Origin of the sequence: Tenacibaculum crassostreae, assembly GCF_964512405.1 — a bacterium.
Taxonomy (GTDB): domain Bacteria; phylum Bacteroidota; class Bacteroidia; order Flavobacteriales; family Flavobacteriaceae; genus Polaribacter; species Polaribacter crassostreae.
Genome location: NZ_CAZELE010000002.1, coordinates 115,343 through 172,464, shown reverse-complemented (window position 1 = coordinate 172,464; position 57,122 = coordinate 115,343). Strand labels below are relative to the sequence as shown.

At 31.6% G+C, this 57,122-nt stretch carries 65 protein-coding genes (2 of these 65 running past the window's edge); 35 read left to right on the top strand and 30 right to left on the bottom strand.

Translation table 11 applies throughout. The annotated features are described in order from the left end of the window. The 9 genes from ACKTST_RS01820 to ACKTST_RS01780 form a co-directional block, all read right to left on the bottom strand. On the bottom strand, window positions 1-710 hold the 5' portion of the coding sequence (locus tag ACKTST_RS01820) for an SDR family oxidoreductase (RefSeq protein ID WP_408046088.1). The gene continues 709 nt to the left of window position 1, outside the view; the window shows 710 of its 1,419 coding nt (coding positions 1-710); it begins with the start codon at window positions 708-710; its stop codon lies off the left edge, out of view. Then, the gene (locus tag ACKTST_RS01815) at window positions 711-1,325 is read right to left on the bottom strand and encodes a flavin reductase family protein (protein ID WP_408046087.1); all 615 of its coding nucleotides are present in this window, start codon (window positions 1,323-1,325) and stop codon (window positions 711-713) included. A 12-nt stretch (window positions 1,326-1,337) separates the two neighbouring features. Continuing rightward, on the bottom strand, window positions 1,338-1,811 hold the full coding sequence (locus ACKTST_RS01810; protein WP_408046086.1) for a TspO/MBR family protein: 474 nt from the start codon (window positions 1,809-1,811) through the stop codon (window positions 1,338-1,340). After that, on the bottom strand, window positions 1,801-2,499 hold the full coding sequence (locus ACKTST_RS01805) for a lycopene cyclase domain-containing protein (protein WP_408046085.1): 699 nt from the start codon (window positions 2,497-2,499) through the stop codon (window positions 1,801-1,803). Before ACKTST_RS01805 ends, ACKTST_RS01810 begins: the two co-directional genes overlap by 11 nt. Further along, a complete protein-coding gene (locus ACKTST_RS01800; protein ID WP_408046084.1) occupies window positions 2,496-2,945 on the bottom strand; it encodes a sterol desaturase family protein in 450 nt (149 codons plus the stop codon). Before ACKTST_RS01800 ends, ACKTST_RS01805 begins: the two co-directional genes overlap by 4 nt. Beyond that, window positions 2,945-3,787, bottom strand: a complete 843-nt coding sequence (locus ACKTST_RS01795) for a phytoene/squalene synthase family protein (protein WP_408046083.1) — start codon at window positions 3,785-3,787, stop codon at window positions 2,945-2,947. Before ACKTST_RS01795 ends, ACKTST_RS01800 begins: the two co-directional genes overlap by 1 nt. Then, window positions 3,771-5,252: a phytoene desaturase family protein gene (locus tag ACKTST_RS01790; RefSeq protein ID WP_408046082.1), complete on the bottom strand. Its 1,482-nt coding sequence runs from the start codon at window positions 5,250-5,252 to the stop codon at window positions 3,771-3,773. Before ACKTST_RS01790 ends, ACKTST_RS01795 begins: the two co-directional genes overlap by 17 nt. 75 nt (window positions 5,253-5,327) lie before the next feature. After that, window positions 5,328-6,716 (bottom strand): fasciclin domain-containing protein, encoded by a 1,389-nt coding sequence (locus ACKTST_RS01785; protein WP_408046081.1) that lies wholly within the window; start codon window positions 6,714-6,716, stop codon window positions 5,328-5,330. 190 nt (window positions 6,717-6,906) lie between these two features. Next, the gene (locus ACKTST_RS01780) at window positions 6,907-7,809 is read right to left on the bottom strand and encodes a MerR family transcriptional regulator (protein ID WP_408046080.1); all 903 of its coding nucleotides are present in this window, start codon (window positions 7,807-7,809) and stop codon (window positions 6,907-6,909) included. A 104-nt stretch (window positions 7,810-7,913) separates the two neighbouring features. Between ACKTST_RS01780 and ACKTST_RS01775 the strand changes: the two genes are divergently transcribed. Beyond that, window positions 7,914-8,864 (top strand): GSCFA domain-containing protein, encoded by a 951-nt coding sequence (locus tag ACKTST_RS01775; RefSeq protein WP_408046079.1) that lies wholly within the window; start codon window positions 7,914-7,916, stop codon window positions 8,862-8,864. 9 nt (window positions 8,865-8,873) lie between these two features. On the opposite strand, the gene ACKTST_RS01770 is transcribed toward ACKTST_RS01775, so the two are convergent. After that, the gene (locus ACKTST_RS01770; protein ID WP_408046078.1) at window positions 8,874-9,158 is read right to left on the bottom strand and encodes a rhodanese-like domain-containing protein; all 285 of its coding nucleotides are present in this window, start codon (window positions 9,156-9,158) and stop codon (window positions 8,874-8,876) included. Between the two features lie 34 nt (window positions 9,159-9,192). Beyond that, window positions 9,193-10,947, bottom strand: coding sequence for an aromatic amino acid hydroxylase (locus ACKTST_RS01765; protein ID WP_408046077.1), 1,755 nt, complete (start codon window positions 10,945-10,947; stop codon window positions 9,193-9,195). Between the two features lie 116 nt (window positions 10,948-11,063). On the opposite strand from ACKTST_RS01765, the gene ACKTST_RS01760 reads away from it, so the two are divergent. Continuing rightward, complete coding sequence (locus ACKTST_RS01760; protein WP_408046076.1) at window positions 11,064-11,831, top strand: M48 family metalloprotease; 768 nt, start codon at window positions 11,064-11,066, stop codon at window positions 11,829-11,831. Window positions 11,832-12,201: 370 nt separating this feature from the next. Here ACKTST_RS01760 and ACKTST_RS01755 read toward each other — a convergent pair whose 3' ends face one another. Continuing rightward, window positions 12,202-12,705 carry a hypothetical protein gene (locus ACKTST_RS01755; protein WP_408046075.1) on the bottom strand — a complete coding sequence of 168 codons (504 nt, stop codon included), beginning with the start codon at window positions 12,703-12,705 and terminating at the stop codon, window positions 12,202-12,204. A 133-nt stretch (window positions 12,706-12,838) separates the two neighbouring features. On the opposite strand from ACKTST_RS01755, the gene gpmI reads away from it, so the two are divergent. The 4 genes from gpmI to ACKTST_RS01735 all read left to right on the top strand — a co-directional run bounded on the left by gpmI (window position 12,839) and on the right by ACKTST_RS01735 (window position 16,600). Next, on the top strand, window positions 12,839-14,356 hold the full coding sequence (gene gpmI / locus ACKTST_RS01750) for a 2,3-bisphosphoglycerate-independent phosphoglycerate mutase (RefSeq protein WP_408046074.1): 1,518 nt from the start codon (window positions 12,839-12,841) through the stop codon (window positions 14,354-14,356). 10 nt (window positions 14,357-14,366) lie between these two features. Next, window positions 14,367-14,897: a thioredoxin family protein gene (locus tag ACKTST_RS01745; protein WP_408046073.1), complete on the top strand. Its 531-nt coding sequence runs from the start codon at window positions 14,367-14,369 to the stop codon at window positions 14,895-14,897. Between the two features lie 29 nt (window positions 14,898-14,926). After that, complete coding sequence (gene map, locus ACKTST_RS01740) at window positions 14,927-15,745, top strand: type I methionyl aminopeptidase (RefSeq protein ID WP_408046072.1); 819 nt, start codon at window positions 14,927-14,929, stop codon at window positions 15,743-15,745. 84 nt (window positions 15,746-15,829) lie between these two features. After that, window positions 15,830-16,600 (top strand): class I SAM-dependent methyltransferase, encoded by a 771-nt coding sequence (locus tag ACKTST_RS01735; protein WP_408046071.1) that lies wholly within the window; start codon window positions 15,830-15,832, stop codon window positions 16,598-16,600. Here the strand turns inward: ACKTST_RS01735 and ACKTST_RS01730 are convergent. After that, window positions 16,597-17,568 (bottom strand): FAD:protein FMN transferase, encoded by a 972-nt coding sequence (locus tag ACKTST_RS01730; RefSeq protein WP_408046070.1) that lies wholly within the window; start codon window positions 17,566-17,568, stop codon window positions 16,597-16,599. The genes ACKTST_RS01735 and ACKTST_RS01730 overlap by 4 nt on opposite strands. Window positions 17,569-17,693: 125 nt before the next feature. Here ACKTST_RS01730 and ACKTST_RS01725 point away from each other — a divergent pair, with 125 nt between their 5' ends. The 11 genes from ACKTST_RS01725 to ACKTST_RS01675 all read left to right on the top strand — a co-directional run bounded on the left by ACKTST_RS01725 (window position 17,694) and on the right by ACKTST_RS01675 (window position 29,035). Beyond that, on the top strand, window positions 17,694-18,542 hold the full coding sequence (locus tag ACKTST_RS01725) for an OmpA/MotB family protein (RefSeq protein ID WP_408046069.1): 849 nt from the start codon (window positions 17,694-17,696) through the stop codon (window positions 18,540-18,542). Between the two features lie 188 nt (window positions 18,543-18,730). Further along, window positions 18,731-19,186: a 50S ribosomal protein L13 gene (gene rplM / locus ACKTST_RS01720; RefSeq protein ID WP_408046068.1), complete on the top strand. Its 456-nt coding sequence runs from the start codon at window positions 18,731-18,733 to the stop codon at window positions 19,184-19,186. Between the two features lie 2 nt (window positions 19,187-19,188). Beyond that, window positions 19,189-19,575: a 30S ribosomal protein S9 gene (gene rpsI, locus ACKTST_RS01715; RefSeq protein ID WP_408046067.1), complete on the top strand. Its 387-nt coding sequence runs from the start codon at window positions 19,189-19,191 to the stop codon at window positions 19,573-19,575. Between the two features lie 116 nt (window positions 19,576-19,691). Continuing rightward, entirely contained in the window at window positions 19,692-20,435 is a 744-nt protein-coding gene (gene rpsB, locus ACKTST_RS01710; RefSeq protein WP_408046066.1) for a 30S ribosomal protein S2, read from the top strand. Window positions 20,436-20,523: 88 nt separating this feature from the next. Then, the gene (gene tsf / locus ACKTST_RS01705; protein ID WP_408046065.1) at window positions 20,524-21,492 is read left to right on the top strand and encodes a translation elongation factor Ts; all 969 of its coding nucleotides are present in this window, start codon (window positions 20,524-20,526) and stop codon (window positions 21,490-21,492) included. Window positions 21,493-21,602: 110 nt separating this feature from the next. Continuing rightward, window positions 21,603-22,310: a UMP kinase gene (pyrH, locus tag ACKTST_RS01700; protein ID WP_408046064.1), complete on the top strand. Its 708-nt coding sequence runs from the start codon at window positions 21,603-21,605 to the stop codon at window positions 22,308-22,310. Between the two features lie 51 nt (window positions 22,311-22,361). Continuing rightward, window positions 22,362-22,916 carry a ribosome recycling factor gene (frr, locus tag ACKTST_RS01695; protein ID WP_408046063.1) on the top strand — a complete coding sequence of 185 codons (555 nt, stop codon included), beginning with the start codon at window positions 22,362-22,364 and terminating at the stop codon, window positions 22,914-22,916. 98 nt (window positions 22,917-23,014) lie between these two features. Continuing rightward, the gene (locus tag ACKTST_RS01690; protein ID WP_408046062.1) at window positions 23,015-25,378 is read left to right on the top strand and encodes an efflux RND transporter permease subunit; all 2,364 of its coding nucleotides are present in this window, start codon (window positions 23,015-23,017) and stop codon (window positions 25,376-25,378) included. Window positions 25,379-25,455: 77 nt separating this feature from the next. After that, window positions 25,456-26,889: an asparagine--tRNA ligase gene (gene asnS / locus ACKTST_RS01685; RefSeq protein ID WP_408046061.1), complete on the top strand. Its 1,434-nt coding sequence runs from the start codon at window positions 25,456-25,458 to the stop codon at window positions 26,887-26,889. A gap of 83 nt (window positions 26,890-26,972) precedes the next feature. Next, on the top strand, window positions 26,973-28,436 hold the full coding sequence (gene rpoN / locus ACKTST_RS01680; RefSeq protein ID WP_408046060.1) for an RNA polymerase factor sigma-54: 1,464 nt from the start codon (window positions 26,973-26,975) through the stop codon (window positions 28,434-28,436). Between the two features lie 44 nt (window positions 28,437-28,480). Next, the gene (locus ACKTST_RS01675; RefSeq protein WP_408046059.1) at window positions 28,481-29,035 is read left to right on the top strand and encodes a hypothetical protein; all 555 of its coding nucleotides are present in this window, start codon (window positions 28,481-28,483) and stop codon (window positions 29,033-29,035) included. Here ACKTST_RS01675 and ACKTST_RS01670 read toward each other — a convergent pair. The 6 genes from ACKTST_RS01670 to ACKTST_RS01645 form a co-directional block, all read right to left on the bottom strand. Then, entirely contained in the window at window positions 29,030-29,701 is a 672-nt protein-coding gene (locus ACKTST_RS01670; protein ID WP_408046058.1) for a porin family protein, read from the bottom strand. The genes ACKTST_RS01675 and ACKTST_RS01670 overlap by 6 nt on opposite strands. A gap of 86 nt (window positions 29,702-29,787) precedes the next feature. Further along, window positions 29,788-30,258, bottom strand: coding sequence for an ExbD/TolR family protein (locus tag ACKTST_RS01665; protein WP_408046057.1), 471 nt, complete (start codon window positions 30,256-30,258; stop codon window positions 29,788-29,790). A gap of 17 nt (window positions 30,259-30,275) precedes the next feature. Then, on the bottom strand, window positions 30,276-30,902 hold the full coding sequence (locus tag ACKTST_RS01660; RefSeq protein ID WP_408046056.1) for an ExbD/TolR family protein: 627 nt from the start codon (window positions 30,900-30,902) through the stop codon (window positions 30,276-30,278). 6 nt (window positions 30,903-30,908) lie between these two features. Further along, window positions 30,909-31,352, bottom strand: coding sequence for a hypothetical protein (locus tag ACKTST_RS01655; protein WP_408046055.1), 444 nt, complete (start codon window positions 31,350-31,352; stop codon window positions 30,909-30,911). Window positions 31,353-31,359: 7 nt separating this feature from the next. Beyond that, window positions 31,360-32,085, bottom strand: a complete 726-nt coding sequence (locus tag ACKTST_RS01650) for a MotA/TolQ/ExbB proton channel family protein (protein ID WP_408046054.1) — start codon at window positions 32,083-32,085, stop codon at window positions 31,360-31,362. 253 nt (window positions 32,086-32,338) lie between these two features. Further along, the gene (locus tag ACKTST_RS01645) at window positions 32,339-33,370 is read right to left on the bottom strand and encodes an asparaginase (protein ID WP_408046053.1); all 1,032 of its coding nucleotides are present in this window, start codon (window positions 33,368-33,370) and stop codon (window positions 32,339-32,341) included. Window positions 33,371-33,464: 94 nt separating this feature from the next. On the opposite strand from ACKTST_RS01645, the gene ACKTST_RS01640 reads away from it, so the two are divergent. The 5 genes from ACKTST_RS01640 to ACKTST_RS01620 all read left to right on the top strand — a co-directional run bounded on the left by ACKTST_RS01640 (window position 33,465) and on the right by ACKTST_RS01620 (window position 39,136). Beyond that, window positions 33,465-34,163 (top strand): zinc metallopeptidase, encoded by a 699-nt coding sequence (locus ACKTST_RS01640; RefSeq protein ID WP_408046052.1) that lies wholly within the window; start codon window positions 33,465-33,467, stop codon window positions 34,161-34,163. A 196-nt stretch (window positions 34,164-34,359) separates the two neighbouring features. Next, entirely contained in the window at window positions 34,360-36,732 is a 2,373-nt protein-coding gene (locus ACKTST_RS01635; protein WP_408046051.1) for an outer membrane beta-barrel protein, read from the top strand. A gap of 5 nt (window positions 36,733-36,737) precedes the next feature. Then, complete coding sequence (locus tag ACKTST_RS01630; protein WP_408046050.1) at window positions 36,738-37,292, top strand: hypothetical protein; 555 nt, start codon at window positions 36,738-36,740, stop codon at window positions 37,290-37,292. Continuing rightward, entirely contained in the window at window positions 37,282-38,289 is a 1,008-nt protein-coding gene (locus tag ACKTST_RS01625) for a sensor histidine kinase (protein WP_408046049.1), read from the top strand. Before ACKTST_RS01630 ends, ACKTST_RS01625 begins: the two co-directional genes overlap by 11 nt. Window positions 38,290-38,371: 82 nt before the next feature. Further along, window positions 38,372-39,136: a LytR/AlgR family response regulator transcription factor gene (locus tag ACKTST_RS01620; RefSeq protein WP_408046048.1), complete on the top strand. Its 765-nt coding sequence runs from the start codon at window positions 38,372-38,374 to the stop codon at window positions 39,134-39,136. Window positions 39,137-39,464: 328 nt separating this feature from the next. Here the strand turns inward: ACKTST_RS01620 and lepA are convergent, their stop codons facing one another. Both lepA and ACKTST_RS01610 read right to left on the bottom strand, forming a co-directional pair. After that, the gene (gene lepA, locus ACKTST_RS01615; RefSeq protein ID WP_408046047.1) at window positions 39,465-41,261 is read right to left on the bottom strand and encodes a translation elongation factor 4; all 1,797 of its coding nucleotides are present in this window, start codon (window positions 41,259-41,261) and stop codon (window positions 39,465-39,467) included. An 82-nt stretch (window positions 41,262-41,343) separates the two neighbouring features. Further along, window positions 41,344-42,006: an RNA polymerase sigma factor gene (locus tag ACKTST_RS01610; protein ID WP_408046046.1), complete on the bottom strand. Its 663-nt coding sequence runs from the start codon at window positions 42,004-42,006 to the stop codon at window positions 41,344-41,346. Window positions 42,007-42,117: 111 nt separating this feature from the next. Here ACKTST_RS01610 and ACKTST_RS01605 point away from each other — a divergent pair, with 111 nt between their 5' ends. The 6 genes from ACKTST_RS01605 (at window position 42,118) to dusB (ending at window position 45,867) form a co-directional block, all read left to right on the top strand. Further along, window positions 42,118-42,486 carry a hypothetical protein gene (locus tag ACKTST_RS01605; RefSeq protein ID WP_408046045.1) on the top strand — a complete coding sequence of 123 codons (369 nt, stop codon included), beginning with the start codon at window positions 42,118-42,120 and terminating at the stop codon, window positions 42,484-42,486. A gap of 121 nt (window positions 42,487-42,607) precedes the next feature. Further along, window positions 42,608-42,976, top strand: coding sequence for a hypothetical protein (locus ACKTST_RS01600; RefSeq protein WP_408046044.1), 369 nt, complete (start codon window positions 42,608-42,610; stop codon window positions 42,974-42,976). Next, complete coding sequence (locus tag ACKTST_RS01595) at window positions 42,954-43,523, top strand: YceI family protein (protein ID WP_408046043.1); 570 nt, start codon at window positions 42,954-42,956, stop codon at window positions 43,521-43,523. The genes ACKTST_RS01600 and ACKTST_RS01595 overlap by 23 nt, the downstream gene beginning before the upstream one ends. Next, a complete protein-coding gene (locus tag ACKTST_RS01590; protein ID WP_408046042.1) occupies window positions 43,501-43,905 on the top strand; it encodes a hypothetical protein in 405 nt (134 codons plus the stop codon). Before ACKTST_RS01595 ends, ACKTST_RS01590 begins: the two co-directional genes overlap by 23 nt. Next, complete coding sequence (locus ACKTST_RS01585; protein ID WP_408046041.1) at window positions 43,898-44,764, top strand: DUF5777 family beta-barrel protein; 867 nt, start codon at window positions 43,898-43,900, stop codon at window positions 44,762-44,764. Before ACKTST_RS01590 ends, ACKTST_RS01585 begins: the two co-directional genes overlap by 8 nt. Window positions 44,765-44,865: 101 nt before the next feature. Then, window positions 44,866-45,867 carry a tRNA dihydrouridine synthase DusB gene (dusB, locus tag ACKTST_RS01580; protein WP_408046040.1) on the top strand — a complete coding sequence of 334 codons (1,002 nt, stop codon included), beginning with the start codon at window positions 44,866-44,868 and terminating at the stop codon, window positions 45,865-45,867. A gap of 2 nt (window positions 45,868-45,869) precedes the next feature. Here the strand turns inward: dusB and ACKTST_RS01575 are convergent, their stop codons facing one another. Genes ACKTST_RS01575 through ACKTST_RS01550 form a run of 6 tightly spaced genes read right to left on the bottom strand, consistent with a single transcriptional unit; the run spans window position 45,870 to window position 50,279 of the window. Then, window positions 45,870-47,072 (bottom strand): ABC transporter permease, encoded by a 1,203-nt coding sequence (locus ACKTST_RS01575; protein WP_408046039.1) that lies wholly within the window; start codon window positions 47,070-47,072, stop codon window positions 45,870-45,872. Window positions 47,073-47,111: 39 nt separating this feature from the next. After that, a complete protein-coding gene (gene rbfA, locus ACKTST_RS01570; protein WP_408046038.1) occupies window positions 47,112-47,507 on the bottom strand; it encodes a 30S ribosome-binding factor RbfA in 396 nt (131 codons plus the stop codon). Between the two features lie 21 nt (window positions 47,508-47,528). Next, complete coding sequence (locus ACKTST_RS01565; protein WP_408046037.1) at window positions 47,529-48,173, bottom strand: response regulator transcription factor; 645 nt, start codon at window positions 48,171-48,173, stop codon at window positions 47,529-47,531. 54 nt (window positions 48,174-48,227) lie between these two features. Beyond that, the gene (locus tag ACKTST_RS01560; RefSeq protein WP_408046036.1) at window positions 48,228-48,977 is read right to left on the bottom strand and encodes a sensor histidine kinase; all 750 of its coding nucleotides are present in this window, start codon (window positions 48,975-48,977) and stop codon (window positions 48,228-48,230) included. After that, the gene (locus ACKTST_RS01555; protein WP_408046035.1) at window positions 48,947-49,561 is read right to left on the bottom strand and encodes a hypothetical protein; all 615 of its coding nucleotides are present in this window, start codon (window positions 49,559-49,561) and stop codon (window positions 48,947-48,949) included. Before ACKTST_RS01555 ends, ACKTST_RS01560 begins: the two co-directional genes overlap by 31 nt. Window positions 49,562-49,583: 22 nt before the next feature. After that, complete coding sequence (locus ACKTST_RS01550; RefSeq protein WP_408046034.1) at window positions 49,584-50,279, bottom strand: hypothetical protein; 696 nt, start codon at window positions 50,277-50,279, stop codon at window positions 49,584-49,586. 232 nt (window positions 50,280-50,511) lie between these two features. Here ACKTST_RS01550 and mce point away from each other — a divergent pair, with 232 nt between their 5' ends. From mce to ACKTST_RS01520, 6 genes are read left to right on the top strand one after another with little or no spacing between them, the layout of a single operon-like run. Next, the gene (gene mce / locus ACKTST_RS01545) at window positions 50,512-50,916 is read left to right on the top strand and encodes a methylmalonyl-CoA epimerase (protein WP_408046033.1); all 405 of its coding nucleotides are present in this window, start codon (window positions 50,512-50,514) and stop codon (window positions 50,914-50,916) included. A 58-nt stretch (window positions 50,917-50,974) separates the two neighbouring features. Further along, window positions 50,975-51,853, top strand: a complete 879-nt coding sequence (locus ACKTST_RS01540) for a cell division protein FtsX (protein ID WP_408046032.1) — start codon at window positions 50,975-50,977, stop codon at window positions 51,851-51,853. Between the two features lie 12 nt (window positions 51,854-51,865). Continuing rightward, on the top strand, window positions 51,866-52,108 hold the full coding sequence (locus ACKTST_RS01535) for a DUF3098 domain-containing protein (RefSeq protein WP_408046031.1): 243 nt from the start codon (window positions 51,866-51,868) through the stop codon (window positions 52,106-52,108). 2 nt (window positions 52,109-52,110) lie between these two features. Beyond that, on the top strand, window positions 52,111-52,905 hold the full coding sequence (locus ACKTST_RS01530; protein WP_408046030.1) for an undecaprenyl-diphosphate phosphatase: 795 nt from the start codon (window positions 52,111-52,113) through the stop codon (window positions 52,903-52,905). Then, a complete protein-coding gene (gene truB, locus ACKTST_RS01525) occupies window positions 52,906-53,598 on the top strand; it encodes a tRNA pseudouridine(55) synthase TruB (RefSeq protein ID WP_408046029.1) in 693 nt (230 codons plus the stop codon). It begins immediately after the preceding gene. 34 nt (window positions 53,599-53,632) lie between these two features. Then, window positions 53,633-54,166 (top strand): hypothetical protein, encoded by a 534-nt coding sequence (locus ACKTST_RS01520; RefSeq protein ID WP_408046028.1) that lies wholly within the window; start codon window positions 53,633-53,635, stop codon window positions 54,164-54,166. Window positions 54,167-54,195: 29 nt separating this feature from the next. Here the strand turns inward: ACKTST_RS01520 and ACKTST_RS01515 are convergent, their stop codons facing one another. The 3 genes from ACKTST_RS01515 to ACKTST_RS01505 form a co-directional block, all read right to left on the bottom strand. After that, window positions 54,196-54,678, bottom strand: coding sequence for an ABC transporter ATPase (locus ACKTST_RS01515; protein WP_408046027.1), 483 nt, complete (start codon window positions 54,676-54,678; stop codon window positions 54,196-54,198). Between the two features lie 92 nt (window positions 54,679-54,770). Beyond that, entirely contained in the window at window positions 54,771-55,358 is a 588-nt protein-coding gene (locus ACKTST_RS01510) for a thioredoxin family protein (RefSeq protein ID WP_408046166.1), read from the bottom strand. 109 nt (window positions 55,359-55,467) lie between these two features. Then, window positions 55,468-56,433 carry an NAD-dependent epimerase/dehydratase family protein gene (locus tag ACKTST_RS01505; RefSeq protein WP_408046026.1) on the bottom strand — a complete coding sequence of 322 codons (966 nt, stop codon included), beginning with the start codon at window positions 56,431-56,433 and terminating at the stop codon, window positions 55,468-55,470. 184 nt (window positions 56,434-56,617) lie between these two features. Here ACKTST_RS01505 and ACKTST_RS01500 point away from each other — a divergent pair, with 184 nt between their 5' ends. Next, window positions 56,618-57,122, top strand: the 5' portion of a protein-coding gene (locus tag ACKTST_RS01500) for a hypothetical protein (protein WP_408046025.1). The gene runs 17 nt beyond the window's last position; the window shows 505 of its 522 coding nt (coding positions 1-505); it begins with the start codon at window positions 56,618-56,620; the stop codon falls past the right edge of the window.

Sequence of the window (57,122 nt, the reverse complement as noted above, 5' to 3'; positions counted from 1 at the left end):
AAAAAGGGCAATATAATTATATACCTTTTAAACCCTCTAACCGAAGCAAATTGTAATAACATTTCTTTGTAAGTTACTATTTCTGGTCCACAAACATCAAAAGACTTGTTATAGGTTTCTTTTACATTTAATGTGTTTTCTAAAAAAGATAAGACATCTCTTACTGCAATAGGTTGTGTTCTTGTTTTTAACCACCTAGGTGTTATCATCACTGGTAGTTTTTCAACTAAATCTCTTATAATTTCAAAAGAAGCACTACCGCTTCCTACAATTATTCCTGCTCTAAACGTAGTTGTTGCATACTTATTTGACTGCAACATTTTTTCTACTTCTAACCTCGATTTTAAATGTTTTGACAACGAATTATCATTCACAATACCACTTAAATAAATTACTTGTTTACAACGAGTTGATTCTGTTAATTCTTTAAAGTTCTTTGCACAAGCAAGCTCTAAATCATCAAAATTATTTGACGAACCTGCCATAGAATGAATTAGGTAATAAGCAGCCTCAATATCTTTTGGTAAACTAATATTAGTAGGTTTTAAAAAATCAATTTTTATAAAAGTAACATTTGGATTTTCTTCAAACTCATCAGGAATTCTATCTAAATCACGAACACAACAAACTAGTTGGTGTTTAGACTCAAGCAATCTTACAATTAATCGCTTACCAATATATCCTGTTGTACCAGTTACTAATATTTTCATTTATTTAGGTCTTTGATAGGATAACCTCTTAAAATTATCAGCCACCATATAAGTGTCTAAACCATTAATAGCAGCAACTTTTTCTTTTGAGAGATTTAATAATCCGTCCTCAGATAACATAGAATCTTCAAAATACAGGTCTACAACTTCCCCTAACACTAAAATGGTATCATTTGCTTTTATATGATACTCTTCTAAAAACTTCATTCCTATTTGTAAAGGAGATTCTTTGACATAGGGCGAATGCATACCGTTTTTATATTCTTCAGACAAATTGGTTTTATCAAATTCTGAAATTTCTACTGAATACTTAGCTGAAGTATGATGAGCGTCATCAATCATTTCTTCACTTATAGCATTAATTGTATAATAGTTTGTATTTTTTATATTATCGTAAGTATTTCTTATTACTGTTGTTGGACGAACCACAAATCCTAAAATTGCAGGACTAGAACCATAATGCACTACCGAGCTAAATACTGCTACATTTGAAATTCCTTCTTTCGACTTGGTTCCTATAAGATTTGCAGATTTATAACCTGAAATACTATTCATCAAATTAATTTTATATAGATGTTCCATTTCATCTATTTGTTGATGTGTAAGATGGTGCATTTTTTGTTTTATTTAATTGCTCACTACTATATAAGCGTTTAAACTCGTTGCAATAGTCATCCATATTAAATACGGAAGTATTAATAAAGTGTACCATTGCATTTTTTTATAATAATTAAATGTAAAATAACCTATGAGTAGCCAAAGTGCAATGATAACTACCAATCCTAATTTAGTTAAATGTTGACTGAAGAATATATAATTCCAACTAACATTTAAAAACCATTGAATTAGGTAAGCACTAAGCAATTTCTTGTTTAAAAATTCATACTGAAAACTCAGTTTAGTCATATAAAAAGAAAAGAACAGCATAATACTTGTCCAAGCAACACCAAAAACCCACCCCTCGGGTGTCCAGGGAGCTTTTTGTAAAGACAAGTACCATTCAGTTCGTGGACCATCATTCATTAACCAAGTTCCGATACCTAGCGCTAAAAAGTTGGCAACTAGAAAGATTAAAAACCGTATGTATTTATTATTTTCCAAAACTTTTTTGTTTTAAATAATTGAATATCAACTGAACAGAAAAGAGCATGGTAAAAGCATAAAAAATATCTTCAAAAGGGATGGTGAAAATCCTAAACCCTAAATTTTCAGCATTATTATACCAAACCACTGGGTTTTCGATTAAACTTCCTGTTAAAATTCCGTTGACAATTAAAAACGGAATTAAGATTACCAAAAAACTAGGATAATACTCTTGTAAGGTATTTAAATGGTATTTTACTGCGTAAGCTAGCAACAGTAAAAAAACGATAAAATTTACGGTAGTGTACCATTTTCCGAAGTTGAAAATTAGCAATACAGTAATTAGTAGCATCACTAAAAAACTAACAATTACTGTTGCTGATTTTGATAATTTAAATTTTGGAAATAAATATTTTAACACTTCGTGTGTAAACAAACAAGCATAGGGAATACAGAAAAAAAACAACCATTCTTCTATAGGCATTTTGAATATTTTTAACCCTAAATAGTAATCTGGATTAAATCCCCAAACACCTTTTGCTGTATATATTGCGTCCCAAATTAAAAAAGGAATTGCAACTGAAACAATACTAATAAAAGCTATTTTAAAGTATTGAATAAAGTGAAATTTCTTTTCAAAAACACTATACAATAGCGGAATACTTAAACTACCTAAGTTTAATATCAAATATAAGTATTGACTCACTTTTTATAGGCTTTAAAGTATTTAAACGGAACGAACAACATACCAAAACACTCACCATGTTCTTTTCCTAAGTGTTTGTGATGAATTTTATGTGCCTTTCGTAACCCTTTAAAATACCAATTATTGGTATTATCAAACCATTTAAATCGTCTATGAATTAACACATCGTGGATTAAAAAATATGCAATTCCGTAACATAAAATTCCTAATCCAATAAAGAACAAAAAATTAAGTTCTGGTCTTATTCCGAAGAAAAAAAGCAACATACTAGGTATCGCAAAAACGACAAAAAAAGCATCGTTTTTTTCAAATACATGAGGATACCCTGGTTGATGATGATCTTCATGCAAATACCATCCAAAACCGTGCATCACATACTTGTGAGTACACCAAGTAACCCCTTCCATGGTTAAAAATGTGAGAATAGTAACTAGCGCAAATAACATTAAATCAGATTTAGTTTATACTTTACATAACTTCTCGCTAACAAATTAATTTTCATAGGGTTAGATATTCTAATTCTAGCATTAATAATTTTTGAAGAAGGTGTGTTTTTAAGTTTTTTAAGTAACTTTTTATAGTATCTGTATGCCATAAAAACACCAAATTTTGCTTCGGTAGGTAATTTTAAAATTCCGTTTTGAAAAGCGTACTCAAAATCAGCTTCAATCTCTTTAATGATTGCTTCTTTTGAAACTGCGTCTAGCTCTTTTAAATTTACATTAGGAAAATATGAGCGATTTAATACCTCAAAATCATCTTTTAAATCACGAAGAAAATTTACTTTTTGAAAAGCCGATCCTAAACGCATTGCCGCATCTTTTAATTCCTCATACTTTTCTTTGTTCCCGTTTACAAAAACCTTTAAACACATCAGCCCAACAACATCTGCAGACCCATAAATATATTCGTTGTACTCTTCTTGTGTTTGATATACTGTTTTATGTAAATCAGCTTTCATACTTTTTAAAAAAGCTTGTACCAAATCATCAGAAATATCGTACTTACTAACTGTATGAGCAAACGAATTTAGAATCGGATTTAAACTTATCCCTCCTTTTGCAGCTTCGTAATATGATTCTTCAAATTTTTGCAACAAATATTCTTTATCGAAATCATGAAATGAGTCTACAATTTCATCAGCAAAACGAACAAATCCATAAATATTATAAATATCTGTTCTGATTTTTGGTGATAACATTTTCGTTGCTAAGGAAAAAGAAGTACTGTACTTTTGAGTTACTAGTTTACTACAAGCATAGGAAACCTCATCAAATAACTGTTTCATTTTTGTGGTTTTTTAAAATTTGGTCTGAAGCGATTTTACCCGATATTAATGACGGTGGCACACCCGGTCCTGGAACCGTTAATTGTCCTGTGAAAAATAAATTTTCTACTTTTTTACTTTTTATTTTTGGTCTTAAAAAAGCGGTTTGTGTTAAAATATTTGCTAACCCATATGCGTTGCCTTTGTATGAATTATAGTCTTTAATAAAATCATTAACACAAAAACTTTCTTTAAATAAAATACTCTCTTTAACCGATTGATTTGTTAGCTCTTCTAATCTTTTAATTATTAAATTAAAATAGTATTCTCTAATTCTTGGCGTGTCTTCAATACCTGGTGCCAACGGAATTAAAAAAGTAGCTGCTTCTTTTCCGTTAGGTGCAAAAGAATCATCAGTTATTGAAGGAAAACTTGCATAAAACAACGGTTCATTAGGCCAACTAGGAGTATCATAAATCGTTTTTGCGTGTACGTCAAAATCTGTATCAAAGAATAATGTGTGATGACATACATTTTTTAATTTCTTATCAAAACCAACATAAAACAACAACGATGAAGGCGCAAACGTTTTCTTTGACCAATATTTTTCTGAATACTGTCTATATTTAGTAGGAAGTAAGGTTTCAGTATGATGATAATCTGCTCCACTCAACACTATTTCAGAAGAAATAAAATCTCCATCTACTACAATCCCCGTTGCTTTACCCTTATTATCAACTACAATTTCTTCAACATTGGCATTCGTTTTAAACTGAACACCTAAGCTTGTCGCTAAAGAAACCATTGCCTCAATAACTTTATACATTCCTCCTTTGGGATGCCAAGTTCCTAAGCCAAAATCAGCATAATTCATAAAATTGTAAAATGCAGGAGTATTACTTGGTTTCGCTCCTAAAAACAAGACAGGGAACTCTAATATTTGTATTAATTTCTTGCTTTTAATTTTCTTACGAACTTCATTTCTAATCGTAGAAAAGAATTGGGTAATTTTCCCAATAGTAACTGGCGTAACAAGCTCTAACGGAGAAACGCCAGGTTTATACACCAAATCATTTATAGACACATCGTAATTATACTTTGCTGATTCTAAAAAAGATTTTAAATGTTTTGAACTTCCTTTTTCTTCTTTTTCAAAAATCTCATATATCGCATCAAGATTTCCAGGAATTATAATAGAATCCTTTTTGTCAAAATACACTTCGTATGCAGGATCTAACCTTTCTAAGTCATAATAATCAGCTGGAGTTTTATCAAAATCTGCAAAGAATTTTTCAAAAACATCGGGCATCCAATACCATGTTGGGCCGATATCAAAAGTAAAACCATCTCTTAATAATTGCCTTGATCTACCACCAATTGTAGCATTTTTTTCAAAAACTTGTACTTCATATCCAGCCTTAGCCAAATAACAAGAAGCCGCTAAAGAGGAAAAACCCGAGCCTATTATGTGAATTTGTTTTTTCAATTTCTTCTTAAATATAGTTTAATTGATTGTAAGAAAGAAATAAAACTCACTTACAATCAATTATTTATAAAATTATTATGGTAATAGCACACTATTTACAACATGTATAACTCCGTTTGTACCTTGAACATCAGTTAATGAAATGACTACTGATTGCGATGAAGTTGTTTCAAGTTTTGCGCCGTTTGATAAATCAACAATTACTTTGTTTCCGTCAAACATTATAATTTCTTGATTATCCGTCAATTCATCTGATTGAACATTACCATTTGCAAATACATGATATTTTAAAACAGCCTCTAAAGTAGCTATCGGAATATCTGCTAAAGAATTCCAAGACGTATTACCATCTAACAAAGCTTGAAATGCATCGTTTGTTGGCACAAAGATTGTATAAGGCCCATCCATTTTTAACAATGACACAAAATCAACCGTATGTCTACTATCTGTTAATGCAGCTACTAGAGTAGTAAAACCGCTATTATTTAGGGCTAAGGTTACAACATTTGGCGGTAACATCACTTTATCAATTACATGTACAACTCCATTTGATGCCATTTTATCGACCATTACCGGTTTTGAATCTCCATTAAACTCTACACCGCCAGTTGTTTCAACTTGTAACGATAACATTTCGTCATTAGGTCCCGTAGCTAGAGTTTTCACATATGTATCAGATAAATCTTTTGATTCAACTTTAGAACTTAAAACATGAAATAACAAAACGCTCTTAAGGGTTTCTACTGGAATATCATCTAACGAACTCCAATCGTCATTACTATCTAATAAGTTTTGAAATGCTTTATTAGTTGGTGCAAATACTGTGAAGTTACCATCTGCTTGAAGAGCAGAAACCAAGTCTGCTTTTTGTAAAGCTTGTACTAGAATACTTAAATCTTCATTAGCTATTGCTAAATCTGTAATATCCATTGGCAATTCAGTTGGCAAGAAAACTTCATCAACCACATGAATAATACCGTTTGCTGCTTTTATATCAGCCTCTAATACCGATACTGATTGATCAGATTCAGTTTCAATCATAACACCACTAGATAAATCTACTGTAATAGAAGCTCCGTTTAGAGTAGCAATATTTTGATTATCTGACAAGTCAGAAGCCTGATTTCTACCTGAAACAACATGATACAACAGAACACTTTTTAAAACATCTTCTGGTATATCATCTAAAGAATTCCATGCTGCTTTTGAATCTAACAACTTTTGAAAAGCCTCATTATTAGGAGCAAAAACAGTAAAGGGCCCTCCTGTTTTTAAATCAACTACTAAATCTGCTTTGATAAGAGCTTGTACTAAAATACTTAATTCTGGCTTTTCATCTACTTTATCAACTATACCTTTTGGAGCAACTACTTCACCATCATCTAAACAAGATGTAAACACACTAAAGCTAACTACTAACAATAAAACAAGGGGTAACTTAAAAATACTTTTTTTAGCTATCATAACTATACTATTTAAATTATCCTACTCTATTTTTTTTAAGTCTGTTTTTCGGCCTCCTCAGACTTGTTTATTTTTTTTTAAAAAACATTAAACAAAATGGATTTAGTTAAAAAAATATGCTTTGATTTTTCAAAACATGTTCAAATATATAAGTTTTTGTTTAATTAAACAAAAAAATAGTTAAACAAAATTATATTTTACTTAATAATTCTATTATTGAAGGATAAATCGATATGTCTGCATCAAACTTTTCTCCTTCTATTAATGCAGTTTTTCTACCAACAGCAATTAATTGATGACGAGAACCTTTTAAATTTTCGTTTATTTCGTTGAAATAATCTGCAATTTTATCATCATAAGGCTGTACGGTTAAAGAAGTTACAAAACACACTTTACTATCACTCTCAAAAAAATAATTTAAGTTATTCAATGGTAAACTTTGCCCCAAATATATAGTAGTATACCCTCTTAAAACGAGTTCGTAATTCAAATACATTAATCCAAGTTCATGTATTTCATTTTCAGGTAAAAACAACACATATGTTACATCTGAATCGGTAGCAGCATACTCTAACTTTTCTATATTTATTTGGATTTTCTGGGCTATTAAATTGGAAATAAAATGCTCGTGAGCTGGTAAAAGCGTATCTGTTTGCCATAACAAACCTATATGCTCTAAAAAAGGAACAAATACTTCTTTAAAAATTTCTCTAAAGGTTTTTTTATGAAGTAATGTATTATAAGTATTATTAAACAACACTTTATCGAACTGAAACATTGCTAGCTTAAACGAATTAATTGCTTCATCATTAACCGCTAGCTTAAAAGCAAGCTCTCTTGCCTTTAGAACAATGTTACTATCAGACATATCAGCTATTTTAGAAATCTTAAAATTATTCTTATTTAATAGCGCTACATTTAATAGTTTTTGTAGATTTTCAGACGAATAATATCTGATATTTGTATCCGTTCTTTCTGGTTGTAATAAATTATACCTTTTTTCCCAAATACGGATTGTATGAGCTTTGATACCAGAAATATTTTCTAAATCTTTAATCGTGAAGTTTTTCTTAATATTGTTCAATGTAACCATATTTTAATTAAACAAATGTACAGGTTTTAAAGCAGTTATACAAAACCACTAAAAAATCAATCTTTTTAACTTATTTTTGAATAGACAGATTACCTACTTTTTTAATGATTTTTCAAACACAAATACCTCTAAGCAAGCAAAAACACAATCAGATTACCTACAACTCTGAACTATTGTTGTTAGGCTCATGCTTTTCAGAAAATATTGGTCAAAAATTATCGTACTACAAATTTCAATCGATACAAAACCCATTTGGCATACTGTTTCATCCTAAAGCTATTGAGCTTTTAATCACCAATAGCATCAATAAAAAAGAATACAGCGATACTGATGTTTTTTTTCACAATGAACGCTGGCATAGTTTTGAAGCACATTCTCAATTAAGTTCTCCATCAAAAGAAACACTACTAAACAACTTAAACAATAGTATTACATCAACATTTAAACAACTAAAAAACGCTACACATTTAATTATCACCTTGGGAACTTCTTGGGTATATCGCGAAATAGCTTCCGATGCTTTAGTTGCTAACTGTCATAAAATTCCGCAGAAAAAATTCTTAAAAGAATTATTAAGCATTGATGAAATTTCTGAAAGTCTTGAAGGTATTAATACATTAGTAAAATCAATTAACCCGACAATTACTATTATTCATACTGTTTCTCCCGTTCGTCATTTAAAAGATGGTTTTATTGAAAATCAACAAAGCAAAGCGCATTTACTTGCAGCTATTCATCAAGTAGTTGAACCTAGAAAAAACACTCATTACTTTCCTTCTTATGAAATTATGATGGACGAGCTTCGTGACTATAGGTTTTACTCAGAAGACATGATTCATCCTAACAAAACTGCTATTGATTATATCTGGAAAAAATTTAGAGAAGTTTGGTTTTCTGAAGACACTTTAAAAACGATGGAAGAAGTAGAAACCATTCAAAAAGGGTTGGCTCACAAACCATTTAACCCTAATTCAGAAGCACATCAATTATTTCTAAAAAAACTGCAACAAAAAAAGGAAACACTAATTAAAGCATTTCCTTTTATGAGTTTTTAGTTTCTCGAATTACTTCTTAACTAAATATTGATCTACATTTTGCCAAGGACCTCCATTGATAACATCAACCCCATGGTTTTGTAAAAACTGTGTTGCTTGTCCACTTCTACCTCCACTTCTGCATACAGCAATTACTGGTTTATCCCACGATTTAATTTCATCTACATTAAAAGGAATTGTTGCTAAAACTATGTGTTTTGCTCCATCGCTATGTCCTTCATTCCATTCTTCTAAAGTTCTTACATCTAATACTACTGCGTCTTTAGCTAAATATTCTTGAATTTCGTTATTCATGTTTTTTCTTCTAAATAAATTAAATAATCCCATTTTATATCGAATGTTCTGGCAACAAATGTAAGCCGTTTTCTATTAACGAACTGTAACACTTGTTACTTTTAAGTTTTTCTAAATAAGATTTTATGTTTTCTTTTATTGATAAATCGTTTTCAATTGCCAATTCAAGCAACTCTAAAGACAATAACCAATCGTTCTTATAACTTGATTGTAATGTTTCAAAAATCTCTTGAATTCTTTTTTCAGAAACTTCACCAGTTTCTCTAATATTTCTAACTTCACTATATAAAGAATACAATTTTTTATCTGACTCTGAATAGTGAATTTTATGCGTTTTGGTTTCGGAAACCTTACCTATATCACCAAAAGAATTTACATCAGCAGGTCCCGCAAAAGCAGAAACTACATCAACCCCTACTGCCATATCATACACACCCCAATCTGGATGAAACAATAAAGCATCACCGTGAGTTACAGTACAATTTTTAAAGGAAATTAATAATATCCTACCTCTTAAATCTCTAGTACCCGTAATTACTTCGCCTTCAACTTTAACCCCTCCTTCAAACTCTAATACAACTTGTTCTCCTTCATAAATTCCATAGGCTTTTAAATCACGCGGACTCATATTTTCTATCGGAATATTAATTCCTTTTAACTTCCCTATCGGACTTCCAAAACCTTCGGCGTGATAATTCGTTCCGTGACCTATTAATTCTTTATCTCTATTGGCTAACGCTGTAGGACCTGTAGTTTGAACATAAATAGGCTTGTTATTTTCATCGGTAATCACATTCGTAAAAACTCCTGAAACTTGAATTCCTGTACTTAACTCAATAGTTCCAAGGTTTTTCGAGTCAATTAACTTCTCTACTCCTTTTAATCCTCCGGTTCTTATTGCCATTTTATTGGCAAATTGCTCTAACACTAAACTTAAATGCGCAAAATCTGGTGTAACAAACAACTGAGGTTGCGGTTTTGTAATATCAAAACTTACATTTGCAGCTTCTATTGAATACAGAACTTTTTTCACCTCCTCTTTCATACACCATTTACTCTCTCCTATCGATGATAATAAGCCCGCTCCGTAAATTTTAGGATTTTCAAGTGAACCAATTAATCCATACTCAACCGTCCACCAGTGTAAATTTCGAATCTGAGCCATTTCAGAAAGCTCTCCCATATTATCCTGCAACCATTCAACTTTTTCTTGCGCTTCGTCAATTTCTTTTTGAGTAGAATTTGGATCTTCTTTTAAAATAGACAGTAAACGGATAGCCTCATACATTTCATAATCTTTGGCTGAAGAAATAGCTTTTGCCCCAATTTCACCAAAACGACGTAAATATTCTGCGTATTCAGGATTTGCAATGATAGGTGCATGACCTGCAGCTTCATGAATAATATCAGGTGCTGGTGTGTACTCAATATGATCAATAGTTCGTATATCTGATGCAATTACCAATACGTTATAGGCTTGAAATTCCATAAAAGCATTAGGCGGAATAAATCCATCAACCGAAACTGCCGCCCAACCTATTTCTTTTAAAATACGATTCATTCCTTCCATATGCGGAATGCTCTCAACAGAAATCCCTGTTTTCTTCAATCCATCTAAATATGAATTGTGTGCAACCCTTCCTAAATAATCTACATTCATTCGCATTACATAACGCCATACTGCTTGGTTTTGTGCGGTATACTCGTCATAAGGTTGTTTTACAACAAATTTATGCAAGTGCTTAGGCAACTTGCTTGTAACTTCATTCAACTCAAAATGAGATTCCATACTATTGTTTGTTTTGCTGGGTAAATTTAAGTTTTTTATGCTTCACAAAAAATTGATATCCGTTAAATTACAGATATTATGTATATTTACGTTTAAACATAATTTAAACACAAAAAATGAGAACAAGAGGTGGTTTAAAAACTCGTTTATTAATAGGTGTAGCAATTGTTGCTTTTGCTTATTTACGCAAATGCAGTCAACAAGAAGTAAATCCTTACACAGGCAAAACACAATCTATCAGTTTATCTCCACAGCAAGAAATTGCTATAGGTTTGCAACAAGCTCCAGCTATGGCACAGCAACACGGTGGGTTATACCCTAATGAAAATGCACAAGCTTTAGTAGATAAAGTTGGAGCGAGATTAGTAAATAATACAGTTGCAAAACAGTCTGGATATAAGTTTGACTTTCATTTATTAAGAGACGAAAGAGCAATCAACGCTTTTGCTCTACCTGGCGGGCAAGTTTTTATCACCCATGCTTTATTTTCTCAATTGAAAAATGAAGATCAATTAGCTGGAGTTTTAGGTCACGAAATAGGACATGTATTAGGAAAACACTCTAACGAAAGAATTACAGATGCAAATTTCTGGAAACTTTTGACTATGGGAGCTTCTGTAGGTGCCGATTTAGGTGAGCTAGCAAACAGTATCGGTCAACAAACTTTATTAAAAAATGGTCGTGGTGATGAATTAGAAAGTGATGAATTAGGTGTAAAACTAATGGTTGATGCAGGCTATAATCCAGAGCATCTAATTGGCGTTATGGAAATTTTAAAAGCTGCAGCGGGTCCTAATAGAGTTCCTGAGTTTCAAAGCACGCATCCCGACCCTGAAAACAGAATTGAAAAAATTAAAGAAGCGATTCGCAAGTATAAAAAATAAAAGAGACTGTTTTCACAGTCTTTTTTTTGTAACATTAAACAACAACTCTCTACTAATAAAATAAAAAGTATAGCTATGAGTTTTGGAGGAGCGGTATCTGCAATGATTACCAGTTAAAAAAACAATAAAAGAAAAAGAGTTAGTGCTTTTGAAAAATTGGAGCGATTTCAAAAAGAAAACAGTGATAAATTGTATTTTGAAAAGTCTACAAGTAAAGAGGAATTAGAAGAAATTCGTCATAAAACAAAAAGAAGAAATCAAAGAGAACTCATAAAAAACATAGCTGTCTTGTTTATTCTTTTTATAATATTATTTTTCTTAATAAGTTCGTTATAACAAAAAAGAGAGCTTAAAACTCTCTTTTAATATTTTATTTACCTTGAATGATATTAAAGTTAATTCCTAAACCTACAGATGCAGGCTGAATTCCATCAGAAGAAACTCCTTGATAATACCCGTAAATATTCCATTCATCATCATGATATCCAATTTCTGGTCGGTAATAAAAACCTCCTTCTCCACCTTCTGTAAAGAAACCATATCCTAAATCGGTTCCTAAGAAAAAATTCTCAGTAGGATAAAATCGAAACAGTCCTGCTAACGGAATAATTCCTACATCTGCAAATTCAAACAACCCTTCCTCTTTACCAAAGTAATGAGTATATCCTGTTGACACCCCAATTGCAAAACTATCTGTATCTAAAAATTGATATTTTAAATCAACTCCTAAAGCAAAAGAAGAAATATCCGACATATCTCCTACAGGAAGTCCTCCGTGAATTCCCATTTTTAACCAATTTGTTCCTTCACCTACCTGAGCTTTTGCTACTGTAAAACTTGTTATTGCAAATACTAATAAAACTATTTTTTTCATAATATTGTTTTTAAGTTACACTGCAAAACTACTCAAGTAACAACTTCAGTATTATCTCTTTTCATTCAAACATTAACTCAAATCATTTTTAGGTTTAACACAAATTTTTAATTCAAAAAGGTAAATTTGCAATATGAACAAGAAAGTAATACTTATGATTTTGGATGGATGGGGAATTACTCAAGATCCAAAAGTATCGGCTATATACAACGCAAAAACACCATTTATTAATTCTTTATACGATAAATTTCCACACGCTGAACTAAGAACAGATGGAGAACATGTTGGTTTACCTGAGGGGCAAATGGGAAATTCTGAAGTTGGCCACATGAATTTAGGTGCAGGTAGAATTGTATATCAAAATTTAGCCAAAATAAACAAAGCGGTAAAAGAAGGAAGTCTTGCCCAAGAACCTGAATTAATCAACGCTTTTCAATACGCAAAAGACAACAATAAAAACGTTCATTTTTTAGGATTAGTATCTAACGGGGGAATCCATTCTCATATTGACCATTTAAAAGGATTACTAACTTCAGCTAACTATTTTGGCTTAGATAATGTGTATCTACATGCGTTTACTGACGGACGTGATTGTGATCCAAAATCAGGAAAATATTTCATCAATGATATTCAAGAGCACATGCAACAAACCACTGGTGAATTGGCAACAATTACCGGTCGTTATTATGCTATGGATCGTGACAATCGCTGGGAACGTGTACAATTAGCTTATGAAGCTTTAGTGAATGGAAAAGGTTTAAATTCTTCAAATGCTATTTCAAGCATTCAACGAAGTTATGACGAAAATATAACCGATGAATTCATCAAACCTATCATTATGGTTGATGAAAATAAGCAACCAAAAACTACGATAAAAGAAGACGATGTTGTTATTTTCTTCAACTTTAGAACCGATAGAGGACGTCAGTTAACCGAAGCATTAAGTCAACAAAACTTTCCTGAGTTTAACATGAACAAACTACCGTTGTATTTTGTTACCATGACAAATTATGATGATACTTTTAATAACATTCATGTTATTTACGACGGAAAAAATATTGAAAACACCTTAGGCGAAGTGTTAGAGTCAGCTGGAAAAACACAAATTAGAATTGCTGAAACAGAAAAGTATCCGCACGTTACTTTCTTTTTTTCTGGTGGAAGAGAAGAAGAATTTACAGGAGAAAAACGTTTGTTATGTCCTTCATCAAAAGTAGCCACCTACGATTTAAAACCAGAAATGAGCGCTTACGAAATTCGCGATGCAATTGTTCCTGAGTTACAAAAAGGTGATGTGGATTTTGTCTGTTTAAACTTTGCTAATGGTGACATGGTAGGACATACAGGAGTTTTTGAAGCAGCAGTTAAAGCATGTGAAGCAGTTGACGATTGTGTACAAAATGTGGTAACAACTGCATTAAAGAACGATTACACCACCATTTTAATCGCCGACCATGGTAATTGTGAAACCATGATTAACCCAGACGGAACACCACATACAGCTCATACCACAAACCCTGTACCTATGATTTTAATCGACAACGAATTAAAATCAATAAAAAGTGGTATTTTAGGCGATATTGCTCCTACTATTTTACGACTAATGGGAGTAGCACAACCAAAAGAGATGACACAACATTCACTTATTTAAATTATTTTTTATGAAAAAAATAGTGTACTTATTCGCATTCGCCTTACTTTTTTCATGTGCTTCTGCACCAAAAAACCTTGCGACTAAAAACGAAAATGGAAATTTAGTTGGTATAGCAACTAAAAAAGACTTTCAAAAAGAACCTTACGGAAGTGAGTGGTTCAACGATTTTTATTCGTATTACGAAACCGATAAAAATACCGTTGAACAATTAAAACCTTTATTAAAAGATATAAAAATAAAAGGTTTTATGGGTACTTGGTGCGGAGATAGTCAGCGAGAAATCCCTAATTTTTATAAAATTTTAGACGAAGCAGAATTCAACTATAAAAATCTTGAATTAGTTACTGTTGATCGCAAAAAAAAGGCAAACGGATTAGAAGAAGGATTTAATGTTCTTAGAGTTCCAACCTTTATTTTTTATAAAGACGGAAAAGAAATTGGACGTTTTGTAGAGCATGCTATTGAAGGAAGTACAGTTGAAGAAGATTTCTTAAAAATACTTTCAGGACAAGATTACAAACATCCATATGAAAAATAACCGTAAATTTGCGCCTCAATATTTTTAATATGATTATTCCAAAGACCAGAGAAGAAATAGAATTAATGCGCGAAAGCGCTTTAGTAGTATCAAAAACCTTAGGTATGCTTGCTAAAGAAGTAAAACCTGGTATTACTACATTATATCTTGATAAACTTGCCGAAGAATTTATTCGTGAGCAAGGTGCTATCCCTGGATTTTTAGGATTGTATGATTTCCCGAACACACTTTGTATGAGTCCGAACTCGCAAGTGGTACACGGAATCCCCAACAAGACACCTTTACAAGAAGGTGATATTATTTCTATTGATTGTGGCGCGATAAAAAATGATTTTTACGGAGACCATGCGTACACTTTTGCTGTAGGTAAAATAGCTCCTGAAACACAAAAATTATTAGACATTACCAAAGAAAGTTTATACGTTGGTATTCGTGAGTTTAAAGTTGGAAATCGTGTTGGAGATGTTGGGTTTGCGATTCAGAATTTCACCGAAAAACATGGTTACGGAGTAGTTCGCGAATTGGTTGGACACGGATTAGGACGCAAAATGCACGAAGATCCTGAAATGCCTAACTATGGTAAAAGAGGTCGTGGTAAAAAGTTTGCTGAAGGTATGGTAGTTGCCATAGAACCAATGACAAACTTAGGAACTCATAAAATTCGTCAACATAGTGATGGATGGACTATTACTACCTTAGACAACAAACCATCTGCTCACTTTGAACACGATGTAGCTATTGTAGATGGAAAACCTGAACTACTTTCTACTTTCAAATACATTTACAATGCTTTAGGTATTGAAAGTAATGAAGAAGATGAGTTTAGACAACAACCTTTAGTAATATAATTTCCGAATAAAACACACGTTATGTCATTCCGTACTCGTTGCGGAATCTCAAAAAAAGATTCCTGCTTTTACAGGAATGACACTATGAAGCTATTCAAAACCATATTAAATACAATTCCAAGACCTTTTTTAATAAAAGCCAGCTATTTAGCAAGACCTATAATAGCTTGGTGGTTAAAAGGTGATAAGTTTACAGATCCTATTGACGGAAAATCATTCCGTAAATTTTTACCTTACGGATATGGAGTGCAACGAGAAAACGCACTTTCACCATCTACCCTATCATTAGAAAGACATCGTTTACTTTGGCTTTTTTTGCAAGATGAAACAAATTTTTTCACTTCAAAAAAGAAGCTAAAAATGCTTCATATTGCTCCTGAGCAGTGTTTTTTAGATATTTTCAAGAAACAACAAAACCTAGATTATATCACGTCTGATTTAGAATCGCCTATTGCGGATGTAAAAGCAGATATTTGCGACTTACCTTTTGAAGACAATCAATTTGATGTGGTATTTTGCAATCATGTGTTAGAGCATATTCCAAACGACACCAAAGCAATGCAAGAATTGTATCGTGTGTTAAAAGTTGGCGGATTTGGTGTTTTTCAAATCCCTCAAGACTTATCTAGAGAAACTACTTTTGAAGACGATAGTATTACCGACCCAAAAGAACGTGCAAAAATATTTGGTCAGTACGACCATGTTCGAGTGTATGGTCGTGATTATTTTCACAAACTTCGCTCTATCGGTTTTAAAGTTGACGAAATTGATTACACAAAAAAAATCGCTCCAGAAAAACTAGAACGATTTGCGTTGATGAAAGGCGAAATTTTACCTGTTTGCTATAAAAACTAGTTGGCATACTCCACTAACTCGTTTGTTTCATTATGGTACAACAACACCACTTTTAACTCTGGATGTTTTTGTAAAAATGCTTTTGTTTTTTCTAATCCCATCGCTAAAAAAGCAGTAGCATAAGCATCTACATCAGCACAATCTCCTTTTAAACGAACAGATACACTTAGTAAATTACTTTCTTCTGCCAATCCTGTTTTTGCATTTACTGTATGCACTATTTTTTTACCTTCTTCATTTACTTTATACTTTCTGTAATTCCCAGAAGTTGCCATTGATTCATTATCCAATTCAATTACTTTTTGAATAGAACGTGTACCGTCGATATTTGGTTTTTCAATAGCTACTTTCCATAATTTGCCATGTTTGGTTCCTCTAGCTCTAATTTCCCCACCAATTTCAACAATATAATCATGAATGTTTTTCGATTCAAAAAAGCGCCCTACAACATCTACTCCATATCCTTTTGCAAAAGCATTTACATTAAACTCAATGTTTTCACTTTCTCTGTAAACCTTCCTATGTTTTAAAACAACTTTATCAAATCCAACATTTTCCATTAAAGCTGAAATTTCTTCATGAGTTAGATTTTTTTTCTCCTTTCCTGAACCAAATCCGTAAGCATCAATTAATCTTCCTATAGTAGGATCGAAATATCCATCAGTTTCATTGTATATTTTTTTTGCTTTCTCAAAAACTTCAACAAACATATCATCGACAACCACAGTTGTATCTCCTTGATTTATTTTAGAAATATCAGAAGTTGGCATGTAAGTAGACAGCGATTTATTTACCAAATAAAACAAACTATCTATCTGTTTTTGGTAATCTACATCACTTAAATAAGTGATATGATACGTTGTTCCAAAAACTCCGCCTTCTAATTTTGTTTCATTTAATGTTACTTCTTTCTTACAAGCAATCATCAACAATAACAAAACTCCAATAAATGCTACTTTTTTTATCATATTGAAAAATTTACTCACAAAATTAATGCTTTCCTACTTCATAAAAGATTGTTAATTCTCTTTTTTGTATTTCCATTTTCATAAATTTGCTTAACTATTAATTTATATCAAAAAAATAGAATAAAATGAAAAAAGTATTCTTATTTCTTACAGCTACTCTTTTATTAGCCTCATGTGCTTCAACAAAAGAACTAGAAGCTGTAAAAGCAAAACACGAACAAACTAAAGAAGAATTATTAGCTGTAAAAGCTAACTTAACTAAGTGCTTAATTGAAAAAGAAAAATGTGAAGAGCAAACAACTTCTTTAGAATCGAGAGTAACAGAATTAAAAAAAGATAAAGAAAACACTTTACAACAAGTTGAAAACTTAACTGTGTTAACTAAAGGTGCTAACGACAACATTAAAGAAACTTTATCTCAATTAAGTAAAAAAGACAAATACATTAATAAGATTAGAGAAGCTGCTTCTAAAAAAGATTCTTTAAACTTAGTAGTTGCTTTCCACTTAAAGAAAGAGTTACAAGACGGAATTGATGATGAAGACATCGAAGTAAACGTTGAAAAAACTGTAGTTTTTATTTCTATTTCTGATAAATTATTATTCAAAAGCGGAAGTTATACTATAAACGAAAAAGCTTCTAAAGTGTTAGAAAAAGTTGCTACCGTGGTAAATGGTCAACCTCAAATGGATGTTATGGTGGAAGGACATACAGACAACACTCCTGTTACAGAAGGCTCTTCTTTGAAAGACAACTGGGGATTAAGTGTTTTACGTTCTACAGCTATTGTACGTGAATTACAAAACAAGTACAGTGTAGCTCCAGAAAGATTAATTGCAGCTGGTAGAAGCAGCTATGTTCCATTAGTAGAAAATGACAGTCCTGCTAACAAAGCAAAAAACAGACGTACAAAAATTATTATTTTACCACGCTTAAATCAATTCTTTGATTTATTAGATCAAAAGGTAGAATAGTTTTTCTAAAAAAATATTTTAAAAACGTGCTAATAGCACGTTTTTTTTATTGGATAAATACTCCATTTAAGAAAAAAGAAAGATTATTCTAACCCGCTATTTGTCAATCAAATAATTAATTGTACATTTGCAGACCTTTTTAAAGGACAAAAATTTATTAATTATAAACAAAAACTAATCGTGTAATTATGAACACATTAAGTTACAAAACAGTATCAGCTAACAAGAACACTGTGAACAAAGAGTGGGTTTTAGTTGATGCGGACGGGCAAACATTGGGTCGTCTAGCTTCTAAAGTTGCTAAACTTATTAGAGGTAAGTACAAACCAAATTATACTCCTCACGTAGATTGTGGAGACAACGTTGTAATTATCAACGCTGAAAAAATCAACTTAACTGGTAACAAGTGGGCTGACAAAACTTATATCCGTCACACAGGCTATCCAGGAGGACAAAGATCATTAACTGCTACAGAGATGTTTCAAAAAGATCCTACAAGACTTATTGAAAAAGCAGTAAAAGGTATGTTACCTAAAAACCGTTTAGGTAGCGCGTTATTCAAAAATTTATATGTTTACGCAGGTACAGAGCACGGTCAAGAAGCTCAAAAGCCTAAAGCAATTAACCTTAACGATCTTAAATAATTATGGAAACTGTACACAAAATAGGTAGAAGAAAAACAGCTGTTGCTCGTGTTTATGTTTCTCAAGGAAGTGGAAACATCACTATCAACAAAAGAGAGTTTAAAAACTATTTCACTACACCAACTTTACAATACAAGGTTCAACAACCTTTAATGTTAACTGAAAACGTTGATGCTTACGATATTAAGGTAAACGTTTACGGTGGTGGTGTTACTGGTCAAGCTGAAGCTATTCGTTTAGCAATTACTAGAGCTTTAGTAGCTATTAACGAAGAAAACAAAGCTGTATTAAAACCAGAAGGATTATTAACTCGTGATCCAAGAATGGTTGAGCGTAAGAAATTCGGTCAGAAGAAAGCACGTAAGAAATTCCAGTTCTCTAAACGTTAATCGTTTATTAGAACTGTTATTTATAAATCAATTTATAACAGTTTAGTATCTAAATACTTCAGACTTAATAACTACTGAAGTATTGCGAAAACAGAACGTAAACACATTTTATTAAAATGGCAAACATTCAAGAATTATTAGAAAGTGGTGTTCACTTCGGACACTTAACTAGAAAATGGAACCCAAACATGGCTCCATACATCTATACAGAGCGTAATGGTGTTCACATCATCGATTTGTATAAAACTTCAGCTAAAATTGACGAAGCTTCTGCTGCGTTACAAAAAATAGCTAACTCAGGACGTAAAATCTTATTCGTTGCTACTAAGAAGCAAGCTAAAGATATCGTTGCTGAAAAAGCAAAAGCTGTAAACATGCCTTACATCACTGAAAGATGGCCAGGGGGTATGTTAACAAACTTCGTTACTATTCGTAAAGCTGTTAAGAAAATGGCTTCTATTGATAGAATGAAGACTGATGGTTCTTTCGACGCTTTATCAAAAAGAGAAAAATTACAAATCAACCGTCAACGTGAAAAATTAGAAAAGAACTTAGGTTCAATTTCTGATATGACTCGTTTACCAGGGGCTTTATTTGTAATTGACGTAAAGAAAGAGCACATTGCTGTTGCTGAAGCACAAAAATTAAACATTCCAATCTTTGCAATGGTTGATACAAACTCTGATCCAAGACCGATCGATTTTGTAATTCCTGCAAACGATGACGCTTCTAAATCTATCGATAAAGTATTATCATACGTAACAGATGCTATCGCTGAAGGCTTAACTGAAAGAAAAGCTGACAAAGAAAAAGCTAAAGCTGATAAAACAGCTGAAGCTCCTGCATCAAAAGAAGCATAACATATTTAATTTAAAGGTTTCATTTCATTGAGACCTTTAAATTTTTATACCTTACAACAATTAATTACAATTAAAAAATAACGATAGAATGTCAGTAAAAATTAGCGCTGCAGACGTAAAAAAATTAAGAGAAACTACCGGAGCTGGTATGATGGATTGTAAAAAAGCATTAGTAGAAGCTGAAGGTGATTTTGATAAAGCTATTGAAATTTTACGTAAAAAAGGACAAAAGATTGCTGCTAAAAGAGCAGATCGTGAGTCTACTGAAGGTGTAGCTATTACTAAAATTAGCGATGACAATACTTATGGTGTTGCTATCGTATTAGCATGTGAAACAGATTTCGTATCTAAAAACGATTCTTTTAAAGAATTAGCTCAAGAGTTTGTTAACATCGCTTTTAACTATAACACTAAAGAAGAGTTCTTAGCTGCAGATTTTGGTGGTATAACTGTTGCTGAAAAATTAATCGAGCAAACAGGAGTTATCGGTGAAAAAATCGACATCACTTCTTTCGAAAAAATCGAAGCACCATACGTAGGAGCTTATACTCACGTTGGTAAAATTGCTGCAATGGTAGGTTTAACTGCTGCTGTTGACAACGCTGCTGAGTTAACTAAAGACTTAGCTATGCAAGCTGCTTCAATGGGAGCAACTTCTTTATCTTACAAAGATTTTGACCCTGCTTATGTAGCTTCTGAAACTGAAGCTAGAATTGCTGCAATTATTAAAGATAACGAAGAATTAGCACGTTTAGGTAAAACTTTAAAGAACGTACCTCAATTCGTATCAAGATTACAGTTAACTGATGAAGCTATGGCTAAAGCTGAAGAAGAAGCTAAAGAGCAATTAAAATCTGAAGGTAAACCAGAGCAAATCTGGGACAAAATCTTACCAGGTAAAATGGAAAGATTTGTTTCTGATAACACTACTTTAGATCAAGAGCAGTGTTTATTAGACCAAAAATTCATCAAAGATGAGAAGAAAACTGTTGCAGAATATGTTGCTTCTTACGGTGACGTTGAAGTGAAGAACTTCGTAAGAGTTACTTTAGGATAATTCTCAACAACAACTTATATAAAAACCATCCATTTTTGGATGGTTTTTTTTATGCAGTAAAAATTAGAATAAAAAAAATACGTAGCTTTGCACAACTTTCAATAAAACAAATGCAATACAAAAGAATCCTTTTAAAATTAAGTGGTGAAGCGTTAATGGGAGAGCGCCAATATGGTATCGACCCTAAAAGACTTAAAGAATACGCCCAAGAAATAAAACAAGTTGTAGACAAAGGTGTAGAGGTAGCCATTGTAATTGGTGGTGGAAATATTTTTAGAGGAGTAGCTGGTGCTAGTAACGGTATGGATCGTGTACAAGGTGACCACATGGGAATGCTTGCAACTTGCATTAACGGATTGGCTTTACAAAGCGCCTTAGAAGACGAAGGAATGCATACACGTTTGCAAACAGCTATTGAAATTAAAGAGATTGCAGAACCTTATATTAAACGTCGCGCAAATCGTCATTTAGAAAAAGGACGTGTAGTTATTTTTGGTGGAGGAACAGGAAATCCTTATTTTACAACTGATACTGCTGCGGTTTTAAGAGCGATTGAAATTAATGCAGATGCTATTTTAAAAGGAACTCGTGTTGATGGTATTTATACTGCAGATCCTGAAAAAGACGAAAATGCAGTTAAATTTGAAAGCATAACTTTTAAAGATGTGTTAGATAAAGGCTTAAAAGTAATGGACATGACAGCTTTTACTTTAAGCGAAGAAAACAAACTACCAATTATTGTTTTTGACATGAACACTAAAGGAAATTTATTAAAATTAATTTCTGGAGAAAATATTGGAACAATAGTTGATAATTAACAATTCGAAAATCACCCTCACAACAATTTTGAGGTTTTAAATACGTACAAAATGAACGAAGAAATTGATTTTATTTTAGATTCTGCCAAAGAGGCAATGAATAACGCTATTGAGCATTTAGTAAAAGAATTACGTAGTATTAGAGCTGGTAAAGCATCACCAGCAATGTTAGCTAATGTTCAGGTAGATTATTATGGTTCAGCTACTCCATTAGGGCAAGTAGCCAATGTAAATACACCTGACGCTAGAACAATTTCGATTCAACCTTGGGAAAAAAATATGTTACAAGAAATAGAAAAAGCTATAATGCTTGCTAATCTTGGTTTCAACCCAATGAATAATGGTGAAAACATCATCATCAACGTTCCGCCATTAACTGAAGAGCGTCGTAAAGACTTAGCAAAACAAGCTAAAGCAGAAGCTGAACACGCAAAAGTAGGTGTTCGTAATGCTCGTAAAGATGCCAATAACGATATTAAAAAGTTAGATGTATCTGACGATATGAAAAAGAATGCTGAAGCTGATATTCAAAATTTAACTGACGGATTTGTAAAAGAAATCGATGAAAAATTCGTAGTTAAAGAAAAAGAGATTATGACCGTATAATTTCCTATTAAAAATAACATATTTAAAGAGCGCTTTTATAGCGCTCTTTTTTCGTTTAATTGTTTCATTTAGCATAAATTTGCTAAAACTTTTTTTGAATGACTTTTTGGACTAAAATCGCAGGATTCGTATTGCGAAATCGTTACTTAGTTTTAATTACTATCGCTATTATTACAGGGCTATTAGTCACTCAAATGAAGCATATGCGCTTTTCATATACAGAAGCCAATTTACTTCCTACCGATCACGAAGCTAATATTGAATATAATCGTTTTTTAGAAATCTTTGGAGAAGAAGGAAACTTAGTTATTCTTGGGGTAAAAGATTCTACAATTTTTACTCCAACTAAATTCAATGCTTGGAACAAACTTGTTAAAGATTTAGATAGCTTAGCTCAAGTTGATTTTACCGTATCAGTTGCTGATGTTCAGCAGTTAAAAGCAGATAGAAAACAACGCAAATTTGTTATTGAACCTTTGTTTGATAAAGCGCCTACCACAAACGAAGAAGTCAGAAAGATTAAAGAGCAACTTTTTGAAAAACTCCCGTTTTACGATAACTTATTATACAACGATAAAGGAGTTTTACAAACAGCTATTTATCTTAATAAAGAAATAGTTAATACACCTGTTCGTAGAGACTTTGTTGTGGATATTTTAATTCCTACTGTAAAGTCATTTGAAAAAAAACACGGTATAGATGTTCGTGTTTCAGGCATGCCTTATATACGAACTTTAAATTCTCAAAATATAACTGATGAAATGGGGATTTTTGTGATTGGAGCATTGCTTATTACTGCAATTATTTTCTTCTTCTTTTTCCGTTCATTTAGAGCCACATTTATCACCCTATTGGTAGTAGGAATCGGTGTTACATGGGCATTTGGTTTTATTGGTTTATTGGGATATGAAATCACGGTATTATCAGCTTTAATTCCGCCTTTAATTATTGTTATTGGTGTACCTAACGCAGTATTCCTCATCAATAAATATCAACAAGAAGTAAAAAAACACGGAAACCAAGCTAAATCATTACAGCGCGTTATTTCAAAAGTTGGTAATGCTACATTAATGACCAACATTACAACAGCATCTGGTTTTGCTACTTTTATTTTTGTGAAAAGTCAATTGATGCGTGAATTCGGGGTTTTAGCATCAATAAACATTATTAGTATTTTCATTTTAGCTTTATTAATCATTCCGATTATTTACAGTTTTATGCCACTTCCAGAGCAAAAACACTTAAATCATCTAGAGAAAAGATGGATGAACAATGTGGTTTCTTGGATGGAAAACATGGTGAAAAAACAACGAATTACTATTTACATTACTACTGTTTGTGTAATTATTTTAAGCATGATTGGGCTTTATATGATTCGTGTATCTGGAAGTTTAATTGAAGATATGCCCAAAGGAAAACAGTTTTATAAAGACATCAAGTTTTTCGAATCTGAGTTTGGTGGAATTATGCCTTTAGAAATATTAATTGACACCAAAAGAGAAAAAGGTGTGATGAAGCTTTCTACTTTAAAAAAGATGGAAAAGTTAAATGAAACCATCGAAACTTTCCCTGAACTTTCAAAACCAGTATCTGTAACCAACTTAGTAAAATATTCTAAACAGGCTTACTATAACGGAAACCCTAAATACTACCAACTTCCAACAAGTCAAGAGAAGAGTTACATTTTTGCCTACACAAAAAACTCAGATAGTAACTCTGGAATGTTAAAGAATTTTGTAGACAGCACTGGTCGTTATGCTCGTATTACTACGTTTATGAAAGACATTGGTACCGATAAAATGGATGTTATTCAAGAGCGTTTACAAGCTGTTATAAACAAACAATTTCCTGATGATAAATTTGATGTTTCAATGACAGGTAAAGCTTTAGTTTTCTTAAAAGGAACTAACTATTTAATTAAAAATCTTGTTATTTCTTTATCGTTGGCAATTTTATTAATTTCAATTTTTATGGCGTGGATGTTCCGTTCACCTCAAATGATTTTAATTTCATTGATTCCAAATATGCTTCCATTATTAATTACTGGAGGTTTAATGGGCTTTTTAGATATTCCTATAAAGCCATCAACAATCTTAGTGTTTAGTATTGCTTTTGGTATTTCTGTTGATGACACCATCCACTTTTTAGCAAAATATCGTCAAGAATTATTAAGTAATAATTGGAAAATTAAACCTGCTGTTTATTCTGCTTTAAAAGAAACAGGCGTAAGTATGTTTTATACTTCAATTGTACTTTTCTTCGGCTTTTTAGTATTTACCGTTTCAAGTTTTGGAGGTACAATTGCGTTAGGAGGGTTAGTATCTGTAACACTATTATTAGCGATGGTTTCTAATTTATTGTTGTTACCATCTTTATTAATTTCTTTTGAGAAAAAAATAGCGAATAAAAAAGTTTTAAAAGAAACAAAATTTAAAATTTTACCTCCAGAAGAGAACAAATAAACTTTGCGCCATTCTTAGCTTATCATCATTGCTCAATTAATAGCAAAAAAGTATCTTTGCGTCTCAATTTTTATAAGATGGAAAGAAGTAGCGTTAAAGAATTATTACAATCTGACAAATTTTTACAAGAAGTACACGTAAAAGGATGGGTAAGAACTTTTAGAAGCAATCGTTTTATTGCTTTAAACGATGGTTCTACTATAAATAACATTCAGTGTGTTGTAGATTTTGAAAATGCTGACGAAACGTTATTAAAAAGAATAAATACAGGAGCAGCTGTAAGTATTAAAGGAACTTTAACCGAAAGTCAAGGTAAGGGACAATCAGTAGAAGTTCAAGTAACTGATTTAGAAATTTTAGGAGACTCAAATCCTGATGAATACCCTATTCAACCTAAACAACATAGTTTCGAATTTTTACGTGAAAATGCTCACTTACGTGTAAGAACAAATACATTTAGTGCTGTAATGCGTTTGCGTTCTGCATTATCTTTTGCTGTTCACCAATATTTTCAATTAAACGGATTTTATTACGTAAATACGCCAATTATTACAGGTTCTGATGCTGAAGGTGCAGGTGAAATGTTTAAGGTTACTAATTTTGAAGCTAATAAAGCTCCGTTAAACGAAGAAGGAAAAGTTGATTATACTAAAGATTTCTTCGGAAAAGAAACCAACTTAACCGTTTCTGGACAATTAGAAGCTGAAACCTATGCCATGGCGTTAGGTAAAGTATATACTTTCGGACCTACATTTAGAGCTGAAAACTCAAATACGACACGTCACTTAGCCGAATTTTGGATGATAGAACCAGAGGTAGCTTTTAACGATTTAGATGCTAACATGGATTTATCTGAAGACTTTATCAAATACGTGTTACAATACGTTTTAGATAATTGTGAAGATGATTTAGACTTTTTAGACAATCGTTTAGCGCAAGAAGACAAAAAGAAACCTCAAGCTGAACGTAGTGAAATGGGCTTACTAGAAAAGTTACGTTTTGTAGTTAACAACAACTTTAAGCGTGTAAGTTACACTGAAGCTATCGATATTTTACGTAATTCAAAGCCGAATAAAAAGAAGAAGTTCCAATTTCCTGTAAACGAATGGGGAGTGGATTTACAATCAGAACACGAGCGTTATTTAGTTGAAAAACACTTTAAATGTCCGGTAATTTTATTCGATTATCCAGCAAACATTAAAGCATTTTATATGCGTTTAAACGAAGACGGAAAAACAGTTCGCGCAATGGATGTATTATTCCCTGGAATTGGTGAAATGGTAGGTGGATCTCAAAGAGAGGAACGTTTAGAAGTCTTACAAGAAAAAATGGCAGCATTAAATATTCCTGAAGAAGAATTATGGTGGTATTTAGATACTCGTAAATTCGGAACCGCAGTTCACTCAGGTTTTGGTTTAGGGTTTGAACGTTTGGTTTTATTTACAACAGGAATGAGTAATATTCGTGATGTAATTCCTTTCCCAAGAACACCACAAAACGCAGAATTTTAAAAAAAACTTAAAACTTAAAAATAACAATCGTCATTCCTTACCGAATGACGATTTTTTTTGTGCTATTTCATATCTTTGTACATATGCTAAAACAAAGTTTACATCAAAAATTACTTCAAAAATTATCTCCTCAGCAAATTCAGCTGATGAAGTTAATTCAATTACCAACCCAAGCTTTTGAAGAACGCTTGAAACAAGAAATTGAAGAAAATCCTGCGTTAGATACTGGTAAAGATGAACCAGAAAATTTTGAAGACACCTTAGTAAACGATGTAGATTATGATGATTCGGGTAACGAAAAAATTGATACTGATGATATAAACATCGATGAGTATTTAAGCGATGACGAATACCCAAGCTATAAAACACAAACCAACAATTACTCATCAGACGATGAAGAAAAACACGTTCCTTACGCAGCTGGAACAAGTTTTCATCAATCATTAGACAATCAGTTAAACACGTTTAGAATTGATGAGGAAGAACGTGCTATTGCTGAATTTTTAGTGGGAAGTATAGATGATAGCGGATACATTCGTAGAGAGATTATCGATTTAGTTGACGACTTAGCTTTTACTCAAAATGTTTTTACTACTGAAGAAAAGGTTAAAGAAGTTTTGGTAAATGTGGTTCAAAAATTGGATCCTGTAGGCGTGGGTGCTTTAGATTTGAAAGAATGCTTAATTATTCAATTAAAAGCAAAATCTGAAAATGAAAATAGAGCTTTAGCCATTCGAATTCTTCAAGAATCTTTCGATCATTTTGTAAAGAAACACTATCAAAAACTTGTTGAAAAATATACTATTTCTGAAGAACAGTTAAAAGATGTTATTACAGAAATTAGCAAATTAAATCCTAAACCTGGTAGTTCATACGCAGGTAACAATAAAGTTGCAGAACAAATTGTTCCTGATTTTTCTATCAGAATTATTGACGGAAATTTAGATTTAACCTTGAATTCTCGTAATGCTCCTGAACTTCATATTTCAAGGGAGTACAACAATATGCTTAAAGGATATCAAGATTCAAAAGAAAAAACCAAATCGCAAAAAGATGCGGTCTTGTTTATCAAGCAAAAATTAGATGCAGCAAAATGGTTTATTGATGCCATTAAGCAGCGTCAACAAACACTTTTAGTGACCATGAATGCGATTATGCATCGACAATCAGCATATTTTTTAACAGGTGATGAGCGTAAGTTGAAACCGATGATTTTAAAAGATATTGCTGATGAAATTAACATGGATGTGTCAACCGTTTCTCGTGTAGCTAGTAGCAAATACGTTTCAACTCCTTATGGAACAAAATTGATTAAAGATTTCTTTTCTGAATCAATGAAAAATGACCAAGGTGAAGATGTTTCAACCAAAGAAATTAAAAAGATTTTAGAAACAGTAATTAGTGAAGAAGATAAACGAAAACCTCTTACTGATGAAAAATTATCTAAAATATTAAAAGAAAAAGGGTACCCAATTGCGAGAAGAACTGTTGCTAAATATCGTGAACAATTAGATATTCCTGTTGCAAGGTTGCGTAAAGAAATTTAATGCGCTGGCACAAGTTCATATCAACCATCTTGCACCCTATTGTTATGCCTACAATAGGTATTATTTTATATTTTATAATATCACCTATTACTTTAGCTAGCAGACAGCAATACACCATATTAGCGGTTGTATTTATTGCAACTTATCTTATTCCGTTACTATTATTAGTTTTCTTAAAATCTATAGGGTATATAAAATCATTCAGGGTTTACAGTATAAACGAGCGTAAATTCCCAATGTTTTTCATGATGCTGTTATTTCTATTCTTAGGAAAGATTTTTGCTAGTATGACCGTTATAAAAGACCTAAGTTATTTATTCTATGGAACCGTTTTGGGACTTTCTGCAATCTATTTATTATTTCCTTTCAAGATTAAAGGAAGTTTGCATTTACTATCTATGGGAGTTGCTATTGGCTACTTTTTGTTGTTTCAACAAATGCAATCAATAAATATTCTTCCTCTTATTATAACTTTCATATTACTCTCTGGATTATTAGCAAGCTCTAGATTGTATTTAAAAGCTCATACAGTATCAGAAGTCTATATTGGTTTTTTTATCGGTTTATTAAGCCCCTTTATCGCTTATTATATTTTATAACAAGTAAAAACTTAACCCTAACCGAACTACTTTACTATTAATGGCTTCGTCATTAAGTTTAACACCTTTAAACATTGGTGTAAGACCATAATATACATGGAAATTGAACGTACCATATCCCGCAGAAACTGTCAATCCAGTTTGCCATGTATTAAATTTAGCAGCATTAGAGAAGTTAGTTTTATCGGCTGAAGTTTGGTATATGTAACTATTACTTAAGTTATACACTATTTTAAAACCTGCATAAAAACGCCAAAATGAATAAGTATTCGCATCAGAAGACCTCCATCTAAATTGGATAGGCATTTCTAAATTATGAAGCTTTATTTTATTAGATATAATATCGGATGCTACTTCATAACTATCAACCTCTCCTTTTAATACTTTTAAACCATGACTGAAAGAGTCGTGACTGTACCCTAATCCTACTGCAAAAGCAGTTTTTCCAGTTTTATTAAACGGAATATCTTTCATATAACCTAAAGCCACCCCATAGGAAAAACCCGTTTCTCCTAACTGTTTAGGTTGATTAGCTAAAAGATTATAGGTAACATCTATATACAATTGATCTTCCCAGTACTTATCTCCAATTTGAAGTGAATCTCTTTGAGAAAAAACACTTACAGTTAAGAATAGCGTTAAAAATAATAATGGTGTAAATTTCATAATAATTATCTAACGATAAATATACCTTTTTTGTATAAAAAAAGAGCAATCTAAATGATTGCTCTTTCTTGTTTATTTAAAAGTAATTACTTCTTAATTGCACTTCCTTTATGTGTAGATAAACTTAACTTAAGAGCATTTACATCTCTTAATTTTTCACGAATATCGGCTAATGTACCTACACTCGATTCTTTATCTGCTTTAATAGAAGTTGTCATAAATGGTACTTCAGCTTCAGAAACGTTATCTCTTTCAAGATAAATAAAAGAAGGAACATCATCTGGTGTTGCAATCTTGTCGTTTAACTGAATTCTGTTATATCCTGTACCATATTTAGTATCCTTTGCTTTACCAACATAAATTGTACTCACTAAACTTTTACGTTCAAGTTTTTTTACTTCACTTGCACTAGGTAAACGTGGTGAATCAATCAATAAATCTGTTTCTCTCATAGTAGTTGTTACCATGAAGAAGAATAATAACATGAAAACAATATCTGGTAAAGACGCCGTAGATAAAGCCGGCATACCTTTCTTCTTTTTTCTAAACTTAGACATATATAATTGTTTAAATATTATTTAACATTTGTTGGGTCAGAATCAGATATAATTTGAGGATAACTCGTTTTAATATCTTCAACTTTCTTTCTTAAAGACTCATCTTTTCTTGCGCTATCAATAAAAGCTTGCTCAAGTTCATCAAAACTCATTCCGTACTTATCTTTACAAAGTCTGTTACGTAACTCTGTATAAGCTCTTAACAACTCATTTTGAACTGCAACGTAAGTACCGTACTCAGTACCTCTATCACTTTCTACAGATATAATTGCTTTGTTTGGATGATCTGATGAATCTGGATCTTTTGCTCCTTTACAATAATCACAAGGAGCACCTGCTTCTTTGTCTGGCATTGGGTTACCAATACCACCACCATTATCAATAAACTTTATAGCAGCATCTTTTAAGTCTTTCAACTCCATAACTTCATTTTCAACTAAAAGTTGGTTGTTACGGTTAATGCTTACTTGAAAAATATTTTTTTCTTTAACGATTGGTGGTTCAACTTCTGTTTTTTCAGCTAACTTTTTAGGAATACCTGAATCAACATCCATTGTTGTTGTTACAAGGAAAAAGATAAGTAGCAAGAAGGCAATATCTGCCATCGAACCTGCATTAATTTCTGGGTTTTCTCTTCTTGCCATAATACTCTATGATTTAACTAATCCTTTTAATAAATCCCACACGAAGAAAGCTCCTGCGATCACTATTAATATAATACTTAACCAAATACCTGTACTTGTGTTTTTAGAAACACTACTACCTGCTTCAGCAACTATTTCGTTACTAGCTCCAACTACTTGACCGTCATTAGAAAGCATATAAGATATTACAAATAATACCCCTATAGCTAATATACCAAGTAATGCTTTTTTCAAAGCTGCTGGGTTTTTAAACAAACTAAAAATTGAAGCTAATACTGTTACTCCTGCTGTTAACCCTAGTAAAACTAAAGAGTAAGTTACTAACGGAGAAACTGCGTCTGACATCGCTACTTTATCCTCAGTATCTACACCCATAGTCATAATAAATAAAACTATACCGACAAGAGAAAGTAAAGCAACAATGATTGTTATTAATCTATTGTTCTTCATACTTCAATTATTTTTTATACTTAGCTAATAAGTCGATTAAAGAGATAGAAGCATCTTCCATATTGTTTACAATAGCATCAACTTTAGAAATGATGTAGTTGTAAAAAATTTGTAAAATAATAGCTACTACTAAACCGAATACTGTAGTTAAAAGTGCTACTTTAATACCACCTGCTACTACCGCTGGAGAAATGTCGTTTGCTACTGCAATCGCATCAAATGCTCCAATCATACCAATTACAGTTCCCATGAACCCTAACATTGGTGCTAAAGCAATAAATAATGAAATCCAAGAAATGTTTTTCTCTAATAATCCCATTTGTACTCCACCGTATCCTACTACAGCTTTTTCAGCAGCGTCTAAACCTTCATCAGCTCTTTCTAAACCTTGATAAAAGATAGAAGCAACAGGACCTTTTGTATTTCTACAAACTTCTTTAGCAGCCTCTACACCACCTGAACTTAAAGCCTCATCAACACTAGCAACTAGTTTTTTAGTATTGGTTGTAGCCATATTTAAATAAATAATTCTTTCAATTGCGATAGCTAAACCTAAAATTAAAGCTACTAATACGATTCCCATAAAACCAGGACCTCCCTCAATAAAATATCTTTTTAAGATTTGGTGGAAAGTTTCTGTTTCAGCTGCTGCTGCGTCTTGAGCATAAGTTGATTGAATAGCTCCTAAAAACATAAATCCTGCAATAGTTAGGATATTTACTACTTTTTTCATTTTGTTATAATTAATTTTAAATAGTTAACGGGTTAAAAATACAAATTTTACTACGAAAAACTCATTTTTTTACAAATAAGTAAATCTTTTCTTGTACTTATTACGCTTTTTAATTTTTCAGAGTGGCAAGTAACAAAAAAATGTTGGGAGATTAAAAAAAATATCCATGATTTCTACCTACTTACCCTTTTTTAACGCTTTTAACTAGTGTTTCAAGCAGTTATGGTTGTAAATTTAACGATTTATTTACAATTTACGCCATCTCTCCTCTTAATGGTTTCTCAAAATAATGTTTAAATTCTTCTTTTGATAGCTTTTCACCAAGTAAATACATCATTTTTGCCACTGCTGTTTCAGTAGTAATATCCTTTCCATCAACAACACCTATGCGTTTTAATTCAGAACTTGTTTCATAATGTCCTAAAATAACACTTCCGCCAGCACATTGAGTTACATTTACTATGTATATACCTTTTTTAACTGATTCTTCTAACAAATCAACAAACCATTTTTCGGTTGGTGCATTTCCCGATCCATAGGTCTCTAAAATAATTCCTTTTAATTCAGGAATACTCATAAAACTCTTTACAACAGATGCTGTTATTCCTGGAAACAATTTTAATATCGCTACATGATTGTCTAGTTTTTTTCTAAACACCAACTTTTCTTCTTGATTGTTTGATTTTAACAACAAGTGATGATTAAAATTCAAATGGACTCCACTTTCTGCTAATGGCGGGTAATTCATCGAAGCAAAAGCTTCAAACTGTTCAGCGTTAATCTTTGTAGTTCTATTTGCTCTATATAATTTGTATTCAAAATACAACCCTACCTCTTGAATTACTGGTCTTCCATTTTCATAAGTCGAAGCAATTTGTATTGACGTAATTAAATTTTCTTTGGCATCGGTACGTAAATCACCTATTGGCAACTGCGACCCTGTAAAAATTACAGGTTTTTGTAAATTTTCAAACATAAAACTAATTGCTGAAGAGGTGTAAGACATCGTATCTGAACCTGTTAACACAACAAATCCGTCAAACTTGTCATAACTATCAGAAATTATTTCTGCTATTTGAATGTAATAGTTCACATTCATATTTGAAGAATCTATTGGCTCTTCAAATGAAATTGTAGAGATTTCACAATTTAATTGTTGCAATTCAGGAATTTTACTCGAAATCTGGCTAAAATCAAAAGCTTTTAAAGCTCCTGTATTATAATCTTTCACCATACCAATGGTACCACCAGTATAAACAATTAAAATCTTAGGTTTGTTTGTCATTTTGACATTCTTTATTTCCTCCAATAATTTGGAATAATTTATGTTGTAAATTTATCAAACAAAAATGATACAAAATTTTAAAACTATATAAATTATGATAGGATTTTATATACTTATAGGTATTATATCTTTATTCAGCTGGTTAGTAAGCAATACTTTACAACGAAAGTTTAAAAAATATTCGAGAGTACACTTACGAAACGGAATGAGTGGTGCTGAAATAGCTGAGAAAATGTTGGCAGACCATGGTATTTACGATGTAAAAGTTATTTCTACACCTGGTATGCTGACCGACCATTACAATCCGCAAAATAAAACGGTAAATCTTAGTGAAGCTGTATATAACCAACGTAATGCTGCTGCCGCTGCTGTTGCTGCTCATGAAGTTGGACACGCTGTTCAACATGCTAGAGCATACGAATACTTGCAAATGCGTTCTAAATTAGTACCAATGGTAAGTATTACTTCACGTTTTTCTCAATGGATGGTTATTGGTGGTATTGCTTTCGGAGCTGCTTCTGGCGGAACAGGAATAGGGTTTTACATAGCTATAGCTGGTTTAGTTTTTATGGCTTTAGGTACACTTTTTAGTTTTATCACCTTACCGGTGGAATACGATGCAAGTAACAGAGCGTTAGCTTGGTTAGAAAACAAAAACATGGTTACTCGTGAAGAGTTAGCAGGTTCTAAAGATGCTTTAAAATGGGCAGCTAGAACATATTTAGTAGCTGCTTTAGGTTCATTAGCTATGTTATTATATTGGGCTTTACAAGTTTTAGGAAGCAGAGATTAGTGTCGCAGACACTTTTTGTATTTTACTCAGATATAAAAAACACTCTTAATAAAAATTGAGAGTGTTTTTTATTTCAGTAAACCTATTGTGTATTTCAATTAATATCCAATTCATCGGAAATTTAACCCGTTTCATCTTTTTTCGATTTCAACACTTCTTAAGAATAATCATTTTTGAAGCGTAAAAAATCAAACACATGAAATCGTTAATTACTTTTTGCTCTTTATTAGCAAGCTTTATCACATTACAAGCACAACATTCCATTTCAGGAAAAATTACTGATGAACAGCAACAACCTCTTTCTTTTGCCAATATAATTTTACATCCTTCTAACAACAGTCAAACTCTTAAAGGTGTAATTTCTGATGAAGAAGGTAATTTTCTTTTTGAAAGCATTACTGAAGGAGATTATTTTATTGAAGTTTCAATGTTAAGCTTTATAACTCACAAAACTGAAAAGTTTTCACTAACAAAAAACAAGACATTCAATTTTACATTAAAAGAAGAAAGTCAAACTTTAAATGAAGTGGTAATCACCTCTAAAAGACCTGTTATAAAACAAACAGCTGAAAAATTGATCGTTGATTTAGAGAAAACAGAAATGTTAAACGCAAACCTACAAGATATTATGCGTAAAGTTCCTGGAGTACTCGTTACTAATAACGGAATTAGTATTGCAGGTAAAAGTGGAGTCCGAATTTTAATTAATGGTAAAACCACAGAATATATGGATGTTGAAACACTACTCCGTGATTTTCCTGCTGATAATATTGCTAAAGTTGAAGTCGTAGAACAACCAGGTGCTGAATATGACGCTTCAGGTACAGGAGCAATTATCAATATTATTTTAAAGAAAAATATTCGTTTAGGAACTCATGGGAGTATAATGGGATGGATTGGCGAAGACGAAGGTTTTGAATACGGAACAAGAGCATCTATAGCTAGCTATAAAAACAAATTAAATTGGCAAACTAGTATAGGATATTCTGAACCAACTTGGCGAGATGATTTGTTTTTAACAAGAACCGTACAAGATACTATTTACGATCAAACAACAAAATCGCCTTTTGCTCCAAAAAGTATTTCATTTAATACTAGTTTAGATTATTATATAAATGATAAACATTCTATCGGAATAGGTGGGCGTTGGAATAAAAGAAAATCTAAAAGAACATCATCAAGTAAAACTAACATTATTAAACCTACGACTACTGATGTTTTGTTTTCAAAAAATAGTTTTGAAAGAGATCGAGTAGATTATAATATTAATCCATATTATGAATATAAATCTGATACTGAAAAATTAGTAGTAGATTTTAACTTCATTAGCTATCAAAACAACAATACTAACACTTTATTTGACACTGAAGAAAGCACACTACCTTTTACTGACAGACGATATAAACAAGATGGAAATTTCACCATTAAAACATATAGGACTGACTACAATAAAACCTTTACCGATAATTTCAAGTTAAGCATGGGTAGTAAATATAGTGTTGTTAACACCAACAATGATTTACAATCATTTCTTGAAAACGGTGCTAACGGATTCGATTTTGATCCAACAACAAGCAGTGAGTTTTTAGTAGATGAAACAATTTTTGCTGTGTATTCTAAAATAAATGCTACTTATAAAAAATGGTCTTTTTCTGGAGGATTACGTTATGAAGACAGTAACACTAACGGAACTTCTATTTATTTAAAAGACGGACAAATGGTAAATGAAGTTAAAAAAAGACCTATTGGTAAATTATTCCCAAGTGCTTCAGTTAGCAGAAAACTAACTGAAAAACTAGGCGCAAATTTATCGTACAGTTATCGCATTAGAAGACCTTCTTACAATAGCTTAAATTCGTTTCAAGAATTTTTAGACCCTTTTTCTGCACAAGAAGGTAACCCAAGTTTAAAACCAGCTTTTACAAACAACTACCAATTCAATTTAACTTTTGAAAACCAACCTTTTTTTACTATTGGATATAGCAAAACGAATGATGTGATTTTTGATTTAATCAAACAAAATAACACCACTGCTCAAATACGTCAACAAGTAGTAAATGTTGAAGATTTTACAAACTGGAATTTTCGATTATTTGGTCCGTTAAATTTTATAAAAGGAGTTGAAGGTTACACTGGGGTTATTGTAAATAATAGTAGTTATAATTCAAATACACATAATGTTGATATTTCTAAATGGAATTTATATTGGTTTATGCAAGCTAGTTATAAATTACCATGGGATGTTAATTTAGAATTTAACGGAAACTACGGAACAGGAGCCTTAGAAGGTCAAATAGATGTAGATTGGTTAGCTGCTTTAGATTTTTCTTTAAGCAAGAAGTTTTTAGATGATAAGCTAAAAGTTAACTTAGGATTCAACAAAATGCTTAACCGTGGATTTGTTGGAACTATTGATTATGGTAACGGAACTGCCAATGTAGAAAGCAACAGTTCTCGTCAAAATATTCAACTAAGATTATCATATAGCTTTGGATCAAAATTCGGAAAGAAAAAATCAAAGCGCAACTCTTCAATTGATGAAGAAAATAGAATTAACGATAACAATTAACACTTATGAAAACATATTATAAAACTCTTTTTGTTTTAGGGCTATTATTTGAAGCTATCGGACAAATATTATTATCAAAAGGAAATGAATTTGTTTATGCTTTACGTCCAATCGATTTTGCACATTGGTCTTTACTACTAGGAGTTGTTCTATTAATTCCACAAGTAGGAAATTTCAAAAAAAGTATAGTTACTTATTTAGGTGTACCGGTTATTTTAATTGGAATAACCTGTATAATTGGCATGTGTGTATTAGATTTTATTTGGTGGAGTCAACCAACTCAAGAAATTAGAAATGAATTTGCAGGTCAACTCTACAAAGTAAAAGTTATCTGGACACCTTTTATAGCCGTTGGTCCTAATTTTATTAATGTTGGATTAGCATTATTAGCTTTGAATTATATAAAACAACATAAAATTGGTGTTTTATTAATTATCATTGCTACACTAATTGTCTTTTTTGGTAGATTTATTCCTTCAAGATTAATTTACGTGTATTTAATTTCGGCTATTGGTTACGGATTAATCTTTTTCAACAATCAAACAACTAATGAACACTAAACTCAATAAATCTGACTATATAATTCTTGGTGTTTTTTACCTAATCAGTCTTATTTTAAACATTTTAGACTACCTAAATCAAAACAATAAACTTTTAGAGTATTTAGTTGATATACCAATGTTTATTATAACCTCTTTTATAGGGGTTTTAATATTTATGTATTTTATAATCCCTAGATTTCTAGTGCAGCAAAAAAAATATTTTCTCTTTGCTTTTTGGGGAATAATTGTAGTGCTTTTTATTGGAATTATTGAAAGGATAGTTGGATTTTCTTCTAGTGGGAAAGACTGGAGTAAATTTCCAAACATCTACAACTTAATCCTTTATTCAATTTTTAATGGATCTGATTCTATTGGTTTCCCTTTAGGTGTTTTATTAACTAAAAAGTTTTATGAATCTCAAACACAAATTTCAAAAATAAAAGAGCAACAAAAAGAAAACGAATTAAAGTTGTTACGTTCTCAAATTGATCCGCATTTTTTATTTAACAATTTAAATACTCTAGACAGTTTAATTGATTCAGATTCTGAAAAAGCTAAAGAATACATCAATCGATTGTCTTTAATTTACCGTTATTTAATTCAAACTAAAGATGCAGAAGTAATGGAACTTTCAAAAGAAATTCAATTTGCTGAAAATTATATTTTTTTGATTGAAACCCGTTTTGGAAACGATTATAAATTTAACATCAAGAAAGAAGGCGATATTTCTGATAAGTTTATCCCTACAGGTGCTTTACAAGCTTTGTTAGAAAATGTAGTGAAACACAACAAAACTAATAACAATACTATTACAACCACCATTACTATTACTAACGATTGGTTAACGGTGAACAATACGAAATCTAACACAAAAAACACCGAAAGTTTAGGTACCGGATTAGACAATTTGAAAACCAGATATCAACTATTATCTGATAAAAAAATTAATATAAATAATAGTAATCATTCTTTTTCAGTTACAATTCCAATCATTAAATTGAGTAAAGAAAGCTAACGTCATTGCGAACAAAGTGAAGCAATCTCATAAAAACAAATAGATTACTTCGTTTTACCCGTAATGACACTAAATTTTAAACATGAACATATTAATTTTAGAAGACGAAATACCAGCCTATCAAAAACTAATCAATTATATGAACGATGTTTTTGAGGAAGAATTTACTCATGATATTGCACGTTCTAATTCAGACGGAAAAAAATTCTTACAAGAAAACACCTACGATTTTATTTTGTCTGACATCCAACTATTAGACGGAATTTCCTTCGACTTGTTTGATGAAGTAACTATAAATTGTCCTATTATTTTTTGCTCTGCACACGATGAATATTTATTCAAAGCATTTAACACAAACGGAATAGCTTATATCTTAAAACCGTATTCAAAATCTGATTTCAATAAAGCTATAGAAAAATACCAATCGTTATTTAATCAAGGTAATTACAATCAACTAAATTCTGACACTATATCTAATTTAAAATCTGCTTTAAAAGAAGAAAACACTTCTTTTAAAAAAAGATTTGTTATTAAGAAGAATACAGGCATTCAATTATTAAATGTTACAGATATCAGCCTAATAGAAGCCTCTGGAGACTTTTGTATTGCAACCGATAAAGAAGGGAAAAGACACACTATTTCTCAAAATTTAGGTAGTCTTTTTCAGCAATTAAATCCTACAAAATTTTTTAAAATTAACCGAAGTGAAATTATAAGTATTGATTATATAGAAAACATCGAAAATCACTTTAAAAACCGCTTATTAATCACAGTTACAGGAACAAAAGAAAAACCAATGACAAGTTCCTCTACTACCGCTGATTTTAGAAAGTGGTTGGAACAATAAAGTTATTAACAATCCTAAATATACTCTCACAGAAGATCATATTAAATATACACATATATGTTAAATCTTTTTAGAGAAAAATAATATTTAAGAAAACTACATTCATTAAATCTACAAATGTGTTGATAACTGATTTTCAATAAATCTAAGCAAAGCCATAAATTTGAATTAAGAATGGAATTTAAGGCTTTGCAAAATTATACATCGCTGAAAGTTAAATTCAGGATAGTCTCATACGCTAACCCTGAAACACTCCAGTAATTCCTTCTTATTAAAAAAGTGTCAATACTAACAGTATTGACACTTTTATTTATCATTTTATCATTGATTAATCATTCAATTTAAGAACTGCCATAAACGCTTGTTGTGGTATCTCTACGTTACCAACCTGACGCATACGCTTCTTACCTTTTTTCTGCTTTTCTAACAATTTACGTTTACGAGAAATATCACCTCCATAACATTTTGCAGTTACATCTTTACGTAAGGCTTTAACGGTTTCACGAGCTATAATTTTAGCCCCAATAGCTGCCTGAATAGGAATATCAAACTGCTGACGCGGAATTAATTCTTTTAACTTTTCACAAATACGTTTTCCTATTGAATACGCATTACTATCATGTAACAACGCAGAAAGTGCATCAACAATTTGTCCGTTTAATAACATATCTACACGAACTAACTTCGATTGTTTCATTCCAATTGGATGATAATCGAACGATGCATACCCTTTTGAAACCGTTTTTAATCGATCGTAAAAATCGAATACGATTTCTGCCAACGGCATATCAAAAATCAATTCAACTCTTTCTGGAGTTAAATAAGTCTGATTAACGATTTGTCCTCGTTTTTCAATACAAAGTGACATTACTTGTCCAACAAAATCAGCCTTAGTAATGATTGATGCTTTAATAAAAGGCTCTTCTACCCTATCTAATTTTGACGGGTCAGGTAAATCAGATGGGTTATTTACAATGATAACCTCTTCAGGATTCTTCTTCGTAAACGCGTGATAACTTACGTTAGGAACCGTAGTAATTACAGTCATGTCAAACTCACGCTCTAAACGTTCCTGAATGATTTCCATGTGTAACATTCCTAAGAAACCACATCGGAAACCAAAACCTAATGCTGCTGAACTTTCTGGTTGAAATACCAACGAAGCATCGTTTAACTGCAATTTTTCCATAGAAGCACGAAGCTCTTCGTAATCTTCAGTATCAACAGGGTAAATCCCAGCAAAAACCATTGGCTTCACATCTTCAAAACCGTCAATTCTATCGGTCGTTGGGTTTGCAAAATCGGTAATTGTATCTCCTACTTTTACTTCTTTCGCTGCTTTAATTCCTGTGATTAAGTATCCTACATCACCCGTTTTTATTTCGTTTTTTACAACTTGGTTTAATTTTAACGTCCCTACCTCATCGGCACCATACTGCTTACCAGTTGCCATGAATTTAATTTGTTGATTCTTTTTAATAGAACCATCAATTACTCTAAAGTAGGTTTCAATTCCTCGATAAGAATTGTAAACCGAATCGAAGATTAAGGCTTTTAATGGCGCGTCAGGATTACCACTTGGAGCAGGGATTTTTTCAATAATAGCTTTTAAAACATTATCTACTCCAAAACCTGTTTTCCCGCTAGCATGTATTACATCTTCAGGGTTGCATCCTAATAAATCAACAATATCATCGGTTACTTCTTCTGGGTTCGCTGAAGGTAAATCAACTTTATTTAGTACCGGAATAATTTCTAAATCATTCTCTAAAGCCAAGTATAAGTTAGATATCGTTTGCGCTTGGATACTTTGAGCAGCATCAACAATTAACAACGCTCCTTCACAAGCCGCAATAGAACGAGAAACCTCGTATGAAAAATCTACGTGACCTGGAGTGTCAATTAAGTTTAAAATGTAATTTTCTCCTTCAAAAACATAATCCATTTGAATGGCATGAGATTTAATGGTAATACCACGTTCACGCTCTAAATCCATGTTGTCTAACAACTGATTTTGTTTTTCACGCTCAGTAACCGAACCTGTATAATCCAACAATCTATCGGCTAAAGTACTTTTACCGTGATCAATATGAGCAATAATGCAAAAATTTCTTATGTTCTTCATTCGTCGTAATCTAACTACTAGTGACCTGCAAAGATACTTTATGTTTATGCATTAACAAATAAAATTTTTGACTAAAAGTTGCTTAAATATGACTCATTACATATTCGGTAATTCTGTCGCATCTACTAAACCCAAACTCAAATACATTTTTATCGTTTGAAAGACTATATAAATTCTCTTTTAACATTTCTTTTGCTCTATGTATACGAACTTTTACATTGGCAACTGTAATATCTAAAGCTTCAGCAACTTCTTTTATACTCATTTCTTCTATTTCTTTTAAAATATAAACCTCTCTATATTTAACTTCTAATTTATCAATTGCAGCCTCCAAAGTATGTTTCATCTCTCTTTCTATCATTTTATCGTATGGGTTCGAGTTTTTATAATCCTGAATATGAATAACATGATTGTTATCTAACTGATCATTTATGTGCTGTACTTTACTTTTTTCGTTTATTCTTGCTAAAGCTTCATTAATTCCTATTCTAATAAGCCAAGTAGAAAAAGAAGCTTGTAATTTAAACTGATACAGCTTAATGTATGCTTTTAAATAACTATTTTGCATTACATCTTCTATTTCCGCTTCATTTTTCAAATAGGTTCTTATAACTCTGTATAACTTTTGGTTGTTTCTTCTTATCAGTACTTCAAACAACTCTTTTTCTCCACCTATAACCCTTCTTATAACATCAGAATCTTTAATTTTTTTATTATTAAAATCGTTAATATTAATTATTTCCATGGTGTTGTATTTTAATCATTAGATAAAGAATTTTTAAAAAAGATACATTTTTTTGTATCCTTTTTAAAAATTTATAATCAAACGGTTGTAACAATATTTAAAATTATAAAAATGAAAAAAAACATTCAATTAGTTAAAACACTTTTAAAATATACTTTCAGCATAGTTCCAATAGTAGCTGGATTAGATAAATTCTCAAACATTCTAACAAACTGGAGCCAATATATCTCTGAGGGATTCGCTGGATTATTGCCTTTTGATGCAGCTACTTTTATGATGATTGTCGGAGTTATAGAAATTGTAGCAGGAGTATTAGTTTTTACTAAAACTAAAATAGGCGCTTTAATTGTTGCTGCTTGGTTAACAGGTATTTCATTAACCTTATTATTTAGTTGGAGTTATGTAGATGTTGCTGTAAGAGATTTAGTAATAGCAATAGCTGCATTTTCTTTAGCTAAACTTTCTGAGGAAAAGCTTTAAATTAATTCAGGAAAATAAAATCAGGGCAATTAAACACTTAATTACCTAATTAACAAGTAGATGTATGTTGTTTTCATAAAACTCACTAAACAAAAACACCCAAACATTAAATATTAACATTATGAAAAATCTTAAATTAACACTTTGCATTTTTGCTTTGAGTGCATTTTTTATTAGCTGTTCATCAAACGACGATGAACCTACACTTCCTGTTGATCCAAACCCGAACCCAACAGGTAAAGTAACATATAATAGCAATATTAAAACATTAGTTGATAATAGCTGTGCTACATCTTCTTGTCATGATGCAGTTAATCCTACAGGGGGACTACCTTTAACTAATTATACTCAAGTAAAAGGGGCAGCCGAAACTGGTAATTTATTCTTATTTGTTAACAACAATTCAATGCCTCCAAACAGTGGTGGACTATCATCTACCAATAAGCAACTTTTAGAAAAATGGAAAAATGATGGTTACCTTGAAAACTAAACAATTTCTAAGAATTACCGTTTTGTTATTTCTTTTTATTTCGCAAAGTATTTTCTCTCAAAAATATTTTACGAGAACAGGAAATACAGAGTTCAAAGCATCTATAGATGCTTTTGAACCTGTTGAAGCAAAAGACAATAGCACTACCGTAGTGTTAGACACAAAAAATGGTGACATAGCTGCTCTTTTACTCATAAAAGCTTTTAAATTTAAAGTTGCTTTAATGCAAGAGCATTTCAATGAGAATTATATGGATTCTGATACTTATCCTAAAGCTACTTTTTCAGGAAAGCTTGTTAATTTTAATTTTTCTGAGATTAATTCTGAAAAGAATTACACTATAAAAGGAAAGCTTACTATAAAAGGAATTTCTAAAGATATTGAAACTGTAGGGAAACTAAAAAAAATAGATTCTAAAATATTTTTATCAAGTTCTTTTACTGTGTCTCCTGAAGAATTCAATATAAAAATCCCAAGTATTGTCAGAAAGAAAATAGCTAAAAATGTTATTATAAATCTAAATTATGAGCTTTCTGAAAAAAAATAAAAAGTGGTTAATTTCTAGTGTTATCTTATTAATACTAGGAATTTTCCTTGCTTATAGTTATGTATACAAACCTCATCAAAATACTGAAAGTTTAAAAACAGATTTTGAAGGTGAGGCTTCTACTTTATTATCATCGATAAAAGACGATTCAACTTTATGGTTAAATAAAGTAGTTGTATTATCAGGAAAAGTGACATCGAAAGATGTAAAAGGTATTACTTTAAACAATTCTATTTACTGCCAGTTTAGAGAAGACACAAAAACTTCAGAAATTAATATTGATGATACCATAACTATAAAAGGGCAAATTATTGGATATGATGATTTGTTAGATGAACTTAAAATAAACCAATGTATTATAAAAAAATTAACCAATGAATAAACACAACCTACTTACTATATTATTTCTTTTTTTCATAAGCTTCACTTATTCTCAAGAAAATCTTTTAAATGAATTAAAAGAAGAAACAAAAAACGACAACAGCTACGAATTACCTGCTTTTAAAGCTATGCAAGTAGGAAACTTACAATCTACTAAAATTGCAGACAAAGGTGACTTTTATCTTATAGTTGCACATAGGTTTGGTCCTTTTTCTAACGGAATTGATAATTTTTTTGGATTAGATGATGCTTATACTAAAATTCAATTTGCCTACAGTTTTTGGGATGGAGTTCAATTTAGTTTAAGCAGAGATTCTTTTGAAAAAACGTATTCTGGTTCTGCAAAGATTCGTATTAAAAAACAGTCGTCTGATTTTCCATTAAACTTAGTTGCTTATGCTTCTACAGACATTGAGTCACAATCAAGAACTACTACTTACCTCGAAATTGAGTTTAAAGATCGTGTTAGTATCACCACCCAACTTCTTGCTTCAAGAAGAATTAACAAGAATCTTTCTCTTTTAATTGCTCCAACTTTTGTCCGTCAAAACAATCTTCAGCAATATTTATTAACTGGCGACAATGAATTGAATCAATTTTTAATTGGGTTTGGTGGTCGATATAAAATAAGCAAACGCATGAGTATTAATGCAGACTATGCATTAAACCTTAACAGACACAAAAACTCAATTTATAAAGACCCTTTTACTCTTGGTTTAGATATTGAAACTGGAGGTCATGTTTTTCAACTAGTTTTTACAAATGCATCAGGAAGCAACGATTCTGGTTTTTTAACAAGAACGCAAAACCAATGGTTCAATGATGTTGCTTTTGGGTTCAACATAGTTAGAGTATTTTAACAAGCCCCCAAGACTTGTACATTAAGAGGTTCTTTTTAGTTTAAAAGAACCTCTTTTTTTCTATAGAAAATAAACCTAACTTTGCACTGACAATTAGAATTATGGTAAAAATAGGTAACATAGAACTTCCTGACTTTCCGCTATTATTAGCCCCTATGGAAGATGTAAGTGATCCGCCGTTTAGAGCTTTGTGTAAAGAAAATGGTGCTGATGTGGTGTATACTGAATTTATTTCTTCAGAAGGACTGATTCGTGATGCTGCCAAAAGCGTTATGAAGTTAGATATCTACGAAAAGGAGCGCCCTGTTGGTATTCAAATTTTTGGTGCCAATTTAGATTCTATGCTAAAAACCGTCGAGATTGTTGAAAAATCTAATCCTGATATCATTGACATCAATTTTGGTTGCCCTGTAAAAAAAGTGGTTTCAAAAGGTGCTGGTGCAGGAATTTTAAAAGATGTCGACTTAATGGTTTCATTAACTGAAGCTATGGTTAAGCATACCAACTTACCTGTCACCGTTAAAACTCGTTTGGGATGGGATCATGATTCTATTCGAATTATTGAAGTTGCTGAGCGTTTACAAGATGTAGGCTGTAAAGCTATTTCTATTCACGGTCGTACTAGAGCGCAAATGTATAAAGGTGAAGCCGACTGGAAACCTATTGCCGAAGTTAAAAACAACCCTCGTATGCACATTCCTGTTTTTGGAAATGGAGATGTAACCTCACCAGAAAAAGCGATGGAAATGCGTGATGTTTACGGATTAGATGGGTGTATGATTGGTCGTGCATCTATTGGATATCCGTGGTTTTTTAACGAAGTTAAACATTACTTTAAAACTGGCGAACATTTAGCAAGTCCAACAATTGCAGAACGTGTTGAAATGGCGCGTCGTCACTTACAAATGGCTATCGATTGGAAAGGTGAACATTTAGGTGTGGTAGAAACAAGAAGACATTATACAAACTATTTTAAAGGAATTCCGCATTTTAAAGAATACCGAATGAAAATGGTTACTTCTGATGATCCGAAAGATGTTTTTGCTGCTTTTGATGAAGTACAAGCCACCTTTGGTAATGCAACTATTCCTGAAATCGGATAAGATTATTTTTCAATAAATTTTACTGAAATTCTTGAGCTCGCTAGTTTTGCTGCTAAATATCCTAAAACTGAAATGGTAGCAATTACTAACAGTAAATTTGTTACCCTAAATTCAACAGGATACGCTAAGTTTTGTGTAATCATTAACAACTCAAATCGTTGCTGAACTAACACTAAAACAATTCCTAAGACTAGCCCTATAGCCATCCCTATCAATGTTAGTAAAAAACCTTGAAAAACAAAAATTTTCTTTATTTCATCAATGCTAGATCCTAAATTATATAATGTTTTTAAGTTCTTACGCTTATCAATAATCATCATAATCACTGAACCTATAACATTAAACAAGGCGATTGCCACTATGAGTGTGAAAATTAAGTAGGATATAAAGTTTTCAGTATTAATTACTTTATAATATAGCGTGTTTAGTTGAGCGCGCGTTTGTACCTTTAAATCATTTCCAACCGCTTTTTGTAATTTTTCTTGAAAGGAATCCAAATCAACACCTTTTTTCAGTACAAATTCAATCCCTGAAACTCGATTTTCTTCATAACCTAACAATTCTTGAGCTGAAGATAACTCAGTAAAAACATATTTGTTTTGAAAATCCTCTGACCCTGTATAAACTCCAACAATTTGAGTAGCTATTGAGCGGAAAGCATTATTTGCATTGATAAATCCCTTTCCAGGTTTCGGCACTAAAATTTGTAAAGGTTCACCAAAATTAAAAACCCCTAAAGATAATTTATACGAAATTCCGTAACCAATAACAGCCGTATTCATATACTTTTCATCAATCCAAGTACCCACAGTTAGTAAAGAGTCTACAGGAAGTATCTGAGAATAACTTTGTTCAACACCTTTAATTTGGGCTATATGACTTTTATCTTTATACTTTAAAAAAACACGTTCTTCTACTACTTTTGATGTAGCTTTAATATCAGTTTCTTGCTGAAGAATAGCATGAAGTTTAGGTGAATATTCAAACGTTTTCCCTTGAACGGAACTAATTTTTATATCGGGATCTGAAGCATCAAGTAATGAGTCGCTAAAAGTCTTTAATCCTGAAAAACCCGAAAGCACAACAAACAAAGCAAGTGTACCAACAATAACACCAAACGCTGCAATTGCAGTAATGATATTTATTGCGTTTGTACTTGCTTTTGAAAACAGGTATCGTTTAGCTATGTATAATGAAAAATTCAACCATTAATAAATTTAGCTAGCCAAAGTACAGAAAATTTATTAACGTTTTTGACGACGTGGTAAGATATCTGGGTTCTTTATAGGATTTACATCCTCTCCTTTTAACGACTTATCAATCTCTTCAATATAATCTAAACTATCATCTCCAAAGAATAATAATTCTGGCATTCTTCTTAATTGATTCTTTGTACGTTGTGCTAGTTCATGACGAATTAACGGAGTGTTAGATTTTACTCCTTGAATAATTTCTTCTCTTTTTTCTGAAGGAAATACGCTTAAGTAAACTTTAGCCACCCCTAAATCGGCAGTAACCGAAACCTTAGAAACCGATATAATTACTCCCTTCATTCCATCTTGAGCAGCACGCTGTAAAACGTCTACCAAGTCTTGTTGCAATACTCCTGCAATTTTACGTTGTCTATTTGTTTCTTCCATGCTGCAAATTTAAGCATAAAATTACGGAGTGTAAATTTTATTTTTAATAGCGTACATTACTAGTCCCACCCTATTTCTTACGTTTAATTTAGTGAATAAATTATCTCTATAACCATCGATCGTTTTAGGGCTTAAAAACATTTTTTCTGCTATTTCTTTATATGTCAACTCTGAACAAGCTAACTTCATGAAAGTTATCTCGTTCTCTTTAAACGCTAAATTATTTTTATCATTTTTTCCAGATACAGAATCTAACAAGAGAGTGGTTACATTTTTAGTGTGATAAAAACCATTATCCATCATTTCTACCAATGCTTTTTCTAACACCTCTTTTTTAGTGTCTTTTAGTAAATAACCAACAGCACCTGCTTTTAACATTTTTAAAATGGTACCGTCTGCATCTTCAACGGACAAAGCCATCACATGAACATCTGGGTGATTTTCAACAATCCATTCAGTAGTTTCAATACCGTTCATTACTGGCATATTAACATCCACCAAGACAATGTCGGGTATGTTTTTGGGAGAAGCTGAAAATTTTTCTTCAACTTCTTTACCGTTTTTGCAGGTATACAACACTTTGAATTTATCAAAAGTATTCACCATACCTTCGATAGCTTGTGATAATAGTGTATGATCGTCTACAACAACAACTGAATATTTCATAATTTTTAGTAGGTTAGGTTATTTTTTGTTGTTGGGGGAACAAACTAATGTTCTTTAAATATAATAATTTATTATTAAACAAGTTCCTTTTTCTGGTTTCGATGTGAGTTTTACCTCTGCGTTAATCAATTTTCCTCTTGCTTTCATGTTTTGTAAACCAAGTCCTTTTAAGCTAACTCTGTTAACATCAAAACCAACGCCGTTATCGTGCGCTTTTATTTCTACTGAGTTTTCTTTGTAATGAAGAGTAACATCTAGTTTAGAGGCTTTTGAATGTTTAATAGTGTTAGAAAAAAACTCTTGGAGAATTCTGAAAATAACAATTCCATGTTTTTGATTTACTTCTTGTTCTTTTCCTTTTATTTCAAGGCTTGCTTCTATATAGTTAAGGCGATTAAATCTTTCTATTTCTATTTCTATCGCTTTTCTTAATTTAATACTATTGATAAAATCTGGGTTAATTACTTTTGAAAGTGCTCTTACTTCTTTTAAGCTTTTGGTAATAATCTCAGAGATTTCACTCATATTATCAGGTGACGCGTGCTGCAATTGTATATTAGCTAAAGTTAAGAGTTGCCCGATATTATCGTGCAACTCCCAACTTATATTTCTTAAAGTTTCCTCTCGTATTTCTATTTGAGTTTCTGCAATTTCACGTTCGTAACGCTTTTTGTTTTCTGCGCGTTCTAACAATAGTTTATTCTTTCTACGCTGAAACACCGTAAAAAGTAATATCAAAAAAACAATAATTACTAAAAGAACTACTGTTGTTATTAATAAGATTCTTCCCCCTTGTTGCTCCATATTAATCCAAAAGAAATAATGAGATTCATTAGAATAATTAAAAAATCTAAAATAGGGAACAGTTCTCTATCCCTCATATAATTCCAAAAGCTAAAAAAAGGAATTGTAGATAAATAGAAAATTAAAAACCCAACAGATACCCAAAACGGCAAAATCTTTTTATAATTGATTATTTTTTCTGACAGCAACAATTCTCTTAAATATAAAAAAACAAGCATCCCAACATTGAATGCACCTACGATGATTGTAGATCGAAAATATTTCTGACTAAAAAAAATTAAGCACCATAAAACAAATATAACTGCTAATAAAAAATACGAAATGATTAAATATTTTTTATCATATATTAACTTATAATACAATAAAAATATTAAGGTGTTTTCAAAAAACAAATATAAATGGTAAACTAAAAAGTTATGCCCTCCTATACTGCTTAAGTAAGCCCCTGTCAATTCAACAACAAAAGTAACAACTAAAAAAAGTGATAATAAGCCTAAAAAAAAAGTTCTTTTTTTTATAAAAACAATACAACTTAAAATGGCTGTTAAAATCTGAAAAAGTAAAGGAGCATCTAATAGATTCATTTGTTAATTAATAACTTTAATATTAATCCTTACCATAAGGAGGCTCAAGATTTCCTTTGTTTCCAGCACCACTATCATCATCACCAGGAGGAGTTAAACTCATAAACCCAGCTTTGTTTTCTTTCAACACTTTAATGGAATAATTATAATCTACTCTTTTTCCTTCTTCAAATTCTTCTTTTGAGTTATAAATCCAGTTGTAACCATTAGCTGCTAACGCCTCTTTAAAGGTTACTAATTTGCCTTTTTTAGTAGATTGCACAGGATCAAAAGCAACTTGTTTACCGTCTATAGTAGTGGTTGGAATGTAAATTAAATCTTGATAACTCTTACCTGTACCGTTATAATCCGGTTTTGCAGCAGAAATAAAGCTAATTCCCGTAATCTCAATTTTTGCTTTTTTACTTAAACTCTCAATATGTCCTAAATAGTTTTTAAAATTCTGATAATTATACGTGTTAATACGAGAATCAGGATACCCAAGTGCTTTCTCTAAAGGAGCTATTCTTGTTGTGTCGTAGTTACGTAACATTTCAACAATTTCAGGGTAGTTTAGCATTTCATTTGTTCTTCCAAGATCAGAATAACAAAATGTTCCTTCTGGCAGTTGTGATTGCCAATCATCATGTTCACATTTGCATTGGTGCTTTTCACAAGAAACAGCAAAACTCATTACAAAAGCTAAAAACAATAAACGTAATAGGTTAGTTTTCTTCATAATAAAAATGATTTTTAATTTCTTTAAATATAGAATGTTAATTTTTAATAAAAAAAACGAAAACAAAAAAAGTCTTTTTAAAAACTGAAATACCAATTATTTAAATAGTCGTTGAAATTTCACAAACAGGAAAAACACCCTTAAACTGTCAAGAAATAAACTATTTGTTTTTCATTCTATACACTCTTGTTTTTTATGAAGTATTTCAGAAGAGTTTTTATATTTTTACCCTATGAATAAAATTGAACACATTGGTATTGCTGTAAAAGATTTAGAAAAATCAAACACTTTATTTGCAGCTCTTTTTGGAAAAAAGCACTACAAAATTGAAGAAGTTGCTAGCGAAGGTGTAAAAACATCTTTTTTCAAATCTGGACCAAATAAGATAGAATTGTTAGAAGCGACAAAACCTAATAGTCCTATTGCTAAGTTTATAGAAAAAAAAGGGGAAGGAATTCATCACATTGCTTTTGCAGTTGATAACATAAAAGAAGAAATTAAACGTTTACAAGAAGAAGGTTTTATTGTTTTAAACGAAACACCTAAAAAAGGAGCTGATAATAAATTGGTTGCTTTTTTGCATCCTAAAACTACAAATGGCGTGTTAATAGAACTATGCCAAGAGATAGTAGATTAGGGCACTTTTAAAAACTAAATATTTGTATCTTGCAACGTCTTAAAATCAGCATGTAATAATGACAACCTCTTTTGATTCTTTTCAAAAACGCCGTTTACAATCATCATACGTATCAGTAGTAGTAAGTATTGCACTTGTATTATTTATGATTGGTGTTTTAGGATTGGTTTTATTAAAATCTACCAAAGTTGCCAATCATTTTAAAGAAAAAGTAGTAATGACGCTTTTCTTGAAAGATGATGTAGCTGACAAGAACATTGAAACTCTTAAAGAGTCCATTCAAAAAGAAACTTTTGTAAATAAAGTGGTTTACATTCCAAAGGAAGAAGCTGCTAAAGCTTACAAAAAAGATTTAGGTGAAGATTTTTTACAATTTTTAGGAGACAATCCGCTTAAAAACGGAATCGACATCTACTTAAAAGCCGATTATGTTACTCCAGAGAAAATGTCGGAGCTAGAAACCACGTATGAGAAAAACAGTTTTATTGCTGAAGTAAATTACGACAAACCCTTGGTAGAACTACTAACTAAAAACATTCAACGCATTAGCTTTTGGTTGTTAGTTTTAAGTGGTTTTTTCGGATTGGTAGCTATTATTTTAATCAACAGTTCAATTCGATTATCAATTTACTCAAAACGATTCAACATAAAAACCATGCAAATGGTAGGCGCAACAAAAAGTTTTATTCGCAGACCTTTTATTTGGCAAAGTATCCGATTAGGAATGTTAGGTGCTTTCATAGCGATTAGCGGATTATCAATTCTAATTTATTATGTTGATAAATACATTCCTACTTTAGAATTATTAACTGATTATGTAGCCTTAAGTTATGTTGCTGGAGGAATTATTCTTGTTGCTTTTTTCATCACTTGGATAAGCACTTTCTTTGCAACTCAACGCTTTTTAAACCTACAAACAAACGATTTATACTACTAGTATTAAAATTTTATGAAAAAAGATAATTCACCAAAACAAGAATTTCTGTTCGGTAAACGAAACTACATTATTATGTTAATTGGTATTGCTGTAATTGCCTTAGGATTTATTTTGATGGCGGGTGGCGGAAGTGACGACCCAAATGTTTTTAATCCTGAAATTTACGGTTGGCGTAGAATTCGTTTAGCACCAACCTTGGTAATTATTGGTTTCGGTATTGAGATTTATGCTATTTTTGCCAATCCTAAAAAATAAACATGGATTTATTAGAAGCAATAATCCTTGGAATTATTCAAGGACTTACCGAATTTTTACCGGTATCATCTAGCGGACATTTAGAATTAGCTAAAACACTTTTTGGCGACACCTCTGTACCACAAGAAAGCTTAACTTTTACTGTTGTTTTACACGCTGCAACTGCACTGAGTACCATCGTTATTTTTAGAAAAGAAATTGCTGAAATTTTAAAAGGACTTTTTCAATTTAAATGGAACGAGGAAATGCAGTTTTCTGTAAAAATCATTTTGTCTATGATTCCCGCAGTAGTTATTGGGCTTGCTTTTGAAAAAGAATTAGAAAGTTTTTTCGGTGGAAAAATATTATTAGTAGGCTTCATGCTTTTAGTAACTGCGGTATTACTTTTACTTGCCGACAAAGCCAAAAACACCAATAAAAAAGTTTCATTCACTAATGCTATTATCATCGGTATTTCCCAAGCAATAGCAATGTTACCAGGTATTTCTCGTTCTGGGGCAACTATTTCTACATCTGTTTTATTAGGCGTAGATAGAACTAGAGCTGCACGTTTTTCTTTCTTAATGGTTGTTCCATTAATTTTAGGAAAAGTAGCTAAAGATATTTTAAGTGGAGATATTAACTTTCAAAGTTCTGAAATCGTACCACTTTCAGCAGGTTTTATTGCTGCTTTTATTTCTGGTTTATTAGCATGTACTTGGATGATTTCTTTGGTTAAAAAGAGTAAATTATCATACTTCTCTTTATACTGTGCAATTGTTGGTTTAATTGCAATCGGATATTCTTTATTTTTCTAAATGACTGCAGAAGATTACAAAAACGGACAAATTTTATTGATTGACAAACCACTAGAATGGACTTCTTTTCAGGTGGTAAACAAACTACGTTGGCATATTCGCAAACGATTTAACATCAAAAAAATTAAAGTAGGACATGCTGGAACTTTAGATCCCTTAGCTACAGGGTTATTGATTATCTGTACAGGAAAACAAACTAAGAATATTAACGAGTACCAAGGTCAGATAAAAGAATATACCGGTACTTTTGTTATTGGAGCAACTACACCAAGTTACGATTTAGAAACCGAAATTAACGAGACCTTCCCAACCGAACATATTACTGAGGAATTACTACACAAAACTACTGAGCAGTTTACAGGTAAAATTCAGCAAAAACCACCTATTTTTTCAGCAATTAAAAAAGATGGAAAGCGCTTATATGAATTAGCTAGAAAAGGTGAGACTACCGAAATTAAAGCTCGTGAAGTTGAGGTTAGCGAGTTTGAAATTACCAAAATTGAGTTACCAAACGTTGAGTTTAGAATTGTGTGTAGCAAAGGAACCTACATTCGATCTATCGCTAACGATTATGGTGTAGCACTTAATTCTGGAGCCCATTTATCTGTATTACGAAGAACTAAAATTGGAGATTTTTCAGTAGAAAAAGCACAAAGTGTTGATGAATTTATCGATTCGTTAGAAATGGAATAATTTTTGTGTATCAAAGCAAAAATTAGCTGTTACTATGAAAAGAATTTTACTACTCGTTGTTTTTCTAACAACTCAATTAACTTTTTCTCAAGAAAGCTACAAGAAACCTTATTTTACTGCAAATCTTAGCACAACATTCGCTATTAATGAAGATTACACCTTAGATCCTGATGATGACGAATCTTTTTTTGAACCTGCTTCCATTTTAATTCGTTTAGGTGCAGGATATCAATTACACAGACGTTGGCAAGTGGGTATTAACGCTGGTTTTGATCATCATTTTAGGTTTGGAATTAACGCGATTCCTTTCTACGGAAGTTTACGTTACAACGTTATTGAAAAGGATAATGATAATTTATTTGTAGAATACAGTCACGGAAAAATGTGGAGACCTTCTTCTAAATATGAAGACGGAAATTACTACGGATTTGGACTTGGTTTACAAATAACAGGAGAAAGTAGATGGAACACTATTATTCGTTTAGATTATCACCGAAAAGCCATTCAAAATTTTGAAAACGGTCATTTAGATAGCGTTTCAATCGGAGTTGGATTTTCTTTCTTTTAGTAGGAAAACCTAATTTTTGCACTCAAAATTTATTTCAAAAATCTACTATACCAACTTTCGGTAATAGGTACTTCCCAGTAATTTTCTAACTCACCTTTGGTTTGCACTAAATTATCAAAAACTAATGTTTTAGCAGACACCGACTTCTTTTTAAGCAACGTTTTAAATTCTTTTACATCTTTGTACTGAATAAATTCACCTTGCTTAAAACATACATTCATTTTATCTAACAACTCAACTTCATACTCTTGTTGAAGCTGTAAAACAAACGCTACTTGGGCATCAATATCTGCATTCGTTAACTGAACATCTTCTTCAGCAGCAAAAACTATAAAACGGTTGTATTTTAACTCAAATGATGCTTTGAAGTTTTCATCATTACTTTTCCAAGCATCAACAAAATCCTTTAACTTTTCATTCAAATCATCGATTTCTTGCGGATAGAATTTTCGGTTTGATGGATACACCCAAACTTTCGCTTCTTCTGATAAGGTATTGAAATCTACAAACATATTTATTAGTTATGGACGCAAAGATACAGAAAACAATTCCCCTTCTCGATAAAAATCAAAAAGGGGAATTCATAATTTTCTCAGGTTATTTTTTACAACATAGACATAATATCTTCTTGTGTGTTTACTCCTTTATTTTTGTTGTACCACACTTGTAAATCTTCTTTAAAAGTAGCATCTAGACTTCCGTTTTTAGCTTTATAATCAACAACCATTTGAGTAGCTTCTGTTGGTCTCGGACCCCAAGTATTTATCACCTGATTATCTTTATCTAAAGCTATTAACTTCGGAATAGACCTTCCTCCATTCGTTAAAAAAGCATCCATCAACTCTAAGTTTTCATCTCTTAAAACTAATTTCAAATTGATGTTTGTATTTTCTTCTGCAATTTTATTAATCACAGGAATATTTTGTGCTGCATCTCCACACCAACCTTCTGTTAACACTAACCAAGTTTGCGGTTCTTTGATATCTTTAACTTTTGCAAGTGTTTCATCAGTAAGTTTAATCGTTTTATCTAAACGTTTCATACGTTTATCATTCAACTTACTGTAGTTTAATAAATCTTCTGATTGATTTAGCCCTGTTGATTTACCTTCAGTCAACAAACCACTCACTAAATCTCTGTATTCTGTATAAGACAATGCTTTACCTAAGCTGTTCTTTATAATTTCTTTCATCGCTAACATATTGTTATTACAAAAATATTTCATCTACACTAAAGTGTTCGTAACCTAAGTTACACTTGAGTATAAAATCGAATACGTAGACGGAAATTTTAGTCTAGACTTACACTTGAGCAGATTCTTGCTTTTTAGCTTGTAGATTTGTGATGATGTCTTTAGACATCGAAGCTAAATCAAACTGATGTCTCCATCCCCAATCTTTTCTTGCTGCAGAATCATCAATAACCTGAGGCCAACTATCAGCTATAGCTTGTCTAAAATCTGGATTATAAGTAATGGTAAACTCTGGAATGTATTTTTTAATCTCATTAGCAATTTCTTTCGGAGTAAAACTAATTGCTGCTAAGTTGTATGAAGTTCTTGTTTTAATAGTCTCTTCATCTGCTTGCATTAATTGAATCGTAGCGTTGATAGCATCGTCCATATACATCATTGGCAACCGTGTGTTTTCAGATAAAAAACACTCAAAAGTTCCTTTTTCTAAAGCATCAAAATAAATATCAACAGCGTAATCAGTAGTTCCTCCACCAGGTAAAGTTTTCCAACTAATAATTCCTGGATAACGAATGCTTCGTACATCTACTCCGTATTTATCATGGTAATAATTACACCAGTGTTCGCCAGCAACTTTACTAATTCCATAAACTGTAGATGGCTCCATAATGGTTTGTTGTGGTGTATTCATTTTTGGAGATGTTGGTCCGAATGCCGCCATAGAACTAGGCCAATACACTTTTTCTATATGCTTTTCTTTAGCCAACTCTAACACCGCTAATAAAGAAGTCATGTTTAAATCCCAACCTTTTAACGGATATTTTTCAGCAGTTGCTGATAACATCGCCGCCATTAAATATACTTGGTTGACCTTATATTTTTGAATAACACTTAATATTTGTTCTTGATTTGTAGCATCAATAATTTCAAAAGGACCTGCATTCATCATTTCTGCATTTCCTTCTCTAATATCAGAAGCTATTACATTATCTTTTCCGTAGATAGAACGTAATTTTTGCGTTAATTCTGTTCCAATTTGCCCGCAAGCTCCTAAAATTAATATGGTATCATTCATTTTTAAATATTCAAAAACATATAGTTGCAAAGTTATCAAATTTAAGATTTCGCAAAAAATATTTATTCTTTTTTAACTATCAACAACACAACACGCTAACAAGTTGATTTAAAACTTCTAATTAATACACACAACTAATACCAAGTAAAATATGTACTTTTATCGTTTTAATTTTTTGTGTAAAATGAGACGTTTTTTATTTGTTATTGCTGCTTTTTTAATTCTTTTTTCTTGTCAGAAAAAGAAATCTCAAAACACTGAAACTCCTTTAAAAACAGAAATGAATGTTTCGGTAGAACATTCAGATTACTCAAAAGTAAAAGAAGATTTTTTACAAGAAATTAGACCTTGGAAAGAATATTTTATTGTTGAAGATTTTTTGCAAGAACTTAAAAACACCACGCCAACCGAAGCTTTAAATAACGCTTTAGAACTAAAAACACTTACCAAACACTTAAAGGATAGTTTAAATATTGAACCTCTAAAAACTTCATCCTTTAAAGCACGTATTAATGTTTTTGAAAACGAAACTTTACGTTTAGCTGATATGACCTACATTCCTTCTATTTCAGCAAATGAAGTGAACGGTCAAGTTGAAAAGATTATGGTAATTTTTGGAAGTGTTAACGATAAAATAAACACTGTTTATACCAAGAAGAAATTTGACAGTGAAATAAATATTGATAGCC

Bases quoted from the DNA above. Each gene is read 5' to 3' on its own strand.
- ACKTST_RS01565 (WP_408046037.1), bottom strand. From the start codon at position 48,173: ATGAAATATTCAGTTGTTGTTGTAGACGATCATACACTATTATCACAA.
- ACKTST_RS01610 (WP_408046046.1), bottom strand. From the start codon at position 42,006: ATGGAAATAATTAATATTAACGATTTTAATAATAAAAAAATTAAAGAT.
- ACKTST_RS01665 (WP_408046057.1), bottom strand. From the start codon at position 30,258: ATGTCTAAGTTTAGAAAAAAGAAGAAAGGTATGCCGGCTTTATCTACG.
- ACKTST_RS01635 (WP_408046051.1), top strand. From the start codon at position 34,360: ATGAAATCGTTAATTACTTTTTGCTCTTTATTAGCAAGCTTTATCACA.
- ACKTST_RS01755 (WP_408046075.1), bottom strand. From the start codon at position 12,705: ATGAAAAAAATAGTTTTATTAGTATTTGCAATAACAAGTTTTACAGTA.
- ACKTST_RS01605 (WP_408046045.1), top strand. From the start codon at position 42,118: ATGAAAAAAAACATTCAATTAGTTAAAACACTTTTAAAATATACTTTC.
- ACKTST_RS01625 (WP_408046049.1), top strand. From the start codon at position 37,282: ATGAACACTAAACTCAATAAATCTGACTATATAATTCTTGGTGTTTTT.
- ACKTST_RS01520 (WP_408046028.1), top strand. From the start codon at position 53,633: ATGAAAAGAATTTTACTACTCGTTGTTTTTCTAACAACTCAATTAACT.
- ACKTST_RS01675 (WP_408046059.1), top strand. From the start codon at position 28,481: ATGCCTACAATAGGTATTATTTTATATTTTATAATATCACCTATTACT.
- rbfA (WP_408046038.1), bottom strand. From the start codon at position 47,507: ATGGAAGAAACAAATAGACAACGTAAAATTGCAGGAGTATTGCAACAA.
- ACKTST_RS01595 (WP_408046043.1), top strand. From the start codon at position 42,954: ATGATGGTTACCTTGAAAACTAAACAATTTCTAAGAATTACCGTTTTG.
- ACKTST_RS01530 (WP_408046030.1), top strand. From the start codon at position 52,111: ATGGATTTATTAGAAGCAATAATCCTTGGAATTATTCAAGGACTTACC.
- rplM (WP_408046068.1), top strand. From the start codon at position 18,731: ATGAACACATTAAGTTACAAAACAGTATCAGCTAACAAGAACACTGTG.
- ACKTST_RS01585 (WP_408046041.1), top strand. From the start codon at position 43,898: ATGAATAAACACAACCTACTTACTATATTATTTCTTTTTTTCATAAGC.
- ACKTST_RS01735 (WP_408046071.1), top strand. From the start codon at position 15,830: ATGAAGCTATTCAAAACCATATTAAATACAATTCCAAGACCTTTTTTA.
- ACKTST_RS01540 (WP_408046032.1), top strand. From the start codon at position 50,975: ATGACAACCTCTTTTGATTCTTTTCAAAAACGCCGTTTACAATCATCA.
- ACKTST_RS01510 (WP_408046166.1), bottom strand. From the start codon at position 55,358: ATGAAAGAAATTATAAAGAACAGCTTAGGTAAAGCATTGTCTTATACA.
- ACKTST_RS01690 (WP_408046062.1), top strand. From the start codon at position 23,015: ATGACTTTTTGGACTAAAATCGCAGGATTCGTATTGCGAAATCGTTAC.
- frr (WP_408046063.1), top strand. From the start codon at position 22,362: ATGAACGAAGAAATTGATTTTATTTTAGATTCTGCCAAAGAGGCAATG.
- rpsB (WP_408046066.1), top strand. From the start codon at position 19,692: ATGGCAAACATTCAAGAATTATTAGAAAGTGGTGTTCACTTCGGACAC.
- ACKTST_RS01560 (WP_408046036.1), bottom strand. From the start codon at position 48,977: ATGGAGCAACAAGGGGGAAGAATCTTATTAATAACAACAGTAGTTCTT.
- ACKTST_RS01670 (WP_408046058.1), bottom strand. From the start codon at position 29,701: ATGAAATTTACACCATTATTATTTTTAACGCTATTCTTAACTGTAAGT.
- ACKTST_RS01505 (WP_408046026.1), bottom strand. From the start codon at position 56,433: ATGAATGATACCATATTAATTTTAGGAGCTTGCGGGCAAATTGGAACA.
- ACKTST_RS01650 (WP_408046054.1), bottom strand. From the start codon at position 32,085: ATGAAAAAAGTAGTAAATATCCTAACTATTGCAGGATTTATGTTTTTA.
- ACKTST_RS01795 (WP_408046083.1), bottom strand. From the start codon at position 3,787: ATGAAACAGTTATTTGATGAGGTTTCCTATGCTTGTAGTAAACTAGTA.
- ACKTST_RS01515 (WP_408046027.1), bottom strand. From the start codon at position 54,678: ATGTTTGTAGATTTCAATACCTTATCAGAAGAAGCGAAAGTTTGGGTG.
- ACKTST_RS01555 (WP_408046035.1), bottom strand. From the start codon at position 49,561: ATGAATCTATTAGATGCTCCTTTACTTTTTCAGATTTTAACAGCCATT.
- ACKTST_RS01630 (WP_408046050.1), top strand. From the start codon at position 36,738: ATGAAAACATATTATAAAACTCTTTTTGTTTTAGGGCTATTATTTGAA.
- ACKTST_RS01800 (WP_408046084.1), bottom strand. From the start codon at position 2,945: ATGTTATTTGCGCTAGTTACTATTCTCACATTTTTAACCATGGAAGGG.
- ACKTST_RS01780 (WP_408046080.1), bottom strand. From the start codon at position 7,809: ATGGTTACATTGAACAATATTAAGAAAAACTTCACGATTAAAGATTTA.
- ACKTST_RS01655 (WP_408046055.1), bottom strand. From the start codon at position 31,352: ATGAAGAACAATAGATTAATAACAATCATTGTTGCTTTACTTTCTCTT.
- map (WP_408046072.1), top strand. From the start codon at position 14,927: ATGATTATTCCAAAGACCAGAGAAGAAATAGAATTAATGCGCGAAAGC.
- ACKTST_RS01745 (WP_408046073.1), top strand. From the start codon at position 14,367: ATGAAAAAAATAGTGTACTTATTCGCATTCGCCTTACTTTTTTCATGT.
- ACKTST_RS01550 (WP_408046034.1), bottom strand. From the start codon at position 50,279: ATGAAGAAAACTAACCTATTACGTTTATTGTTTTTAGCTTTTGTAATG.
- ACKTST_RS01725 (WP_408046069.1), top strand. From the start codon at position 17,694: ATGAAAAAAGTATTCTTATTTCTTACAGCTACTCTTTTATTAGCCTCA.
- ACKTST_RS01730 (WP_408046070.1), bottom strand. From the start codon at position 17,568: ATGATAAAAAAAGTAGCATTTATTGGAGTTTTGTTATTGTTGATGATT.
- pyrH (WP_408046064.1), top strand. From the start codon at position 21,603: ATGCAATACAAAAGAATCCTTTTAAAATTAAGTGGTGAAGCGTTAATG.
- ACKTST_RS01760 (WP_408046076.1), top strand. From the start codon at position 11,064: ATGAGAACAAGAGGTGGTTTAAAAACTCGTTTATTAATAGGTGTAGCA.
- rpoN (WP_408046060.1), top strand. From the start codon at position 26,973: ATGCTAAAACAAAGTTTACATCAAAAATTACTTCAAAAATTATCTCCT.
- ACKTST_RS01660 (WP_408046056.1), bottom strand. From the start codon at position 30,902: ATGGCAAGAAGAGAAAACCCAGAAATTAATGCAGGTTCGATGGCAGAT.
- ACKTST_RS01620 (WP_408046048.1), top strand. From the start codon at position 38,372: ATGAACATATTAATTTTAGAAGACGAAATACCAGCCTATCAAAAACTA.
- ACKTST_RS01640 (WP_408046052.1), top strand. From the start codon at position 33,465: ATGATAGGATTTTATATACTTATAGGTATTATATCTTTATTCAGCTGG.
- ACKTST_RS01785 (WP_408046081.1), bottom strand. From the start codon at position 6,716: ATGATAGCTAAAAAAAGTATTTTTAAGTTACCCCTTGTTTTATTGTTA.
- ACKTST_RS01765 (WP_408046077.1), bottom strand. From the start codon at position 10,947: ATGGAATCTCATTTTGAGTTGAATGAAGTTACAAGCAAGTTGCCTAAG.
- truB (WP_408046029.1), top strand. From the start codon at position 52,906: ATGACTGCAGAAGATTACAAAAACGGACAAATTTTATTGATTGACAAA.
- ACKTST_RS01770 (WP_408046078.1), bottom strand. From the start codon at position 9,158: ATGAATAACGAAATTCAAGAATATTTAGCTAAAGACGCAGTAGTATTA.
- ACKTST_RS01645 (WP_408046053.1), bottom strand. From the start codon at position 33,370: ATGACAAACAAACCTAAGATTTTAATTGTTTATACTGGTGGTACCATT.
- asnS (WP_408046061.1), top strand. From the start codon at position 25,456: ATGGAAAGAAGTAGCGTTAAAGAATTATTACAATCTGACAAATTTTTA.
- mce (WP_408046033.1), top strand. From the start codon at position 50,512: ATGAATAAAATTGAACACATTGGTATTGCTGTAAAAGATTTAGAAAAA.
- ACKTST_RS01600 (WP_408046044.1), top strand. From the start codon at position 42,608: ATGAAAAATCTTAAATTAACACTTTGCATTTTTGCTTTGAGTGCATTT.
- dusB (WP_408046040.1), top strand. From the start codon at position 44,866: ATGGTAAAAATAGGTAACATAGAACTTCCTGACTTTCCGCTATTATTA.
- gpmI (WP_408046074.1), top strand. From the start codon at position 12,839: ATGAACAAGAAAGTAATACTTATGATTTTGGATGGATGGGGAATTACT.
- tsf (WP_408046065.1), top strand. From the start codon at position 20,524: ATGTCAGTAAAAATTAGCGCTGCAGACGTAAAAAAATTAAGAGAAACT.
- lepA (WP_408046047.1), bottom strand. From the start codon at position 41,261: ATGAAGAACATAAGAAATTTTTGCATTATTGCTCATATTGATCACGGT.
- ACKTST_RS01815 (WP_408046087.1), bottom strand. From the start codon at position 1,325: ATGCACCATCTTACACATCAACAAATAGATGAAATGGAACATCTATAT.
- ACKTST_RS01775 (WP_408046079.1), top strand. From the start codon at position 7,914: ATGATTTTTCAAACACAAATACCTCTAAGCAAGCAAAAACACAATCAG.
- rpsI (WP_408046067.1), top strand. From the start codon at position 19,189: ATGGAAACTGTACACAAAATAGGTAGAAGAAAAACAGCTGTTGCTCGT.
- ACKTST_RS01590 (WP_408046042.1), top strand. From the start codon at position 43,501: ATGAGCTTTCTGAAAAAAAATAAAAAGTGGTTAATTTCTAGTGTTATC.
- ACKTST_RS01535 (WP_408046031.1), top strand. From the start codon at position 51,866: ATGAAAAAAGATAATTCACCAAAACAAGAATTTCTGTTCGGTAAACGA.